The sequence below is a fragment of the Stenotrophomonas maltophilia group sp. Smal13 genome (genome assembly GCF_030236855.1).
GTDB lineage: Bacteria > Pseudomonadota > Gammaproteobacteria > Xanthomonadales > Xanthomonadaceae > Stenotrophomonas > Stenotrophomonas maltophilia_A.
In genome coordinates this window covers 1-48,911 of record NZ_JASJSQ010000029.1, presented here as the reverse complement: position 1 = coordinate 48,911, position 48,911 = coordinate 1, and the positions used below count along the sequence as shown (strand labels likewise).

The window sequence follows — 48,911 nt, the reverse complement described above, 5'->3', positions numbered from 1 at the left end:
TTCGTCGAAGCGGGCCTGGCGGTGACCAGCGGACTGGCGGCAGGCATCGACGCGGCCGCTCACCAGGCCACGCTGGACGCCGGGGGCTGCACCGTGGCGGTGATCGGCACCGGCCCGGACCGGGCTTACCCGGACAGCCACGCCAGGCTGCAGGCCCGGATCGCCACCGAAGGCGCGGTGCTCAGCGAGTACCTGCCGGGCACACCGGCACGCCCCGGTCACTTTCCAGCCCGCAACCGCCTGGTGGCCGGGCTGGCGCTGGCGACGGTGGTGGTCGAGGCCGCCCAGCGCTCCGGCGCATTGATCACCGCACGCCTGGCCGCCGAGGCCGGCCGCGAGGTCTGTGCCCTGCCCGGTTCGGTACTCAACCCACGCGCCGCGGGCTGCCACCGGTTGATCCGCGAGGGTGCCGCACTGGTCGAGCGCCCGGAGGAGGTCCTTGAACTGCTGGCGCCCGCCCTTCGCCAGCAGCTGCCGGGCTTGCAATCACGGCTCGCCACCCCCACTGAACAGGCACCGCCGGCACTCCTGCCGGCGCGCTGGGCCGACGACCCTGACTACCAGTGCTTGTGGCGGGCCCTGGACCACAACCCAAGCGGTATGGATTCACTGATCACGCGCTGTGGATTGACGGCGCCCCAGGTGTCCTCCATGCTGCTGGCCATGGAACTGGCGGGAATCGTGGTGTGCGTACACGGCCGCTACTGTCGAACTCCCTAGTTTCTTCACCTCCACAGCGTCGCGCGACGCAGGCCGAGGGGCAATGAAAGAGAGCATCCTGGACGTACTGCTGTACCTGTTTGAACACTATTTCAGCGAAGATGCGGACCTGATCCGTGACCGCGATTCGCTTCAGAACGGCCTGATCCAGGCCGGTTTCAGCCCAACCGAGATCAACAAGGCATTCGACTGGCTCGATGCCCTGGCCGCGCAGCGGCCGAGCGTGGCCCAGGCACGGGTCGATGGCCCCGTGCGCGTCTACCACGGCCCCGAGCTGGACAAGCTGGACGTGGAATGCCGTGGTTTCCTGCTGTATCTGGAACAGCACGGCATCCTCGACGCCGACCAGCGCGAGCTGGTGCTGGACCGGGCCATGGCCCTGGACCAGGACGAACTGGACCTGGACGACCTGAAGTGGGTCGTGCTGATGGTGCTGTTCAACCAGCCCGGCTCCGAGGCGGCGTATGCCTGGATGGAGACGCAGATGTTCATGGACGAGCCAGAACCCCTGCACTGACCGTACACTTGGGGGCATAGCGCATTCAGGAGCGTCCCCGTGAGCGAGTGGTTCCATGCAGAAGGCAACCGGCAGCAGGGTCCGCTGCCGGCGGAACAGTTGGTCGAGTTGTTCCGCAACAACCAGATCTCCCTGGACACTCTGGTCTGGCGCGACGGCCTGCCGCAATGGCAGCCGTTGCGCACCGTGGTCGACGAACTCGGCCTGATCGTGCCGGCGCTGGACGCTGCCGCACCGCCGGTGGAACCCGAGCCCGATCCGGAACCGGTGGCACCGCCTCCGCCGCAGCCGCCGGTACTGCCGCCGTCCACGCCCTACACCACCAGTGCATCGGCCACCGCCCTGCCGGCGCCGAAGAAGAAGCTGTCCGGCTGCGCCCTGACCGCCATCATCGGCGGCGGCCTGCTGCTGGTGCTGGTCCCGATCGTGGCCATCCTGGCTGCCATCGCGCTGCCCGCCTACAACGACTACACCGTGCGCGCCAAGGTCGCCGGCGCAGTGACCGCGCTGCAGCCGTTGAAGGACCAGGTGCAGCATTTCGCCGATGACGAAGGCCGTTGCCCCGGTGCCAACGACGCCGGCTTCCCGGCCCCGGGTGACTTCGCCCATGCAGGGCTGTCGGCGGTGAACATCGGTCGCTTCAACAATGGCCACTGCGGCATCGAAGCCACCCTGGCGTTGCCCGGCAAGAGCCTTGATGGCGACCTGCTGTGGCTGGAATACGATCGCGACAGCGGCCGCTGGGAATGCAGTGGCGAAAGCAACGACAAGTACCTGCCGCCGACGTGCCGCGGCTGAACCACGCGCACGCCAGCACCTCCAAGGATGATTCAACAGGGAACATGCAATGACTGAGTGGTACTACGCCGAAGGACAGCAACGCCAGGGCCCGCTGCCGGTCCAGGAGATCCGCCAGCGCTTCCAGCGCGGCCAGCTGAACCTGGACACCCTGGTCTGGCGCGAAGGCATGGCGCAGTGGGCTGCGCTGCGCCAGGTGGTCGACGAACTGGGACTGCAGACACTGGCCGACGCCAGCACGGCCACCGGCAGTGGCGGCTTCGACCTGCGTGGCGACTATGCCGCGATCGACAACGGTACGGCGCCACTGCCTGGCACCGGCGCCCTCAGCAGTTCGCCCTACAGCGCCCCTGCGGCGCTCGGCGGCGGCGGCCATGCCCAGCCGGTGATGGGCGGCGAAGTGGTCTACGCGGGCTTCTGGAAGCGCGTGGCGGCCTACATGATCGACTACTTCGTGCTGGCCATCCCCGGCGGCATCATCGGCGCCATCCTCGGTGTGGCGCTTGGTGCCAGCATGGGTGCGGTGGGCAGCGGCGAATCGGCCATCGAAATCGTGGCCCAGCTGGCCAGTGCCCTGATCAACCTGGCCATCGGCATGGCGTACTACACCTGGTTCCATGCCTCGCAGGGCGGTGCCACGCTGGGCAAGATGGCGGTCGGCATCAAGGTCGTGCGCAGCAATGGCGAGCGCCTGACCAAGGCCCGCGCATTTGGTCGCTACTGGGCCGCGGTGCTCAGCACCTTCACCCTCGGCATCGGTTTCCTGATGGCCGCCTTCACCGAGCGCAAGCAGGGCCTGCACGACATGATCTGCGACACCCTGGTGGTCGACCGCTGGGCCTACACCGACCAGCCGCAGCTGCAGCGCCGGGAGCTGGGCACGGTGACCGTGCTGGTGCTCGTACTGACCGGCCTGCTGTCGCTGGTGGGCCTGGCGCTCATGGTGTTCGCGGTTGGCTTCATCGCCAAGATGGCCTCATGAACGGCCATCCTCACGCCTGGCTGCTTGACATGGGCTGGCCGGGCGTGATTCCTCTAATAAGGTGAAACCTGAACGCCCGGCACATTACCGGGCGTTCAGTTTATGGATTTGCCCGTGGCCGCTTCACTAATGCGGCCGTTTGCTCCACCCTAGCGGCCCCTCTCCCCCGGTCCGCCCACAGACCTTTCCTGACATGCCCAAGCACCTGCTCATCGTCGAATCGCCGGCCAAGGCCAAGACGATCAACAAATACCTCGGCAAGGACTACACGGTCCTGGCCTCGTATGGGCACGTGCGCGACCTGATCCCGAAGGAAGGCGCAGTCGACCCGGACAACGGGTTCGCCATGCACTACGACGTGATCGACAAGAACGAAAAGCATGTCGATGCGATCGCCAAGGCCGCCAAGGGCGCCGACGACATCCTGCTGGCGACCGACCCGGATCGCGAGGGTGAAGCGATCAGCTGGCACATCGCCGAGATCCTGAAGGAACGCGGGCTGGTCAAGGACAAGCCGATGCAGCGCGTGGTGTTCACCGAGATCACCCCGCGCGCCATCAAGGAAGCGATCAGCCAGCCGCGCGCGATCGCCAGCGACCTGGTTGACGCCCAGCAGGCGCGCCGCGCGCTGGATTACCTGGTCGGTTTCAACCTGTCGCCGGTGCTGTGGCGCAAGGTCCAGCGCGGCCTGTCCGCCGGCCGCGTGCAGAGCCCGGCGCTGCGCATGATCGTCGAGCGCGAGGAAGAGATCGAAGCCTTCATCGCCCGCGAATACTGGTCGATCGCCGCCGAGTGCGCGCACCCGTCGCAGCACTTCAACGCCAAGCTGATCAAGCTGGACGGGCAGAAGTTCGAACAGTTCACCATCACCGACGGCGACACCGCCGAGGCCGCCCGCCTGCGCATCCAGCAGGCCGCGCAGGGCTCGTTGCATGTCACCGATGTGGCCAGCAAGGAGCGCAAGCGCCGCCCGGCGCCGCCGTTCACCACCTCCACCCTGCAGCAGGAAGCCTCGCGCAAGCTCGGCTTCACCACCCGCAAGACCATGCAGGTGGCGCAGAAGCTGTATGAAGGCGTGGCGATCGGTGACGAAGGCACCGTCGGCCTGATCTCGTACATGCGTACCGACTCGGTGAACCTGTCGCAGGACGCGCTGGCCGAGATCCGCGACGTGATCGCCCGCGACTACGGCATCGCCTCGCTGCCGGACCAGCCGAACACCTACCAGACCAAGTCGAAGAACGCCCAGGAAGCGCACGAAGCGGTGCGCCCGACCTCGGCGCTGCGCACGCCTGCGCAGGTGGCGCGCTACCTGACCGATGACGAGCGCAAGCTGTACGAGCTGATCTGGAAGCGTGCGGTGGCCTGCCAGATGATTCCGGCCACCCTCAACACCGTCAGCGTCGATCTGTCCGCCGGCAGCGAACACGTGTTCCGCGCCAGCGGCACCACCGTGGTGGTGCCCGGCTTCCTGGCCGTGTACGAAGAAGGCAAGGACAACAAGAGCGCCGAGGACGAGGACGAAGGCCGCAAGCTGCCGGCGATGAAGCCCGGCGACCGCGTGCCGCTGGAACGCATCCAGGCCGAACAGCATTTCACCCAGCCGCCGCCGCGCTACACCGAAGCGGCGCTGGTGAAGGCGCTGGAAGAGTACGGCATCGGCCGTCCCTCGACCTACGCCTCGATCATCCAGACCCTGCTGTTCCGCAAGTACGTGGAAATGGAAGGCCGCAGCTTCCGCCCATCCGATGTGGGCCGCGCGGTGTCCAAGTTCCTGTCCAGCCACTTCACCCGGTACGTGGACTACGACTTCACCGCCAAGCTGGAAGACGAGCTCGACGCCGTCTCGCGTGGCGAAGAAGAGTGGATCCCGCTGATGGCCCGCTTCTGGGAGCCGTTCAAGGAGCTGGTGGAAGACAAGAAGGAATCGGTCGACCGTGCCGAGGCCAGTGGCGCGCGCGAGCTCGGCACCGACCCGAAGACCGGCAAGCCGGTCAGCGTGCGCCTGGGCCGCTTCGGGCCCTATGCGGCCATCGGCAGCACCGCCGAGGACGCCGAGGAGAAGCCGAAGTTCGCCTCGCTGCGCCCCGGCCAGTCGATGCACACCATCTCCCTGGAAGACGCGCTGGAACTGTTCCTGATGCCGCGCGCGCTGGGTGAGGACAAGGGCGAGCCGGTCAGCGTCGGCATCGGTCGCTTCGGTCCGTTCGCCAAGCGCGGCAGCACCTATGCCTCGCTGAAGAAGGAAGACGACCCGTACACCATCGACCTGGCCCGCGCCGTGTTCCTGATCGAAGAGAAGGAAGAGATCGCGCGTAACCGGATCATCAAGGAGTTCGAGGGCAGCGACATCCAGGTGCTGAACGGCCGTTTCGGCCCGTATATCAGCGACGGCAAGATGAACGGCAAGATCCCCAAGGATCGCGAACCGGCCTCGCTGACCCTGACCGAAGTGCAGCAGCTGATGGAAGAAACCGGCAAGCCGGTGCGCAAGGGCTTCGGCGCCAAGAAGGCTGCCGCGAAGAAGGCCCCGGCAAAGAAGGCCGCGGTGAAGAAGGAAGCGGCGCCGAAGAAGGCCGCTGCAAAGAAAGCGCCTGCCAAGAAGGCCCCGGCAAAGAAAGCGGTGAAGAAGGCTGCCGCGAAGAAAGCCCCGGCGAAGAAGGCCGCTGCAAAGAAGTAGATCCACGCCATGCGTGGATGAGGGGGGCGGACCAACGGTCCGCACCCACCATCAGCAGTCAGTACCTACCGCTGATGCCGGCCAGCGGCCGGCACTACCGGGTGCCAGGGTCCACCCCTTCTGCACGCGGCAGGGGGATAATGAAGGCCCACGCCGGGCCGGTCGCCGCCATGAAAGAACTCACCCTGGACTCTGCTGTCGCCACGCTCCGCGCGGGCGGCGTGATCGCCTACCCGACCGAAGCGGTCTGGGGCCTGGGCTGTGATCCCTCGCACGAAGCTGCGGTGCACATGGTGCTGCGGCTGAAGCAGCGCCCGATCGAGAAAGGCATGATCCTGGTCGCGGCCGAACTGGCGCAGCTGGAAGGCTGGGTGCGGCTGCAGGCGCTGCCCGACGCCCGCCAGCGCGCGGTGCTGGCCAGCTGGCCCGGTGCCAACACCTGGATCCTGCCTGCCGGCCCGCGCGCGCAGCCCTGGGTCACCGGCGAACACAGCGGTATCGCGGTGCGCATCAGCGCGCACCCGCTGGTGGCCGAACTCTGCCGCGCCTGGGGCGGCCCGCTGGTCTCCACCAGCGCCAACCTGGCCGGCGAACCACCGGCACGCAGCCGCGAAGAACTGGACCCGCGCCTGCTGCGCCTGCTCGACGGCATCCTCGATGGGCAGACCGGCGGCCTGGCCCAGCCCACCCCGATCCGCGACGCGCTCAGCGGCAACGTGCTGCGCTCCTGAGCCGGCGATTGCGCTGCTGCGGACAATCACGCACCCTGCCGCCATGACCCTGCTGCGCGCCACCTTGAGCCTGTGCCTGCTGCTGCCGTGGACGGCACCCGCGGCCGAGGACGTGCGTGTCTACCGCTGCGTTGCCAGCAACGGTGCCGTCGCCCTGCAGGACAGGCCGTGCAACAGCGGCCGCCAGCAGGTGCGCGACCTGCAGCGCCCGCGCGATCCCGCTCCACGGGTGGTGCGCAGTGATGCCACGCCTCCGCCGCCCAGCGAAACCCCGGTCATCCGCGAGCGCGAAGTCCGCCACGTCTACATCCAGCCGCCGCAGCCGATGTACGAGTGCGTGAGCGAGGACGGACGGCGCTATACCAGCGACAACAACGAAGGCAATCCGCGCTGGGTGCCGCTGTGGACCAGTGTCTGGCTGCCGCACGGCCATCGTGGTCCAGCCTATCCCGGACCACGCCCGGCCATCGGCACGCCGATCGGCGAAGGCACGGGTTATCGCCGCCCCTCGATCGGCATGGACGTGCAGGTGCCGGCCGGCAGCGTGCTGGTCCGCGACAGCTGCCATGCGTTGCCACCACAGGAAGTCTGCGCACGGCTGAGTGACCGCCGCTGGGAGCTGGATCGCCGTTACAACAGCGCGCTGCAGAGTGAACGCACCGCCATCAGCAACGAACAGCGCGGTATCGATGCGCGCCTGTCGCGCGATTGCGAACGCTGAGCGCAGCACGCCGTCGCAGCCTGTACGCTGTGCGCATGAACCGAGTGATCTGGCTGCTCCTGGTGCTGCTGCCCGGAAGCGCGTTGGCCGAAGAGGGCGTGATCTACCGCTGTACCTCCAGCAGCAGTGACGTCCCTACCCTGCAGCGCACGCCGTGCGCCACCGGCAGCAAGCAGCAGGTGCTGCGCATCCCCGACCCGGCCAACTCGCAGCCGGCCGCCGCTGCGCCTGTAGCCGCCGAACCTGCATCCGTGCCCGTTGAAACACCCGCGCCGGTGCCGTCCGGACCGGCCGTTGCCCCTGCGGCCCCAGCAAAACCACGACGCGCGGACGAAGGACGCACGATCATGGAAGCAGGCATGGTCGAACACGCAGGAGACGACCAGATCCTCGACAGCGCGACGCTGCGCCGCGATGCCCAGGCCCGCGCCGCGGCAGGTGACGGTCCACCGAAGCCGCCGCTTCCTCCGATCTTCCAGTGCACCGACAGCCAGGGCGGCGGCTACCTGTACGAGTACGAAGCCGCGCCCGGCCGCTGCGAGCTGATGACGGTACAGGGCCTTGGCGGAGTGACGCCGGTGAATGCCGCCAGCTGTGAAGTGGTGCGCGACCACTGCGAAGCGCTTCCCGAAGCGCAGCGCTGCGGTGGTTGGCAGCAGCGCTTCCGCGATGCCCGCGGCCGTGAGCGCTTCGCCGCGCCGGAGAACCGCGATACCGCGCGCGGTGAACGCGAGCGGCTGCAGGGTGTGCTGGAGGCCAGCAACTGCCCGGTACCGGGGTAACGGCCACCCGGTAGTGCCGGCCGCTGGCCGGCAACCACAGGATCTTCAGATGAGTGCAGTTGCCGGCCAGCGGCCAGCACTACCTGCTGAAAGATCAGAACCCGTAGCGCAGGAAACCGCCGTCCACCGCGATGCACTCGCCGGTCACATAGCTGGCCGCAGGCAGGCACAGGAAGCCCACGGCTGCGGCCACTTCCTCCGGTTCACCAATGCGGCGCATTGGCGTGCGGTTGATCACTTCCTCGTAGTAGTCCGGGTCCGCCAACGGACCGGACGTGCGCCGCGTGCGGATGTACCACGGCGCCACCGCGTTGACCCGGATGCCATCCTCGGCCCACTCGACGGCCAGGTTGCGGGTCATCTGATGCATTGCCGCCTTGGTCATGCCGTAGACCACCCCGCTGCGCACATGGGTCAGGCCGGACACGCTGCCAACGTTGACGATGGATGACGACGCGTGGCGTGCCAGCAACGGATGTGCATAGCGCGACAGCTCGAAGGCCGAGAACAGGTTGGTCTCGAAGATCTTCCGCCATTCGTCCTCGGAATACTCCGTGGCCGCCTTGGTGACGTTGCCGCCGGCGTTGTTGACCAGGATGTGCAGGCCATCGCTATGGTCCTCCACCCAGTCCAGGATCTGGCGGCGGTCCTCGTCGTCGGAGACATCGGCGGCCAGCGCATGCACCTGCATCTGCGGATACACGTCCAGCAGTTCGTCGCGCGCGGTCTCCAGCATGTCGATATCACGGCCGACGATCATCAGATCGGCGCCGAAGCCAGCCAGTTCATGCGCGATGGCCAGGCCGATGCCGGCGCTGGCGCCGGTGATCAGGGCGGTCTGGCCGTCCAGGCGCCACCGTTGCTGGGTCATGTGTTCTCCCGGGCCGCGCCCGCTGTGTTTCGATGCGGCAAGGATACGCGCTCACGGCCGCCCCCTGCCGAGGATGCGACACTGCCCGCACGCCCATCACGGAGTGCCGCCATGCGCATCCTGATCCTGTCCACGTCCCTGCTGGCCACCGCGCTGCTGGCGGGCTGCCAGCGCCCACCGGCGCCGAACCCGGAAAAGCCACCGGTGCCCCGGGCGATGTCGCGCGCAATCAACGAACCGCTGGACCGCGCCAAGGGCGTGCAGAAGACCGTGGACGATGCCGCCGCGCGTGAGCGCAAGGCCGAGGCCGACGCGACGCAGTAACCCCGCAGACGAAAACGCCCGGCCGAGGCCGGGCGCTTCCAGTAGATCCACGCCGTGTGTGGATGGCTTCCGATCAGAACCCGCAGAAGCAGTACGCCAGCGCCTTCACCGGCGTGCCGTTGCCCTTCTCGCGGGCCGCGTTCTCGACAAAGCGCAGCTGCGTATCCACTTCCGGCATCGTGCGCGCCAGCACCATCCGCGCCATGCCCGAGTCGGACAGCATCCAGGCACCTGCACGGCTGCCGGCGAAACCGCTGACGAACTGCGCGAACGGCGTTGCCGCCTTCTCGATGTAACGCACGCGGTAGGCGTCAGCCTTGCCCAGCTTGGCGCGGCTGGCGGCATCGGCCACCGCATCCTTCAGGCCACCGAAGGCATCGACCAGGCCACGTTCCTTGGCCTGCGCACCGCTCCACACGCGTCCACGGGCCACTTCGTCGACGGCCTCGACCGGCTTCTTGCGGGCGTCGGCGACGCGACCGGTGAAGTCGGCGTAACCCTTGTTGATCACCGACTGGATGACCTGGCCCACGGCCGGATCCATCGGGCGGGTGACATCGAACGCACCGGCGAAACGGGTGGTGCCGACACCGTCGGTGTGCACGCCGATCTTGTCCAGCGCGCGGCTGAAGTTCGGCACCATGCCGAAGATGCCGATCGAACCGGTGATGGTCGACGGATCGGCATAGATGCGATCGGCATTCATGCTGATCCAGTAGCCACCGGAGGCGGCCAGGTCGCCCATCGACACCACCACCGGCTTGCCGGCGGCCTGCAGGGCCACCACTTCGCGGCGGATCTGCTCGGAGGCGAACACTTCACCACCCGGCGAATCCACGCGCAGCACCACGGCCTTCACGTTCTCGTCGTCACGCGCGGCACGCAGCAGCGCCGAGGTCGATTCGCCACCGATGCGGCCGGCCGGCAGGTCGCCACCGCTGATTTCGCCGGCGGCCACCACCACCGCCACCTGCGGACGCGAGTCCACCGGGTTGCGGCGCGCATCGAGCTGGCCCAGGTAGCTGCCGAAGTCGACGTTGCGGAAACCACCGTCGGCATCTTCGTCGGCCACGCCGCGCTCGATCATCAGATCCTCGAATTCCTCGCGGGTCTTCAGCGACGTCACCAGCTTCTGCTGCAGGGCGAACTTGGCCAGGTCACCACCGGCAGCGGCGATGCCTTCCGGCAGCGTGTCGATGCCGGCGGCCAGCTGTGCCGGATCCAGGCGACGGGCCTTGGCGATGTCGCCCAGGTAGCGCTGCCACACGTCGTTCATCCAGAACAGGTCGGCTTCCTTGGAGGCCGGCGAAGCGGCGTCGAGCACGTAGGGTTCGGCGGCGGACTTGTACTCGCCCACCTTGAACAGGTGCACGTCCACACCCAGCTTGTCCTGCAGGCCGGTGCGGAAGTACTGGCGATAGCGGCCCAGGCCCTCGAGCACCACCGACCCCATCGGGTCCAGGTAGACCTCGTCGGCCTGTGCGGCCAGCAGGTACTGCGACTGGCCCATGCTCTCGCTGTAGGCCACCAGCTGCTTGCCGGACGCACGCAGGTCCTGCAGTGCCGCGGCCACTTCACGCAGCGAAGCGAAGCCCGACGGCTGCAGCTTGTCCAGCTCCAGCACCACGCGCTCGATCTTCTTGTCTTCCTTGGCCGACTCGATCACCCGCAGCAGGTCGCGCAGCTGGATCTCTTCGGCACCGTTGTCGCCCACCGCCTTGGCCAGCGCGCGGCTGACCGGGTCAGCGCTGAACTGCTCGACCAGGCGGCCTTCCGGCGCGATCACCAGGGTAGTGCGGTCCTGCAGCGATTTGCTGGCACCGGCGCCCATGCCGGCGGCGATGACGAACATCACCAGCAGCAGGAACAGCAGGCCGAAGAACACCAGGTTGAGGATCAACCGGCGGGTGAAGTTCATGACGTCCCACAGCCCGATGAAGAAACTGGCGACGGGGTTGCGACGCGCCGGGGGCAGCGGGGGCACGGGTTGATTCATGGAACGCTCCGGATGGCTTCTTGCCGTGGTGCCAGCATAGCCGGTGCCGTGTGATGCGGCATCGGACACAAGTCAGGGGATCGCCCGCCATGGGTCGGCAGGGCGGGCGGGACGATCAGGACAACATCGATTGGCCGATGCGCAGGCTGCTGCGACGAAGGCGCCAGCCCATCAGGATGGCGGCGGCGGTCAGGCCGACGATCAGGCCGATCCACATGCCCTGCGGGCCCATGCCCAGGCCCAGGCCGAGCCCGGCGCCGAGCGGCATGCCCAGGCCCCAGTACGCGAACATGGCGATGAACATCGGCACGCGGGTGTCCTTCAGCCCGCGCAGCGCGCCGGCCGACAGCACCTGGATGCCATCCGGGAACTGGAAGGTGGCCGCGTACAGCAGCAGGGTGGAGGCCAGGCCGGCCACCGCCAGGTCGTTGGTGTAGACACCGACGATGGCATCGTGGCCGAACAGCAGCACCGCCGCCGACAGGGTCTGCGTGCCCATGATGATCGCGTAGCCGGCCCAGGCCGCGCGCCGCACGCCGAAGCCATCGCCACGGCCGACCGCATGGCCGACGCGCACGGTGGTGGCCTCGGCCACGCCCATCGGGATCATGAAGCACAGCTGGGCGACGTTGATCGCGATCTGGTGCGCGGCCGCTTCATTGGCACCAAGGCGGCCGATCAGCAGCGCGGTGACGATGAACAGGCCGCCCTCCATCAGCACGGTGATGCCGATCGGCAGGCCGGTGCGCAGCAGGTCCCAGATCGCCTTCCAGCGCGGTCCTTCGAAGTGCGAGAACAGCTGCAGGTGGGCGAAGCGCTTGGTGAACCACAGGTAGGTGGCGAAGGCGATCGCCTGCAGCCACATCATCACCGCCGAGGCGATGCCCAGGCCCTCGGCGCCCATTTCCGGGAAGCCGAGCTTGCCGTTGGCCAGCACGTAGCCCATCGGTGCCAGCACCAGCAGGCCACCGAAGCCGAGCAGCATGGTCGGCAGCGTCCAGTGCATGCCCTCGCTGAGATAGCGCATGCAGAAGTACAGGGTCAGCGCAGGTCCGCCCCAGCGCACCGCGTGCAGGAACGCGGTGGCCCCCGGCACGATGTCCGGCGCGATGCCGAACGCAGGCAGCAGCGGCGGCACCACGGTGAGGAAGGTGAACATGATCAGGCCCAGGCCCAGCGCCAGCCACAGTGCCTGGCGGAACAGCGGGCCGATCTCGCGCTCGCGGCCGGCGCCATGCAGCTGCGACACCGAGGCGGTGAGCGAGATCAGGGTGCCGATCGGGATCAGCATCGGCAGCCACAGCAGGGCGGTGCCGATGGTCACCGCGGCCAGGGTCGCCGTGGCGTGGTGGCCGGCAATGACGTTGTCGACGAAGGAGATCAGACCGGTGGACACATGCCCGAGCACAAGCGGCAGGGCGAGCAGACCGGTAGCGCCGACTTCCTTGCTGAAGCGCGGCGTGGAGGTTGCAGTAGACATAAGGTGCTTGACGCGAACTACGGTTGCGCGCGAAGGGCACAGGCACCGGGTTGCGGGCCGCCATCTTACGCGTGCAGCGCGCGCATTCCCATGACATGGCGTGAATGCTGGGTTCCGGCAGGCCCCGGCATCACGCGTTGCGATCACGTTACGAACAGAAAAAGGGGAAGGAGGGGATTAAGTCGTTTCAAGCCCGACTGTGCCGAATACGACTTAATCCCCTCCGTCCCCTTTTCTTTCTACTGCCCGGCCTGGCGCTTGAGCCAGGTATCGCGCTCGGCCGGCGGCACCGCGAGGAACGCGCCGCGGACCTTGTCGCGCTCCTGCGGTGGCGTGCGCTGTGCCACCAGGGTCAGTTGGGCCAGCTGCGCCGGGCTGAGCTGGCGCAGCACGGCCAGCGCGGCCTCGCGCTGTTCCGGCGGCACGAAGCCGAACAGGCCGTGCAGCTTGGGGAACTCCAGGCCCAGCTGCGGGCCCAGCCGCCAGCCTTCGCGGAAGGCCTGGTCCTGCGCCTGGAACTGCTGGCGCAGGCGCTGCTGCTGGTCGGCCGGCAACGCATTGAATCGCGCAGCGGCCTGACGGATCCGCTCACGCTCGCCCTCCGGCAATGCCCGCCATGCGGCGTAGTCGGCGCGGCGCTGGCGCTGCTGCTGGGCATCGAGCTGGGCGAACGCAGCGGGCGTCGTACCTGTGGTGGCCGGGGCCGCCGGTGAACTGCCCGGCACTGGCGGCGGCAGCGGCACGTTCAAAGTCTGCGGCGCGGCGGACAGCGACAACGGCAGGGCCAGCAGCAGGCTGGCGAATACGGTCTTATTCATCGGCAGCAGCGGTTTCCAGCGTGGCGCTGGCCGGCTCCGGCCGGCTCGGCTTGGATTGCGACTCGTCCACCGGCAGCGGGCCGCCCGCGGCGGTCCACGCATACAGATCGGCATCGGCCACCAGCGGATAGTCGCGGTCGGCCAGCATCGTGGCGTCGTCCGTCGCCTGCGCAGGGGTCGCGTCCGGCGTGGCATTGACCTTGCTCGGCGGCAGTGCTTCCACCGTGACGGGACCCGCCTCACCAACCACGCCTTCCGGCAGCGGTGCGTCGCTGCCGAACGAATGTCCCTGCCAATGGCGCCAGCCCAGCGCGGCGGCCAGCAGTACCACCACGGTTATCAGCAGGATCAACGGACCGCGCCAGCGCGGCTTGGCATTGGCGCGGCGGCGCTTGCCAGTGGCTGCAGCCCGCTCGTCGCGCTGCGGGGTGCGCCAGCTGGAGGTCGGCGCTTCACTGCTGTTCGTCGGTGCGGCCGGCTGTTGCAGCTGCTGCAGGCGTTTGACGGGCAGATCGCGGATGCGCAGCTGCACCTGTTCGGCCAGCTGGCGCCAGGCCGAGGCGTCGGGCTGGCCGTGCGCGTCACGCGGGCAGGCATCGGCCAGCAGCTGCTGGTAGCCGGCTTCGTCCTGGTCGAGCACGCGCGTGGCGATACCTTCATCCAGGCTGCCGCCCACCCGCAGCAACAGCGCCAGGCGCGGCAACGGTCCCATCTGGCCCAAGGCGGCAAGCGGCGGCTCCCACTGGCCGCCCACCGGCTCACGCAGCGCCTGGCGCTGGCCCAGCAGGGTCCAGAAGCGGGTTGGCCACTGCGCCATCGGCAGGTCACTGGCGACCGCCGCAAACGCGCGCATCACCGCCACCAGGGTCTGTTCGGCCCGGGCAGCATCGCCGCACTGCAGTTCAGCCACCACCAGGGCGCGGCGTTCAACACCTCGCAGGAACGCCGACAGCGCGCCGGCCGCGGTCGAGGAAACAGGGGCGGGCACAGCCGTCATCGATCACTCCAAAGGTCTGCCCGCATGATAGCGGCAGGCCATCGGCGCCCGTAGGACTTGCGCCCACAGGCACTTCGTGCTGCAGGTTGTGCACAGCACCACGCTGCCTGCGCAGGAAACTGTGGCATCCAGCTGAATTCACTCTGTTTCAGCATTGTTTCACACTTAAATCATTGATTTTGATGGATTTTAAAGTATGGCGATTTTTTGACCAACCCGAGCGTGAGGCCGTCGCCATCGGCCTCCTGCGCGCCCGCCGACCGGTAACGCACAGCGTTATCCACAGAACATGTGGATAAGACTGAATCTCCAATGGACACCGATATTTAGGTGACATTTATGATTCAACGGGCGCCGTCCCGCCGCCGCCCACCCCGCCATTCGCGCGCGCATGGCCCGGTACACTGGCCCGATGCTTTCACCGATTCCGACCCTGCAGGTCGCCCTGCCCGTCCCCCTGCCCCGCCTGTTCGACTACCTGTCGCCGGAGGGCGTGGCCCCCACGGCTGCGGTCGGCTGCCGCCTGAAGGTGCCGTTCGGCAACCGTGAGCTGGTCGGTGTGGTGGTGGGACACGGCCAGACCGACGACGGCCAGGGACTCCGCCAGGCGTTGGCCTGGTGCGACCCGCAGCCGCTGCTGCAGGGTGAGCTGTGGCAGAGCCTGCAGTGGCTGGCGCGCTACACCCACGCGCCGTTGGGCGAAGTACTCAGCACCGCCCTGCCCGGCCCGCTGCGCCACGGCGAGGCCCTGCCCGACACCCATCACTGGGGCTGGCAACTGACACCCGAAGGCCATGCCCAGCGCGGGAAGCTGCGCGCCGGCAGCCGCCCGCGGCAGCTGGCCGAACTGCTGGCCGAGGCCGTGGTGGATGAAGACGTACTGGGCGAACGCATGGAGGACTGGCGCACCGCCGCACGCAGTCTGGCCAAGCGTGCACTGGCCGAGCGCGTGGCGATGACGGTGGCACCGCAGCATGCGCAGCCGCTGCCCGGGCCCACGCTCAACCCGGACCAGGCCGCGGCCGTGACTGCGATCAACGCCGCCGACGGCTTCCAGCCTTTCCTGCTGGATGGCGTGACCGGCAGCGGCAAGACCGAGGTCTACCTGCAGGCGATCATCCATTGCCTGGCACAGGGCAGGCAGGCGCTGGTGCTGGTGCCGGAAATCGGCCTGACTCCGCAGACCCTGGCACGCTTCCGCGGCCGCCTCGGCATCGCCGTGCATGCGCTGCATTCGGGCTTGAACGATAACGAGCGCGCTCGCGTCTGGGCAGCCGCCTCACGTGGTGAAGCACGGGTCATTGTCGGCACCCGCTCGGCAGTGTTCACGCCGCTGCCGCAGGCCGGTCTGCTGATCATCGACGAGGAACATGACGGCAGCTACAAGCAGCAGGACGGCATCCGCTACCACGCGCGCGATTTCGCCCTGGTGCGCGCCAAGGCCTTGGGCATCCCGGTGCTGCTGGGCAGTGCCACGCCCTCGCTGGAAACCCTGCACAACGCCTACGCTGGGCGCTACACCCACCTGCGCCTGAAGCAGCGTGCCGGCGATGCACGGCCACCGCGCGTGCGCATCCTCGATGTGCGCAAACGGCCATTGCACGATGGCCTCTCGGCCGATGTTCTGGCCGGCATCGGCGAGCACCTGCAGCGTGGCCAGCAGGTGCTGGTGTTCAAGAACCGCCGTGGCTATGCGCCGGTGCTGCTGTGCCACGACTGCGGCTGGACCGCACCGTGCAACCGCTGCGATGCTCCGATGACCGTGCATGGTGGCGGCCGCCGGCTGCAGTGTCACCACTGCGGTGCGCGGCAACCGGCGCCGCTGGCATGCCCGGCCTGCGGCAGCCTGGCGCTGCAGCCACAGGGCATCGGTACCGAACGCCTGGAAGAGCACCTCACCGCCGCCTTCGCCGATTTTCCGGTGGTGCGCATCGACCGCGGCACCACCTCACGACGCGACGCACTGGAACAGCAGCTGGCGAGGCTGGGCGACCAACCCGGCATCCTGGTCGGCACGCAGATCCTGGCCAAGGGCCACGACCTGCCGAAGCTGACACTGGTGGTGGTGGTGGGCATCGACGAAGGTTTGTTCTCCGCGGACTTCCGCGCCAGCGAGAAACTGGCGCAGCAGCTGATTCAGGTCGCAGGACGCGCGGGACGTGCACGTGATCCTGGTGAGGTCTGGCTGCAGACCCACCACCCCGGGCATCCGTTGCTGGAAACCCTGGTGAGCGGTGGCTACCACCCGTTCGCGCAGGCCGAGTTGAACCAGCGCCAGGCCGCCGGATTCCCGCCGTTCGCGCATCTGGCACTGATGCGCGCCGAGGCACAGCAGGTCGAGCATGCCAATGCGTTCCTGCTGGCGGCGCGGCAGTTGCTGGGCGAACAGAACGTGGTCGAGGCCTATGGGCCCATGCCGGCGCCGATGCCGCGGCGTGCCGGTTACCAGCGCACGCAGCTGTTGCTGTCCGCGCTTCAGCGGCCACCGCTGCATGGCGTGCTGGCCCAGCTGGTGCCGCAGCTGTATGCGCTGCCGGAGGCACGCAAGGTGCGCTGGTCGCTGGATGTGGATCCGACGGATCTGTATTGAGGGCGCTGCCCAATGCTGCGTAGAGTCGAGCTTGCTCGACTGCCGTGCGCCAGAAACAGTCGAGCAAGCTCGACTCTACCGTCGGTCCGTATGGACCCGACGGATCTGTATTGAGGCAGACGAACGCTAGCGCCGGGCCATGCCCGGCGGTCCTCCGCATACCACGCTCGCCGGGCATGGCCCGGCGCTACCCCTCAGGTCAGCGGCGACATCACGCCGCGCTGGTAGGCCGGGCGTTCGCGCAGGCGGGCGTACCAGTCGGCCAGGTGCGGCAGTTCCGGGCGCTGGATGGGCAGTTCGAACCAGGCATAGATCAGCGAGCCCAGCGGGATGTCACCCATCGCGAACGTCTCGCCCGACAGCCACGGCTGTCTGGCCAACGTGGCATCGGCCATCGCCAGGTAGTCACCGGCACGCACGATGGCGGCATTGATGCGCGCTTCGTCGCGGTCAGCTGGGGCGGTGCGCATGATGCCCCAGATCAGGTCGGTGTACAGCGGCGCCATGCGCGAGGTGCTCCAGTCCATCCACTTCTCGGCCTGGGCGCGTTCCATCGGGTCTTCGGCGTACAGCGTGCCCAGCGCGTAGCGCGCACTCAGATAGCGCACGATGGCATTCGATTCCCACAGCGGCAGGCCATGGTCTTCGATCACCGGCACCAGGCTGTTGGGATTCATCGCCAGGTACTCCGGCGTCTGCGTGCCGCCGTGGCTGCCACCGACTTCGATGGATTCATACGGCAGGCCGATCTCCTCGGCGCACCACAGCACCTTGCGGACGTTGCTGGAATTGCGGCGGCCCCAGATCTTCAACATGCGGGTTTTTCCTTGCTGGCAATGCGAGCGGCAACGATACGCCTGATCGGAGTGGAGATGTGCGTGCCGGATGCGGGATCTGGCATCTGGGGCTTGCCGGCCAGCGGCCGGCACTACCGGTTCTTTTCCGGCCAGCGGCCGGCACTACCGGTTCTTTTCCGGCCAGCGGCCGGCATTACCGGTTCTTTTTTGGCAGCGCGCGCACGTAGGAGGACTTGCCGTCCTTCTTCAGCTCGAACAGCCCGATCGCTGCCAGCAGGTCACTGAGCTTGCCGTAACCGTAGTTGCGCGGGTCGAACGACGCCTGGTTGCCGATCTGGCTGCCGACCGGGCCAAGGTGCGACCAGCCATCCTCGCCCTCGGCCGAGGACACCGCACGGCGCAGCATCTTCACCAGCCGCGTATCGCTGCGCATTTCCGCACCGCTCTTGCGTGGCCGGGCATCGTCGTTGGCAACAGGCTCGTTCGATGCCTGTTCGCTGGACGCCTGTTCGGTATCCGGCACGCTGGCATGGGTCTGGCCCAGTGCTTCCAGATAGGTGAACTTCGAACACGCATTGACGAACGGTTCCGGCGTTTTCTTCTCGCCGAAGCCATAGACCTTCACGCCATCGGTCAGCAGGCGCATCACCATCGGGGTGAAGTCGGCATCGCTGGACACGATCGCGAAGCCATCCAGATTGCGCGCGTACAGCAGGTCCATGGCATCGATCACCATCGCCATGTCCGAGGCATTCTTGCCCTTGCTGTAGGCGAACTGCTGGATCGGGCGGATCGCATATTCGTGCAGCACGGCCTCCCAACCCTTCAACCGCGGGCTCTTCCAGTTGCCATAGGCGCGGCGCACGTTGGCCACACCGTAGCGGGCGACTTCGGCCAGGACCTCGTCGATCTTCGAGGCCGGCGCATTGTCGGCGTCGATCAACAGGGCGATGCGCTTTTCCGGTTCGCTCATGGGCTCCTCACGGGCGGTTGCCTGAACCCGAGTATCGCCGATCCATCCGGGCGCTGACGTGACAGGGCGCCATCGTGCGAAGATGCCAGGCGCTTCCCCCAATGCCCCCACTGGAGTGAGTCGATGAGTCGCGAGCGCGTTCCCCACCTGGTTGTTGTCGGCGGCGGTTTTGCCGGTCTCTGGGCCACCCGTGCCCTGGCCCGCGAGCGCATACGCATCACCCTGGTCGACCGCCGCAACCACCATCTGTTCCAGCCACTGCTGTACCAGGTGGCCACCGCCGGCCTGTCCGCGCCGGACATCGCCGCGCCGCTGCGCCACATCCTCGGCCACCAGCGCAATGTGGAAGTCCGCCTGGGCGAAGTGGTGACCATCGACAAGCAGGCCCGGCAGATCCGCATGGCCGATGGCAGCACGCTGGACTACGACAGCCTGCTGCTGGCTACCGGCGCCACCCACGCCTACTTCGGCAACGACCAATGGGCCGATGATGCGCCCGGGCTGAAGACGCTGGACGATGCCATCGCACTGCGCCGCAAGCTGCTGCTGGCGTTCGAGCGCGCCGAGGCCGAGCCGGACCCGGCGAAGAAAGCGGCGTGGTTGAGCTTTGCCGTGGTCGGCGGCGGCCCCACCGGTGTTGAACTGGCCGGTACCTTGGCCGAAATCGCGCGGCATACGCTGCGCAACGAGTTCCGCCATATCGATCCGGCCAGCGCCAAGGTGCGGCTGGTCGAAGCCGGCCCACGCGTGTTGTCTTCGTTCCCGGAAGTGCTTTCGCTGAAGGCACGGCGGCAACTGGAAAAACTGGGCGTGGAGGTGCTGACCGGTACCCCGGTGAGCGACATCGACAGCCAGGGCTTCAAGCTCGGTGATCAGTTCGTGCCGGCCCGCACTGTGGTGTGGGCCGCCGGTGTGGCCGCTTCACCGCTGGCGCGCACCCTGGATGTGCCGCTGGATCGCGCCGGCCGCGTGCAGGTGCAGCCGGACCTGACCCTGCCCGACCACCCCGAGCTGTTCGTGGCCGGCGATCTGGCCGCACTGAATCAAGCCAATGGCAAGCCGGTGCCCGGCGTCGCGCCCGCCGCCAAGCAGATGGGCAAGTACGTGGCCGAGGTGATCCGCGCGCGCTTGCATGGCAAGGCCGCACCGGGGCCGTTCAAGTACGCCGACTTCGGCAACCTGGCCACCATCGGCCGCATGGCCGCGATCGTTCACCTGGGCAGGCTGCAACTCTCGGGCATCCTCGCCTGGTGGTTCTGGCTGGCCGCACACGTGTTCTTCCTGATCGGCTTCCGCAACCGCATCGTGGTGCTGCTGAACTGGGCCGTGGCGTACTGGAGCTACCAGCGCAGCGCGCGCATCATCTTTGGTGATGACCAGGAAGACCGGCGACCCCGACGGTAGTGCCGGCCGCTGGCCGGCTGCTGCGCGGTCGGATCCCTTTCCGCAGGAAAGGGCTCTGACTCCGTCAACATCATCCACGCATGGCGTGGATCTACCGGTTCATCGGGCCACCCGCCCTTTCGACCAGGTGCGGCAGAAATCCTCCTTCCTCGCGGCATCGGCAATCTGCGCGGTACTCCAATGCCGGGTGATCCAGACTGTCAGTGCGGTGCTGCTGAGATGCCAGCGCAGCATGTCGTGCCTTGGCTGCCGCATCAGGTGGCGGCGTGCAACCCAGAACGCTTTGCGCTCGACATCAGTCGCCTTCTTCAACGCTTCAGGATCGAAGAACCGCGTCGTGAAGCTCCATGGATTCATCGGCTGGAATCCCGTGCGCTGCTCACTGTTGCACGCAGCCATACCACTGGGTGCGCGGTCCGCCGGCTTCGGCCGGCCTTCCACCAGCGCCAGCCCGAGCAGGTACAGCAGGCCAGGCAGCAGTGCGATGCCCGCGGCCAGCATGACGACGGAGATCCATGCTTTGCCGGCAGCACGCATCGCTCTACCGCGCCTTCGGCTTCGGATACCACAGCGCGTTGACGATGACCCAGCGCTGGTCGAAGCGCCCCATGTGGAAGTAGTCGACGAACCACGGCGTTTCCAGCCGTACCGAGGCCGCGTTGCCGGTCACGTCCAGCACCGTGCAGCGGCGGTCCCATTGATCCTTCGGCGTCTTCAGCGCGCCTTGCTTCGTCAGCGAGACCAGCTCCTCCTTCGACATGCGGCGCAGGCCCAAGCGTTCGTCGGGTGTATCGCCGAGGACCGCGCGCTTGGCCAGGTCCGGGTGCAGGGAGCGGGCGACGCGCTGCGGGTCGGCCTCCAGCTGGCCGTCGACGTAATCGTGGCAGGTGGCTTCAATGGCCGCGAGGGTGGCCGGATCGGCAGTGGGGCTCGTTGCTGCGGAGAGAGCGAACAGCAGGGCAATCGCGGACATCCGGGTCTCCAGCTCTGGGCGCGGGGTGATCATGGCATGGGCCAAGTGGCCCATCCACGCATGGCGTGGATCTACAGAAGCGTCTCGGCCGGTTCCTGCAGCCAGGCCAGCTTGCGTTCGCGCGGCTGCTGCTTGAGCTGCCACTCGGCCCGCGAGGCTGCGGCCCGGTCGGGGTACTCGCGTACGGCCAGCACGCGCAGCGGCGGCCGCGCCCGGGTGTAACGCGCGCCCTTGCCGGCCTGGTGGGCAGCGAAACGCGCATCCACGTCGGTGCTGATGCCGGCGTAATAGCTGCCATCGCGGCATTCGAGCAGGTACAGGAACCAGGGTCGGAGGGACGGGGCCATGCCCGGATTATGCCGTGCTGCACTGCAGCGGATATACTGGCGCCCGAATGCAGGAGAGAGGCGCCGCGCTGGCGCCCGCCGAAGGCGCAGGCTCCCATGATCGCTCAGGCCGGTGGGCTGGAATCCCACCAACCATGCATTCGACTCGCCGAGCTGGAGAGAGGTCACCGGGCACGCCCGGGACGATCCGCCGAAGGGGCACGCGGCCCATGCCGCTGAACTCTCAGGCAAAAGGACAGCGGGAGCGGCACCGGTCATCGTCATCCCGTCATTGCGCAGGCAGTGGCGATAGTGGCGCATGGCCGGCCCCACCGCGCCCGGAGCCTGTCCCATGCTGCTGTCCATCATCTACCTGATCGCCATTTCCGCCGAAGCCATGACCGGCGCGCTGTCCGCCGGCCGTCGCCGCATGGACCTGTTCGGGGTGGTCATGATCGCCTGCGTCACCGCCCTCGGGGGCGGTTCGCTGCGCGACATCCTGCTCGGCCACTACCCGCTGGGCTGGGTGAAGCATCCCGAGTACCTGGGCTTCACCGTGTGCGCGGCGCTGATCGCCACCTGGGTGGCGCGCTGGATGCACCACTTCCGCCGCACCTTCCTGGTGCTCGATGGCCTGGGCCTGATCGCGTTCACCCTGATCGGCTGCTCGATCGCGCGCGAGGCCGGCCATGCCATGCCGATCGTGCTGATCGCCGGCATGCTGACCGGCGCCTTCGGCGGCGTGCTGCGCGACATTCTCTGCAACGAGGTACCGCTGATCTTCCAGAAGGAGCTGTACGCGATCATCGCGCTGCTGACCGGCGCGGCCTACCTGTTGCTGCTGCACTGGGGCGTGGCCGACGCCACCGCGATCCTGTGCTGCCTCGGCGGCGGCTTCGCGCTGCGCCTGCTGGCGATCCACTACCGCTGGGAAATGCCGAAGTTCGTCTATCACGACGAAGTGCATTGATTGTTTGTCGGTAGTGTCGGCCGCTGGCCGGCAACACGGCACACGCCCGCAGATTCCGGCAGGTTGCCGGCCAGCGGCCGGCACTACCGAATGCGTTGCATGACCATGGTCATGCGGCATTGGCCGGGGTGATTGGCTACCATTGTCACCCCGTCGCTGCCGCGACGGCATCCAGCCACGCCGCGCCCGCGGCCCCGCCAGACAACTCCCTCCCCGCTGCCCGTGGTGCCGTGAACGCGCCGACGGGCCCGCATGTCCCTGCGCGCGCAGGGCGCAGGATGCCCCATGTCTGTCGCCGAAAATTCCCGCTTCCGTCGTGCCCGCCTGTTGTGGGCGGTGCTGGCCATCGCCCTCGCCGCCCTTCTGGCGTGGTGGCTGTGGCCCCGGAATGGTGCCGGCAGCAGCGACGATGCGCCGGGCAAGACGGTGCCGGTACGCGTGGCACGCGCCAGCGCCGAGCCGCTGGTGCTGCGCCTGAAGGCGGTCGGTACGGTCACCCCGCTGCACAGCGTGGTGGTACGCAGCCGCGTGGATGGCGAACTGCTGCGGCTGCATTTCCAGGAAGGCCAGCAGGTGAAGGCCGGCGATCTGCTGGCGCAGATCGACCCGCGCCCGTATGAAGTGAAGCTGGCACAGGCGCAGGGTACCCAGCAGCAGAATCTGGCCGAGCTGGAAAACGCCGAGCGCCAGCTGCAGCGCTACCGCGAACTGCAGAAGCAGAACTACGTGTCCGGGCAGGAACTGAGCGACCAGCAGAGCAAGGTGCGCCAGCTGCAGGGTCGGCGGGTCAGCGATCAGGCGTCTGTTGACGAAGCGCGCCTGCAGCTGCAGTACACCCGCATCACCGCACCGGTCAGTGGCCGCGTCGGCTTGCGCCGGTTGGACGTGGGCAACCTGGTGCGCGCCAGCGATGCCGAAGGCCTGGTGACGCTGGCGCAGACCGCGCCGATCAGCGTGCTGTTCACCGTGCCCGAACCCGAGCTGCCTGCGCTGCTCGATGCCGTGCAGGCGCAACCGGCACTGGCGGTGGAAACCTGGGACCGCGAAGAACGCCGGCAGCTGGCCCGCGGCTCGCTGTCCAGCGTCGACAACCGCATCGATACCACCACCGGCACGTTGAAACTGCGTGCGCACTTCGACAACCACGATCTGGCGCTGTTCCCCAACCAGTTCGTCAACGTCCGCCTGCAGCTGGGCGAGCAGCCCGCGCTGCTGATTCCCGATGCCGCCGTGCAGTTCGGCAGCCAGGGCAACTACGTGCATATCGTCGACAAGGACAGCAAGGCACAGCGCCGCACCGTGGTGCTCGGTCCGGCCGATGATGGGCGCGTGGCCGTGCGCTCCGGGCTGGCCGCAGGGGACAAGGTGGTGATCGAAGGCATCGACGGGCTGGAAGACGGCACGGCGGTGGAGATCATCACCGAGGAGGCCGCGACCAAGGCCGGCGCATGAACCTCTCGCGCCCGTTCATCCTGCGCCCGGTCGCAACGACTCTCCTGATGGTGGCGCTGCTGCTGTCCGGCGTGCTGGCCTATCGCCTGCTGCCGGTGGCGGCGCTGCCGCAGGTCGATTACCCGATCATCCAGATCACCACGCTGTATCCGGGGGCCAGCCCCGAACTGACCACACGCACCATCACCGCACCGCTGGAGCGCCAGCTCGGCCAGATTCCCGGCCTGAAACAACTGTCGTCGACCAGTTCCGGTGGCGCCTCGGTCATTACCCTGCAGTTCGGGCTGGAGGTGTCGCTGGGTGTGGCCGAGCAGGACGTGCAGGCCGCCATCAACGCGGCGGGCAGCTTCCTGCCCGGGGACCTGCCGGTGCCGCCGGTGTACCGCAAGGTCAACCCGGCCGACACCCCCATCCTGACCTTGGCGGTGACCTCGCAAGGCCTGTCGCTGCCGCAGGTGCACGATCTGGTGGATACGCGCATCGCCCAGCGCCTGGCGCAGTTGCCCGGCGTCGGCCTGGTCAGCCTGGCCGGTGGCCAGCGCCCGGCGGTGCGCATCCAGGTCAATCCAGCGGCGCTGGCCGCCAACAACCTGGGCATGGACCACATCCGCACCGCCATCGCCGCCGCCAACGTCAACCTGCCCAAGGGCAGTTTCGATGGCCCGATCCGCGCGGTGATGCTCGATGCCAACGATCAGATGCGCAGCGTGGATGAGTACCGTGCCCTGATACTGGCCTGGCGCGACGGCGCGCCGCTGCGGCTGGGCGATGTAGCCACCATTACCGATGGCGCCGAGAACCGCCAGTTGGCTGCGTGGAGCGGTACCACGCCGGCAGTGCTGGTGAACATCCAGCGCCAGCCCGGCGCCAACGTGATCGCCGTGGTCGAGCAGGTGCGTACGCTGCTGCCGCAGCTGCAGGCCACGCTGCCCGCCGGCGTGCAGATGAATGTACTGAGCGACCGCACCGAATCGATCCGCGCGTCGGTGCGCGGCGTGCAGAAAGAACTGGTACTGGCCATCGGCCTGGTGGTGCTGGTCACCTGGGTGTTCCTGCGCAATCTGCCGGCCACGCTCATTCCCAGCGTCGCGGTGCCGCTGTCGCTCATCGGCACCTTCGCGGTGATGCTGCTGGCCGGCTATTCGCTCAACAACCTCACCCTGATGGCGCTGACCATCGCCACCGGCTTCGTGGTGGACGATGCCATCGTGATGCTGGAGAACATCGCCCGCCATCTGGAGGAAGGCGAAAGCCCCCGCGATGCAGCGCTGAAAGGCGCAGCCGAGATCGGCTTCACCCTGGTGTCGCTGACTGTTTCGCTGATCGCGGTGCTGATCCCGCTGCTGTTCATGGCCGACCTGGTGGGTGCACTGTTCCATGAGTTCGCAGTGACACTGGCTGTAGCCATCGGCATTTCGCTGGTGGTCTCGCTGACGCTGACGCCGATGCTGTGCGCGCGGTTCCTGAAGCCGCACGCGAAGACTGCACATGCGCCCGATGTCTTCGACCGCGTCATCGGCCTCTACGACCGCCAGCTGCGCTGGGTGCTGCAGCGCCAGCCGCTGATGCTGCTGGCCACCGTTGCCACCCTCGCACTGACCGTGGCGCTGTACTTCGCCGTGCCCAAGGGTTTCTTCCCGGTGCAGGATGCCGGCCTGGTGCAGGGCATCAGCGAAGCGCCGCAGGCGATCTCATTCCAGGCGATGCGCGAGCGCCAGCAGGCGCTGGCGGCGGCCATCGAAGCCGACGAGGCGGTGGCCAGCGTCTCGTCCTACATCGGCGTGGACGGCAACAATGCCACGCTCAATACCGGCCGCCTGCTGATCGAGCTGAAACCGCACGGCGACCGCGATGGCGCCGCCGTGGTGATGGCGCGCCTGCAACAGCGCGTGTCGAAGATCCCCGGCATCACCCTGTACCTGCAGCCGGTACAGGAGCTGGGCATCGAAGACCGCATCAGCCGCACCCAGTACCAGTTCACCCTGACCACGCCGGATCTTGAAACACTGGAACGCTGGACCCCGAAGCTGCTGCAGGCGCTACGCCAGCAACCAGCACTGCGCGATGTCGCCAGTGATCTGCAGATGCAGGGGCGGCAGGCACGCGTAGCGATCGACCGCGATGCGGCGGCGCGCCTGGGCGTAAGCGTGGAAGCGGTAGCCGATGCGCTGTACGACGCCTATGGGCAGCGCCAGATTTCGACCATCTTCACCCAGGCCAGCCAGTACCGGGTGGTGCTGGAGGCCGATCCTTTACGACAGCCCGGGCCGGAGGCGATCACGGGCCTGCGTGTGCGCAGCAGCAGTGGGCAGACCGTGCCGCTGGGTGCGGTGGCACGCGTGGATCTGGGCCCGACCACCCTGCTACGCAATCACGTGGGCCAGTTCCCGGCGGCCACGCTGTCGTTCAACCTTGCCCCGGGCGCTTCGCTGGGCGAAGCGGTGGAGGCTGTGCACGCCGCGCGCGCACAGGTGAACCTGCCGCAGAGCATCGAACTTCGCCTGCAGGGTGCCGCAGCGGCCTTCAGCAGCTCGCTGTCGTCCACACTGTGGCTGATCCTGGCCGCGGTGGTGGTGATGTACATCGTGCTGGGCGTGCTCTACGAGAGCTTCATCCACCCCATCACCATCCTCTCCACCCTGCCCTCGGCCACCGTCGGTGCGTTGGCGGCACTGTGGGTAAGCGGACGCAGCCTGGACCTGATCGCGGTGATCGGCATCGTGCTGCTGATCGGCCTGGTGAAGAAGAACGCGATCATGATGATCGACTTCGCGCTGGACGCGCAGCGCACACGCGGCATGTCACCGCGCGAGGCGATCCATCAGGCCGCGCTGCTGCGTTTCCGGCCGATCCTGATGACCACGCTGGCCGCGCTGTTCGGCGCAGTGCCGCTGATGCTGGCCAGCGGTTCCGGCGCCGAGCTGCGGCAGCCACTGGGCTGGGTGATGGTGGGGGGGCTGCTGGTCAGCCAGGTACTGACCCTGTTCACCACGCCGGTGATCTACCTGGCCTTTGATCGCCTGCAGCGTGGCCGTGCGACGTCCCCGGTGGCCGTTGACGAGGCGAGCGCGTGACCCCCATCGCGCGCCTGGCGCAGGCCTGCGTGCAGCGCCCGGTAGCGACGATCCTGCTGGCGGTGGCGCTGGTGCTGGCCGGCCTGCTGGCATTGCGCCTGTTGCCGGTGGCGCCGCTGCCACAGGTCGATTACCCGGCCATTGAAGTCAGTGCCAGCCTGCCCGGCGCCTCGCCCGAGTCGATGGCAGCCACCGTCGCCACGCCGCTGGAGCGCGCACTGGGCAGCCTGCCCGGCATCTCACGCATCGACTCGGCCAGCACCCAGGGCCAGACCCAGATCGAACTGAAGTTCGTACTCGGCCGCGACATCGATGAGGCAGCGCGTGAAGTGCAGGCCGCCATCAATCTTGCACGCGGGCAGTTGCCCAGTGGCATGCCCGGCATGCCGCAGTACCGCAAGGTCAATCCCTCACAGGCACCGATCCTGGCGCTGGCACTGACCTCGGACACGCGTTCGCCAGGCCAGCTGTATGACCTGGCCTCCACCGTGCTGGCGCAGAAGCTGTCGCAGGTGCCGGGCGTGGGCGAAGTGCAGGTGGGCGGCAGCGCCTTGCCCGCCGTGCGTGTATCGCTGGACCCGAATGCACTGAACCATGCAGGCCTGGCACTGGAGGACGTGGCCCAGGCCATCGGCCGCGCCAACGCCATGCGCCCGCTGGGTGCCGTGGGCGATGACCGCCAGCAGTGGCAGCTGGAAGCGCCGCTGCAGCTGCGCCAGGCCGCGCAGTACCGCGAACTGGCATTGAAGGTCAGCGACGACCGCACGCTGCGGCTGGGCGATGTCGCCGCCGTTGCCGATGGCGTGGAAGACCGTTACGCCAGCGGCTTCCACAACGAACGCCCCGCCGTGCTGCTGATCGTCAGCCGCCAACCCGGCGCCAACATCATCGCCACCGTTGATGCCATCCAGGCGCAGCTACCGCAACTGCATGCGCTGTTGCCCTCCAGCGTGGACATGCGGCTGGTGATGGACCGCTCGCCGGTGATCCGCGCCACCCTGCACGAAGCAGAGCTCACGCTGGTGCTGGCGATCGTGCTGGTGGTGCTGGTGGTGCTCGGCTTCCTCGGCCACTGGCGTGCAGCGTTGGTGCCCAGCGTGGCGATTCCGGTGGTGCTGTTCGGCACGCTGGCGCTGATCGCGCTGATGGGCTTCTCACTCAATACGCTTTCATTGATGGCGCTGATCGTCGCCGCCGTGCTGGTGGTGGACGATGCCATCGTGGTGCTGGAGAACATCGCCCGCCATCGCGAACTGGGCGCCGACCGCTGGCAGGCGGCAGTACGGGGTGCATCGGAAGTCGGTGCCACGCTGCTGTCGATGAACGTTGCACTGGCCGTGGTGTTCGTCTCCATCCTGTTCCTGGACGACTTCGTCGAACGCCTGTTCCGCGAATTCTCGTTGACCCTGGTGGCGGCCATGACGGTCTCCGTGCTGGTCGCGCTGAGCCTGGTGCCGATGCTGTGTGCACGATTGTTCGTGGATGCCGCGCAGCAACCCTCGCGCTGGCAGCGGGGCAGCAATGCGCTGTTCGAACGTGTGCGCAGCGCCTACCTGCGCACGCTTCAGGCCAGCCTGCGCCGGCTGCGCTGGCCGTTGCTGGCCTTCGTTGCAGTCATCGCGCTTAACACGTGGCTGTTCCAGCAGGTGCCCAAGGGCATCGTGCCCAAGCAGGACACCGCGCAGCTGCGCGGCTTCGCGCGCGGCGATGACGGCCTGTCCTTCCAGGCCATGCAACCGAAGATCGATGCGTACAGGAAGCTGTTGCTGTCCGATCCGGCCATCGAGGACATCATCGGCTACATCGGTGGCAGCAACGGGGTCAACAACGCCTTCATCATGATCAAGATGAAGCCGCTGGCCGAGCGCAAGGTGTCCAGCCAACAGGTGATCGACCGCCTGCGCGCGCGGCTGCCCAAGCTGCCCGGCGGCAATCTCTATCTGTGGGTGGACCAGGACATCCGCCTGGAGGGCGCCGGCAGCAGCGGCAAGTACGAGTTCCAGCTGCTGTCGGCCGATACAGCACCACTGCGCGAATGGGCGCCGAAGGTGGCTGCCGCGCTGCGTGGCCTGCCCGAACTGGTGGACGTGGAAGCACAGGGAGAAGCAGGCATGCGCCAGGTGGTGCTGGATATCGACCGCGAAGCAGCCGCGCGCCACGGCGTGGACCTGCGCACGGTGGCCAACATGCTCAACAACTCCTTCAGCCAGCGCCAGGTCGCCACGCTGTACGACAGCCTCAACCAGTACCGCGTGGTGATGGAGCTGGACCCGAAGCACACCCAGGACCCGGGCACGCTGTCACGACTGCAGGTGATCGATGGCAACGGCCAGCGCATTCCGCTGTCGAGCATCGCCAGCTGGCGCTATGGCATGGCACCGGACCGGGTGTACCACAGCGAGCAGTTCGCCTCCATCTGGATCGAGTTCGCGCTGGCACCGGGGGTGGGACTGGAACAGGCCACGCAGGCGATTGAAGGTGCGATGTCGAAACTGATGCTGCCGCGTTCGGTCCAGGGAAAACTGTCCGGTGAAGCCGGCGGGCTGGATCAGCTGCGCGCGCGCCAGCTATGGCTGGTGCTGGGCGCCACGCTGGCGGTCTACCTGGTGCTGGGCATCCTCTACGAGAGCTTCCTGCAGCCGCTGGTGATCCTGTCCACCCTGCCTTCGGCCGGTGTCGGCGCGCTGCTGGCGCTGTGGCTGTTCGGCAACGAACTGAACCTGATCGCCCTGCTCGGCCTGTTCCTGCTGGTGGGCGTGGTGATGAAGAACACCATCCTGCTGGTGGATTTCGCGCTGGCCGGCGAGCGGCGCGGGCTGAGCGCGCAGGATTCAGTGATGGAAGCCGCGCGGTTGCGCCTGCGGCCGATCCTGATGACCTCGCTGGCGGCGCTGCTCGGCACGCTGCCGCTGATGCTGGCCAACGGCGAAGGCTGGGAGCTGCGGCAACCGCTGGGCATTGCGATTGTCGGCGGCTTGCTGGTCAGCCAGTGGCTGACGCTGTACACGACCCCGGCGATGTATCTGGCCTTGGCGAGGATTCGGGCGAAGCGGTGAATGTGGGGCGGGGAATTCATCCACGCGTGGCGTGGATCTACCGTCAATGCCGCACGACGAACCCGCCGGACCGGCCGCTGGATGGCGCCTGCAGCTCCTCGTTGAAGGCTGCCTTGATGGCCTCGACCACCACGTCACGGTCCATGCCCTCACTGGTCACCAGCGCGTCGGCGACGTGCTGGGCAACGTCGGCAAGAATTCGCCCCCAGGCACGTTCTTCGCGGATGTCGGGGCGATCCTCGTACAGCCCCACTTTCAATGATGCATGCAGCCCGCGCTCAGCGATCCACACGCGAATCATCTCGACCGAAGATTCGTCGCGTTGGGCAGCTTCAGGGATGATCAGTTCTTTCATGGCGGCAGCCGCAAGGAGAAGTGATCGCATTGTGGCCCACATCCATGCATGGCGTGGATCTACTGCGGACCTTGAGTAGAGTCCAAGGCGGATCATCGCACTGTGCGGACTGGACCACTTGGCGTGCCGGGTGCGACCCGACGGGCCCGCGACAAATGTGGCCTCCAGCGGGTCGTAGCCGTCATTGCCGGGGACGGCGAATCGTCCACGCATGGCGTGGATCTACTGCCACCCCGGCGATGTACCTGGCGCTGTCGCTCATGCGCAGCGCCAGGCGCATCGCCGGTGCAGATGGGCCGGTCTCCAACTCCGACCGGCCCTGATCGCGGCCGCACCCCCGCAGGCGCTGGCCGCCATCCACACACGTGCCGCACTCAGGCGGCTTCCATCAAGCTGCTTCGGACACCTTCACGTCGCGACGGGCGCGCACGGCCGCAGCCAGTCGCTCCAGCACCGTCACGGTGGTGTCCCAGTCGATGCAGCCATCGGTGATGCTCTGCCCATAGACCAGCGGCTGGCCTTCCACCAGTTCCTGGCGACCACCGACCAGATGGCTCTCGATCATCACGCCAACGATGCGCTGTTCGCCGTCTTCCAGCTGAACGGCGATGTCGTCGATCACCTTCGGCTGGTTCTCCGGGTTCTTCAGGCTGTTGGCATGGCTGGCGTCGATCATCAGACGCGTCGGCAGCTTGGCCTTGGCCAGCACCTGGCAGGCCTCGGCGACACTGCCGGCGTCGTAGTTCGGCTGCTTGCCGCCGCGCAGGATCACATGGCAGTCCGGGTTGCCGGTGGTCGACACGATGGCGGTGCCACCCTGCTTGGTGACCGACAGGAAGTGATGCGGGTTGGATGCCGCACCCACGGCATCGGCCGCAATCTTCACGTTGCCATCGGTGCCGTTCTTGAAGCCGACCGGGCACGACAGCCCCGACGCCAGCTCGCGATGCACCTGGCTTTCGGTAGTGCGTGCCCCGATCGCGCCCCATGCCACCAGGTCGGCGATGTACTGCGGCGAGATCACGTCGAGGAATTCGACACCGGCCGGCAGGCCGAGTTTGTTGATGTCGCGCAGCAGGCCGCGGGCGATGCGCAGGCCCTTGTCGATCCTGAAGCTGCCGTCCAGGTCCGGGTCGTTGATCAGGCCCTTCCAGCCCACCGTGGTGCGCGGCTTCTCGAAGTACACGCGCATGACGATTTCAAGTTCTCCGGCCAGCGCGTCACGCAGCGGCTTCAGGCGCTGGGCGTACTCGATGGCGGCGTTCGGGTCGTGGATCGAGCACGGGCCAACCACCACCGCCAGGCGGTCGTCACGGCCATGCAGGATCTGGTGCAGGGCCGCGCGCGAGGCGCTGACGGTGTCGGAAGCTTCATCGTCACAGGGCAGCATCGCCAGCAGCTGGGCGGGCGGTGTCAGCGGTTCGATGGTGCGGATACGCAGGTCGTCGGTGTGCGGGGGCATTGCAGGAGATCTCCGGAACGTTGGGGGTCCCCAGCGTGGCGGCATGAAAAAAGCCGCCAGGTTCGCTGGCGGCTTTCGGGAATGCGTCTGAAGCTTTCTTCAGGGTGAGCGCAGTCCTTCCTCCGCCAGTGGCTTCGGAAAGTAATACCAGTAAAAGCTGGTGGGGGCTGCGTTCATGGGATCTATTGATAGCACAGCTTTTGCGCAGTGCAAAATGTTTCATCCGCAACTGGGGACGCGGTTCAGGCACAGGGGACAGCCACGCGTACAGTCGTTCAGCCCTCACCCTTCACTGGACTGCCTCCCGCCAAGATGCGCTCGTCATAGCCGTCCGGGTACCAGTACTGATACGGCCGCCCCTCATCGTCCTCTCCGTGATGCTGCTTGATCAGTCGAGGATCCACCCAGAGAGGCAAACGATCTCGATCCGAGCGGAGTGCAAAGTCAGGGCAGCGTACCTCACCATCTACTTCGATCTCATTTTGCACCGTCGCCAGGTAGCTCGCTTCGAAGTTCCCCGCAACATGCACGTACTGGCCTGTCTCAAGAAGGGTATCAACCTGCACGTTGCCCCCAACAAAGAGGCCGCCATCATTGAGTGAAGATGCGTATATGTGCTTGCAGGTCAAATTGTCACGGACGAAAACCCAACCACCACAGATGAAATTTTCAGTGGTCACGCTTCCAAGTACGACTACACACCTGAGCTCGTCCAGATCATTGAGATGCAACGTACCTCCCACGTTCAGATCGCCTTCAATAATCAGGCAATCGGTGTCCCAATCCGAACGCACATCCTCATCAAATGTGAAGCCGTCCATCGTACTGAATGCCAACGGTGGTTCCGGCACTGGATCTGTTGTGGATGCGAGTATCCGTTCTCGGATGCGCCGCAATGCTATTGCACCTTCCGAGTCTCCAGCTGTCTCGACGATCTCCTCAAGCATCCGTGCTGTTGTTCTATCTTCAGCCGGATCTGGCTCGAAGTTTGTTTCAATGGTCTCAATGGCCATTAGCGCAATACGACTTCCATCGCGTTCGAGAATAGCCCGGGCGTCGACGACCGAAATGGCGTTCGAATTCAGCAGGCGAATCCTGCTGTCTGGAAACATTTGCATGGTGTGAATCGCTAAAGATTGACTTGACATGATCGGCTGTCGAGAGTCTGCCCATCCATGCAATGAATCCGAAAAAGCGTGCGCATCTCCCCCGCGATCCATGCTGCGACGCATCAGGACCGTTGCTGCACGGCCTAGTTGGCTTGGTCTGCCCCGCCCCCAAGCGACTCAACGTCATAGAGCCCTCTACCTGCGATGCACTTCCACGTCCAGCAGCAGGCCCTCATGGATGTCGGCCCAGCGCTCCAGCACGCGATCCAGTTCCTGCCGGGCTTCGTCCAGCTGCTCGGGGTTGAGCAGGGAACGCGCGGTGTAGAGGTCGGAAACCAACCGCCGCAGGGCCGATTCCGGGATGGCCACCGACGGCCCCTCCAGGCCCGGCAACTGCAACGCCGGGCTGTCGCCAAGAGGGCCGAACAGCGTGACCTGGAGCGTGCTCTGCATGATCGACTTCCCTGCGGATGGACATGGGCAATGCACTGTTTACCGTGTCTAGGTGACAGGCGCATGTGCCTCCCATGCCGAGGCCCGGGATCTGCCGGCGTCTGCCGCCCCGCTACAGGGCGGCCAGGTCGGCCAGGTGCTGGGCCATGCTGTCCATCGCGCCTACCGCATGGGTGGTGGTGAAGTACGCATGCCAGCCGGTCGCGGCGATGCCGGCCACCAGCGCATCGACCTCCTCGCGGCTTGCACAGCGCCAGACCGCATAGAACTGCTCATCGCTGCCGTGCGGTACGTCCGTGGCAATGCGGCCCATCGCCAGCGGCGTGATGCGGGCTGGATCGAACTGCTGCATGCCGGCGCCAATACGGGCGAAGAAGGCATTCCGCTGCTCGGGCGGGAGTGCGGTCCAGGCAGGTGTGGCGGTGTAGAGCTCGATGAAGGTGTGCGACATGGTGGTTCTTCCTTGAGGTTTACGAGGTTGCGGGGTTGCGGGGTTGCCGGCCAGCGGCCGGCACTACCGGAACGAGCGCAATGCGCGTTTGCGGATGTAGGCGTTGGCGTCGCTGTGGCACTCGTGCTGCCAACGCGTGCACAGCTCGCGCAGCCACTGCGGCTGAGTCTTGCCGGCGTCATTGAGCCAGTTGCCGACCGAATCCTGCACATAGCGTTCCGGGTCGTCAGCCAGTGCTTCCAACATGGATAATGCAAGTTCCGGATGCTGCTTGAACAGTGCGATATGCGTGGCCCAGACACCGCGTGGGCGCAGCGCTTCACAGGCAAAGCGGCGCAGGTACGGCGATGTTTCCTGTGTCCAGGGTTGCAGGTACTCAAGCGCCTGCATCGACGCGGCAACGATGTCCGTGCGTAGCGCCAGCCACGCCCATTCGCGCACACCGAAGTGTGGGTCATCGGCCAGCGTGCGCATCTGCTGCAGCTTCTCTGCCAACGTTGCGCGGGCATCGCTGCCGACCAGATAGCAGGCCCAGCCACGCACGGTATCGGAGCTGTGATCCTGCCAGAACTCAGGCGCACCCTGCCCCGCCTCACGCAGCAGTTGCGCGGCCAAGGCCATGCGCAGCGTGATGCCCTTGCCTGAGGCATCCCGCATGCGTTGCAGCGCTTCCGGTGCAAGCTCAGGCGCCACCACCTGCAGCAACGCGGCGAAATCCACTGCCAGGCATTCGGCCAGATGGGTGGTGGCAACGCGACCGGTGTTGAGTTCATGCAGGCGTTGCGCCGCAATCGCCGGGCTCATGCTGCAGACTCTCGTCCAGCATCGGTGTGCTGCCAGACCTTGTGCAGCAACCGCGACAGCTGCTGCTGTTCATCGGTATCCAGACCATTGAACAGGCCACCGATCCACTGTGTGTGCTGGTCAAACAGTGTCTCGGCCAAGCGTTTTCCCCGTGCGGTCAATACGATCTGCAGGCGACGGCCATCCTCAGCATCGCTGCGACGCTGCAGCAGTTCTTCGCGCTGCAGGCCATCGAGCAGGCCGCTGATGGTGGCGCGGGTGACGCCTGCGCGTTCGGCCAGCTCGTGGGGCGGTAGCGTGCCACCGGCCCCATGCAGCAGGAACAGCACGATGAAGCGACCCTCACTGAGCCCGTGTGGCGCCAGCCGGGTGGCGCAATCGTGGTCGATGGACGACGACAACGACAGCAGCTGGAAGCACAGGTGCAGCTGCGCGACGTTGGCGTGGCCGCGTCGCTTCGCCTCATCCATCAGGGCATGGTGCTTGGCTTCGATCATCATCCATACCGATATGATTAGGCGCCTAATCATAAATCGAAAGAGCGGTGCCGCGTCAATCCGTACGTGCTGTCAGGGAGCCGTCCCCAGCAGCAGGCGGGCGATCAATCCACCGCCATCACGCTGCAGCAGCTGCAGTTCACCTGCATGCCGCCGTGCCACGTTGGCCGCCACTGCCAGCCCAAGTCCCGCTCCGCCGGTGGCGCGACTGCGCGAACTCTCGCTGCGCTGGAACGGTTGCAGCAGGCGTACACGGTCGCCCTCGGCGATGCCCGGTCCGCGGTCCATCACATCCAGCTGCGCCCTGCGCCCCACCACCGCGACCCGCAGTTCCACTGCGCCGGCATAGCGAGCGGCGTTGTCGATGAGGTTGTCGATCGCCCGCCGCAGCAGGAGCGCATCGCCCTGCCAAGGCAGCACGTCCGGTCCCTCGGCGGATATTTCGATGCCGCGCAGGAGAGCACTCTGCACGCACTCTTCCAGCAACGCCGCCAGGTCAAGCTGCCGCAACTCCAGCGGTTGCAGTTCGCCGCGTGCGTAGTCGAGCACCTGCTCGATCATCGTATCCATGCGTTCGATGTCGGCCACCATCCGTGCGGCCTGTGCCGGTGGTGCGAACTCCGCACGCAGGCGCAGGCCGGTCAGCGGCGTGCGCAGGTCGTGCGCTACAGCAGCCAGCATGCGGGTCATGTCCTGTGCCTGTTCGCGCAGCCGCCCACGACCCGCGCTGATCGCCGCAGCCAGCACCTGCACTTCGCGCGGGCCGTCATCCGGCAAGGGTGTATCGGCCTGCAGATCCACACGTGCACTGGCTTCGGCCAAGCGTCGCAACGGGCGCCCCAAGCGGATTGACGCCCATGCTGCCAACGGCGCCAGCAGTACGGCACCGCCCAGCAGGGCAAGCACCACCTGGCGGCGCCAGGCCGCCAGATCGCTGTGATCGCTGCCCACCACCCGCCAACGGCCATCGGCCTGGCGCACGCCCAGTTCGAACGGCGGCCATTGCATGGCGGTCAGCACTGCTGACTGCGCCTTCAGTACGCCGGCCCGCGCCGTGGCATCCAGCACCGCGCCACCTTCGATGATCTGCACATCGGGCGCCTTGCCTTGTCCACTCCATACCAGCCGAACATCCTCCACCGGCGAGCCCAGCTGCAGCGCCGCCAGCTGCGTAAGCCAATCGCTGGCGCTGCCTTGAGGCGGCGCTGCCTGCGCCGCCAGATGCAAGCCCAGCGACGCCGGCGTCTGTTCCCCCCGCAGCACCTGCGTGGCCTGGTCCAACCGCATCGGCGGCGGCGCGGGGCGTGGCATCCAGCCCACCACCGCGAGGCTGACCAGGGTGGCCAGCAACAGGCTGGCCAGGGCCAGCACCGCGATCCAGCGCGCAGTGGACCAGCGGGTATTCACAGCACCTGGACCTCGGTACCGAAGCGATAGCCTTCCCCGCGCAGTGTCTGCACCAGGGTTTCAGCGCCGGGCACTGCGTGTCCCAGCTTGCGGCGCAATCGGCTGATCGCCAGATCAATGGCACGATCAACGCTGTCGCTGGGTTCGCCGTGCATCAGCTGCAGCAACTGCTCGCGGCCGAGCACCCGCCCGGGGCGCTCGGCCAGCACCAGCAGCAGGGAAAATTCACCACGGCTCAAGGCCAGCTCAGCGCCATCCGGCGTGATCAGGCGGCGCTGCCCAGGAAGCAACCGCCATCCAGAAAAGCGCAGCTCGTTGGCCACCTGCTCACGCAGCTTGTGCTGGCGGCGCAACAGCGCCCGCACCCGTGCCAGCAGCTCACGCGGATCAAACGGTTTGGCCAGGTAGTCGTCTGCCCCCATCTCCAGACCGACCACCCGGTCCGGCGCGCTGCCCATCGCCGACAGCATCAGGATCGGGATCGCCCGCGCCTGCAGCCGGCGGCAGACCGACAGGCCATCCTCGCCGGGCATCATCCAGTCGAGGATGATCACGTCCGGGCGCTCGGCCTGCAGCAGCACATCCAACGCCGCCGCACCGCCCGCCACCCGCACATCGTAGCCATGCAGCTGCAGGCAGTCGGCGATGGCATCACGGATGCTGGCGTCGTCATCGACAACGATGACCCGGGCGGGAGCGTTCATGGGGTCAGTATCGGGCCGTTGTGTATCAGGACGGTATCAGCGCCGATATTCCCGCGATACGCCAGGGCGCGCCAATGGTCGTCATCGATCACTACGGAGATGCCCCTTGCGCCTCACCCTGCTTCCCCTGCTTCCCCTGCTTGCCCTCCCGCTGCCTGCGCTGGCAGGCGATGCCCCCGAACACGTGCTGCCGATGTGGATGCAGGGCGGGCATCCGGCCGTGGCCGTCTCGCTGGACGGGCGTGCGGAGCCGTTGCGCTTCGTGGTCGACAGTGCAGCCGGTGCGACCCTGGTGGATGACCGCGTGGCCCGGCGCTATGGTCTGGAAGACGCCGATGCGGCGGTGTCGCATGCGCAAGGCGCCAGTGCGAAGGCGGCCCAGCTGCGACGGATGCGCACCACGTCCTGGCGGCTGGGCAGCTGGCAGCTGCAGGCCAGTGGCGTTCAGGCCGATCTGTCCTCGTTGGCGAAGGATGATGAGGCGGTCATTGATGGCCTGGTCGGCAATGACCTGACCGGACGCTGGGATACCCGCTGGGACTTCGGCCGCAATGAGCTCGCGCTGTGGACCCCGGGCCGGCTCGCGCTGGATGGAAACGGGTGCCAGGCCAACGCACTGCCGGATCGCAAGGCTGGATTGCGCCACTTCGGTTTCATCACGGTGGCACTGGGTGATGCCGGTGTGGAAGCCATCGCCGTGGTCGATACCGGCGCGGCGCAGACCGTGCTCAATGCCGAAGCCGCACGCGCATTGGGCGTGCGCACCGACGGCAGCGACCAGCGCGTGCGTGTTCGCGGGAAAGGCACTGAAGGCCTGGGTGGCGGAAGGCAGGCCACCTGGCTGTACACCCTGCCCAGCATGACCAGCGCTGGCTGGCGACATCCCCAGATGGAAGTACGGATCAGCGAGCTGCCGGTATTCAAGGCCATTGGCCTGGAGGCACCGCCGGCGCTGATCCTCGGTGCCGATGCAATGCGCGGCGGCCAGGTGGACATCGGTGCCGGCGCCGCACGGATCTGCCTGCGTCGGCCGGCCAACTGAGCAGCGGCCGGCGCCTGCGAACGTGCTACCAGTCCATCGCCTGCGGCGCCGGCCCCGGGTGCGACGGGAACAAGGGCAGCACTTCTTCGGCCAGCTCCTGCAGCACCTCGCCGGCAGGCCGCTCGGCGAACTGGATGCCCAGCGCGGCATGGTTGACGCCGGCCCGCTGCCAGGCCTGCAGCAGATCGATCAGGCCCTTGCGGCCGGTGCGCAGGGTATAGCCCCCTTGCAGCGGCGTGCGTGGATGATCCGGGTCATCCACCAGGTCGATCCACTCGTTGGTCATGTGCGGACGGAAGCCCCCCTCCGGGATCAGCGTGCGCCAGGCACGGATCTTCGCGGCCAGCCGCTGCGGGCCGGCGGCGTCGTGGGTGGCCTCGGGATAGGTCAGCCAGCCATCGGCATGCTGGCCGATCCACTCCAGCGACTGGCGCGCACCGCCGGTGACAACCAGCGGAACGCGACCACTGACTGTGGGCGGCAGCAACTGCACACCCTGCTCGGCCCCGGCATGTGTCATCCGCCCATCCGTGCCCGGCTGCAGCCAACGGCGCATCTCGTTCATTGCGGTAGCGAAACGTTCTCCGCGCGCCGCGTGCTCCAGTCCATAGGCCGGGAATTCCAGCGGGCGATCACCGGACGCCACACCCATCACCAGCCGCCCACCAGACAGCTGATCGATCGACGCCGCCGCTTTGGCCAGATCGATCGGGTGGCGCAGGGGCAGCACCACGCTGCCGGTGGCCAGGGCCACGCGCTGTGTGCGCGCTGCCAGCCACGCAAGGTAGGTGAATGGATCGAACAGCTGCCCCGCATCGCCGAACAACGGATCGAACAGCGGTACGTCACGCACCCATACCGCAGCGAAGCCATGGCGGTCGATCTCCTCCACCAGCCGCGCCTGGCCCTGCAGCACGGCCATGTCGCCCTGGTAGAAGCGCAGCGGCAGGTAGATGCCCAGGGTCAGCGCGTCGGCGCGGAACATGCGCTGGTAGCCCGGGTGCGTGGCAAAGGCGGGCGCCGATACGCCCGGCATCGCAAGGGAATCATTCATCAGCATCGCCTCCTTACGGTCCGGTGGCCGGTTCGGGCAGCTGCACGCCGCGCTGTACCGCAGGGCGTGCTGCAACCCGCGCGTACCACGCATCCAGATGGCGATGCCGCGAGAAATCGATGTCGATGATGCGGGCGATGTGCAGCCAGCCGAAGTGGGCGATGTCGGCAATCGAGTAGTGATCGCCAGCCAACCACTCGCGTCCCTGCAGACGCTGGTCGAGTACGCCGAACAGGTCGTCGCTCAGGCGGCGGTAGCGTTCGATTGCCGCGGAATCGGGCTGTTGTGCGAAACGCTCGAAGTGCACGCGCTGGCCGAGGATCGGGCCGACGCTGGCGGCATGGAACATCAGCCAGGTCAGCGTCTCCCAGCGCGCAGCCGGTTCGGAAGGCAGCAACGCATTGCCCTGTTCGGCCAGGTACATCAGGATCGCCGCCGACTCGAAGACAACGATGCCGCGCGCGCGATCTTCCAGCACGGGAATGCGGCCATGCGGGTTGAGCCGCAGGAAGTCGGGATGGCGATGTTCACCATCGGCGATGTGGACGTGGTGAAGGTGATAGGGAAGACCCAGTTCTTCCAGTGCGATGGTGGCCTTGAAGCCATTGGGAGAACTGTCGGAGTACAGGTGCAGCGAAGGTTCGTTCATGGGAATCCTGGACGCAGGGAGCGACGGCATGCATCGGCCGTTGAAGGTGGCCGGGCGATGCGGGAACGGGCGCTGCAGCAGCCGTGCAGGCAGTCTAGGAAAGGCCTGCGTCGCGGGGAAACGATGTCTCCTGCACGGGGAGTTGAGCGGGGCTCAACGTGCGCGACGCGCGCGCGACAGCCTGCAGTGCGGTCGATATGCTGTCGCAGCGCGGCGCGTGCCGACGCGGTTACAGGAGAGTTGAGATGGGTGCGGTGCTGCCGCTGCTGGGCCTGCGGGCCTTCGTTGAAACCGGCCGACATGGCAGCCTGACCGCCGCCGCAGATGCGATGGGGGTGACACCTGGTGCAATCAGCCAGCAGCTTCGACAGCTGCAGGAGCGGCTGGGCGTGAGCCTGTTCGACCGCACCCGGCATGGCGTGGTGCTCAGTGCAGCCGGCGCGCGTGTGTATCCGGAGCTGCTGCAGGCCTTCGACCAGATCGCACAGAGCCTGCAGACACTCGAACGCTGGGAAACACGGTGCACGCTACGCATCAGCGCGGCACCGAGCTTCGCCGCACAGTGGTTGGCGCCGCGACTGGGCGGGTTCAGTGCGTTGCATCCGCAGGTGGACGTGCAGCTGGACTCGAGCGCGGCGTTGGTCGACCTGCGCCGCGAGGGGGTGGACATCGCGATCCGTCATGGTCTGGGCCGCTACCCTGGCCTGCATGCCGAGCACCTGATGGCACCGGTACTGCTGCCGGTGGCCAGCCCTGCGCTGCTGGCCAGCACGCCTGCCGTGGGTACAGTGCAGGATTGCCTGCAGCTGCCGCTGCTGCAGGACGCCGACCGCAGCGACTGGCGGCTGTGGTTCCAGGCACTGGATCTGCCCGGCGATGAACGACTGGAGCGCGGCCCTGCGTTCGATGACGACCTGTTGCTGATCCGCGCGGCGGTGGCCGGGCAAGGCATCGCCCTGGTGCGCGACATCCACGCGGCCGAAGAACTCGCCAATGGCCGGCTGCAGGTGGTGATCGACCAGCCCTGGCCACAGGCCTTCGCCTACTACGCGGTGACGCGTGCGGACGGCGAGGCCAACGCGGCGATACCTGCTTTCATGACCTGGTTGCATGCAGCACTGATGACGCCGCAGGCAGCAGGCACACACACCCTGCAGGACGCAGGATGAGCCGCTCGGAAAGCGATGCCATTGCAGCCGGCCACAAAAAAACCCCGCCTTGCGGCGGGGTTTTTCATTGCGGGGCGAACGTGGGGACTTAGAAGTCCATGCCACCCATGCCGCCCATGCCGCCCATGCCACCGGCGCCACCCATGGCCGGCTCGTCCTTCTTCGGAGCTTCGGCAACCATGGCTTCGGTGGTGATCATCAGGCCAGCGATCGAGGCCGCGTTCTGCAGCGCCGAACGGGTCACCTTGGTCGGGTCCAGGATGCCGAACTGCAGCATGTCGCCGAACTCGCCGGTGGCGGCGTTGTAGCCGAAGCTGCCGGTGCCTTCCTTGACCTTGTTGATGATGACCGACGGTTCTTCACCGGCGTTGGCCACGATTTCGCGCAGCGGGGCTTCCATCGCGCGCAGGGCGATCTGGATGCCGTGGTTCTGGTCTTCGTTGGCACCCTTCAGGCCGGCCAGTGCGGTGACCGCACGGACCAGGGCCACGCCGCCGCCCGGGACCACGCCTTCTTCAACGGCTGCACGGGTAGCGTGCAGGGCGTCGTCGACGCGATCCTTCTTTTCCTTCATTTCGATTTCGGTCGAAGCACCGACCTTGATCACGGCAACGCCACCGGCCAGCTTGGCCACGCGTTCCTGCAGCTTCTCGCGGTCGTAATCCGAGGAGGTGTCCTGGATCTGGGTCTTGATCTGGCCGACGCGTGCGTCGACGGCAGCCTTGTCACCCACGCCATCGATGATGGTGGTGTTTTCCTTGGAGACCTGCACCTTCTTGGCGCGGCCCAGGTCCTTGATGGTGGCCTTTTCCAGCGACAGGCCCACTTCTTCGGAGATCACGGTGCCGCCGGTCAGCACGGCCATGTCTTCCAGCATCGCCTTGCGACGGTCGCCGAAGCCCGGCGCCTTGACGGCCACGACCTTGACGATGCCACGGATGGTGTTGACCACCAGGGTCGCCAGCGCTTCGCCTTCGACTTCTTCGGCCACGATCAGCAGCGGCTTGCCGGCCTTGGCGACGCCTTCCAGCACCGGCAGCAGGTCACGGACGTTGGAGATCTTCTTGTCGTGCAGCAGGATGAACGGGTCATCCAGGTCAGCGGTCTGCGACTGCTGGTTGTTGATGAAGTACGGGGACAGGTAGCCGCGGTCGAACTGCATGCCCTTGACCACGTCCAGCTCGTTGTCCAGGCCCGAGCCTTCTTCAACGGTGATCACGCCTTCCTTGCCGACTTCCTTCATCGCGTCAGCGATGATCTGGCCGATCGACTCGTCCGAGTTGGCCGAGATGGTACCGACCTGGGCAATCGCCTTGTCGTCGGCGGTCGGCTTGGAGATGGTCTTCAGCTCGGCAACGGCGGCCACGACGGCCTTGTCGATACCACGCTTGAGGTCCATCGGGTTCATGCCGGCGGCAACAGCCTTGGCGCCTTCGCGGATCAGGGCCTGGGCCAGCACGGTGGCGGTGGTGGTGCCGTCGCCAGCGTCGTCGTTGGTGCGGGAAGCAACTTCCTTCACCATCTGCGCACCCATGTTCTCGAACTTGTCAGCCAGTTCGATTTCCTTGGCGACGGAGACGCCGTCCTTGGTGATGGTCGGCGCGCCGAAGCTCTTTTCCAGCACGACGTTGCGGCCCTTCGGGCCCAGGGTGGCCTTGACGGCATTGGCGAGAACGTTGACGCCGCGCACCATGCGCGAACGGGCGTCTTCACCGAAACGAATATCCTTGGCAGCCATTGCAATTACCTCATTGGTAGCGCCGGACGATGCCCGGCGGCTGGGATTTGGGGATCAGGTTGAAACAGGTCGCGCCGAGGCTCAGCCGATGACGGCGAGCACGTCGTCTTCGCGCAGGACCTTGTACTCGACGCCTTCGCTCTTGTACGAGCTGCCGGCGTACTGGCCGTAGATGACCTTGTCGCCGACCTTCAGCGACGGCGCGCGCACGCTGCCGTTGTCCAGCGGCTTGCCCGGGCCGACGGCCACGACTTCACCCTTGGTGGACTTTTCCTTGGCCGAATCCGGAATGACGATGCCACCGGCGGAGATTTCGTCGGCTTCGATCGGCTTGACCACAACGCGGTCGTGCAGCGGCTTGATGCTCATGAGAGACCTCTTAAGTTATTGATTGGTCTGAAAAAGTCTGGCGATGTTAGCACTCACCCCAGGTGACTGCCAGCATTGCTCGCGAAAAAGCCCGATGAATCGGGAGCAGGACAGAGATGGAGCTGGCCCCGGACCTTTCAAGGCCGCTCGCGGAAAAAATTTCACTGCCCCGGGCCCACTCGATCTGCGCCCATGTGAAGGCCTGGATGCCGGTGCAACGCGGCAACCCTGTCTCTGGAATCCTCGACTTTTGGTGACTCGCGTCGCACTGTCAGATATCTGACGTTCATTTACGACAAAGTGTCACTGGATCGGCCTTAGGCTCGGCCGCGCATTCCCAATCACAAGGAGTAGTCGATGCGATTGCTGTCCCCGCTTGCCGCCGCCTGCCTGCTGGCGCTGGCCGCCGCGCCGGCCCAGGCCGAGGTCTTCATCAACGAACTGCACTACGACGACAGCACCGCCGCCGGTGACGTCGGCGAAGCCATCGAAGTGGTCGCTACCGCGGGCGAGGACCTGTCCGGCTACCGCCTCTATCTCTACAACGGCAGCAATCCTTCGGCCGCCACGGTCTACGCCAACAATCCGGTCCCGGCCGGCACCGCCGCGGGTTGCGGCAGCGCCACCCTGGCCGTGGTCAGCTACCCGACCAACGGCCTGCAGAACGGCCCGAACGACGGCATCGCCCTGGTCGATGCCAGCGGCAAGGTGGTGCAGTTCCTCAGCTACGAGGGCGCCATCACCGCCTCCGGTGGCCCTGCCGCCGGCATGACCAGCCAGAACATTCCGGTGGCCGAGACCAACAGCACGGCCCCGGGCACCTCGCTGCAGCTGACCGGCAGCGGCAGCCAGTACGCCCACTTCACCTGGGCCGAATCGGCCAAGCAGACATTCGGCAACTGCAACAACGGCCAGACCTTCAGCGGTGGCGGCACCCCAGGCCCGAACACGCCGCCGTCAGTGTCCACCACCACCCCAGCGCAGGGCAGCAGCACCTTCCCGGCCGCGGCCGACCTGGAAGTGGTGTTCAGCGAGACGGTGAACCTGGCCAGCGGCGCCTTCGCCCTGAGCTGCGGCACCTCCGGCAGCGTGCCGCTGACCTACCCGGCCAGCGGCCGCAGCGTGAAGCTGTCCACCAACACCGCGCTGGTGGCCGGTGAAGCCTGCCGCTTCGACATCCGCGCCGCGCGCATCACCGACCTGCAGGGGGCGCACCCCGCCGCCGACAGCCGCATCGCCTTCACCGTGGCCAGCACCGGCGGCAATCCGGACCCGGGCAACCCGGGCGTGCCGGCCGGTTACTACTCCAAGGTCAACACCAGCAGCCCCAGCCAGCTGCGCTGCTCGCTGCACGCCACCATCAAGGGCCACACCGCCTACCCGTATAGCGGCTCGGACACCAGCACCTGGACCATCCTGGAGATCGCCGACGAGGATCCGAACAACAGCGGCAGGATCCTGGATGCGTACCGCAACCGCAGCTACGCCAAGGTGACCGATCGCGCCGGCAGCGGCGGCGGCCTGAAGTACAACCGCGAGCACACCTGGCCGAACTCGCTGGGCTTTGCCAGCACCATCGGCGACAAGGGCCTGCCGTACGCGCCGTACACCGACACCCACATGCTGTACCTGACCGACGCGCAGTGGAACGCCGACCGTGGCAACAAGCCGTTCGGCAAGTGCGACGCCAACTGCGGCGAACGCGCCACCGAGGCCAACAACGGCCAGGGCGGCGGCAGCGGCGGCTACCCGGGCAATTCCAACTGGGTGCGCACGCCGGACGGCAACACCGGCACCTTCGAGGTGTGGGGCAAGCGCAAGGGCGACATGGCGCGTGCGGTGATGTACATGGCGATCCGCTACGAGGGCGGCAAGGATGCGGCCACCGGCCAGTCCGAGCCGGACCTGGAGCTGACCGACGACCGCAGCAGGATCGTCAAGACCAGCAGTTCGCCGGCCTACATGGGCCTGCTCTCGACGCTGATCGACTGGCACCTGTCCGATCCGCCGGATGATGCCGAGCGTGCCCGCAACGACGTGATCTACAGCTTCCAGGGCAACCGCAACCCGTTCATCGACCACCCCGAGTGGGCGACCCCGGGCCTGTTCACCTCGGCCAAGCCGGCCTCCTGCCAGCTGGCCAACTGACCGCGCAACGCAGCGGTCCACTGCCGCCGCCGGGCCCTGACCCGGCGGCGGCCCTATACTCGACGGTCATGTCGACCGTCGATCCCGTCCTGCTGCTGTTGACCACCTGCCCGGACCGGGCCAGTGCCGAGCGCATCGCGCACGCGCTGGTCGGCGAGCGCCTGGCCGCGTGCGTGACCCGCCTCGATGGCGCGCAGTCGACCTACCGCTGGCAGGGCGAGGTGACCACCGACGCCGAGCTGCAGCTGCTGGTGAAGACCACCGCGAGTCGCGTCGATGACGCGATTGCCCGGATCGTCGAACTGCATCCGTATGAACTCCCGGAGTGCATTGCGGTCGAAACCCGGGCCGGCCTGCCGGCGTATCTGGACTGGATCCGGGCACAGACCCGGGAGGACACTGATTGAAGACTCTGTTTGCGCGTGGCGCCGCCTTGTGCGCCCTGTTGTGGCTCTCGCTGCCGGCGTTCGCCCTGGATGAGAAAGACCTGCTGCCGGTGGACCAGGCGTTCGCACTGACCGCGACCGCCGCCGAGCGTGGCCAGGTGCAACTGCAGTTCAAGATCGCACCGGGCTATTACCTGTATCGCCACCGCACCAGCGTCAAGGCCGACCCGGCCTTCAATGCCGGCGCGCTGCAGATGCCCAAGGGCGACAAGCACCACGACGATTTCTTCGGCGAAGTCGAAACCTATCGCGAACGCCTGCAGGCCACCCTGCCCGGCACGCCGACCGACGCCGCCGGCACCATCAGCCTGGAAGTGCGTTACCAGGGCTGCGCCGATGCCGGTGTCTGCTACCCGCCGCAGAAGCGCGTGGTGCAGGTCACCCTGCCGGGCGCCGGTGCGGCGGCCGCGGTGCCTGCCGCGCGTACCGGTGCGGCAAGCCCGTTCAACAACCCGCTGGCCGGTGCCGGCAACAGCGGCGGCCTGCGCCTGCCGGGGGCGGCCAGCAACAGCCAGGCGCTGCCGCTGCCGTCGGAGCAGGCGTTCGGCTTCGACGCCATCGCCAGCGACGGCAATACCCTGCTGCTGCGCTTCAGCCCGGCACCGGGCTACTACCTGTATCGCGACCGCACTTCGGTGAAGCTGGACGGCAGCACCGGGGTGCTGGCCGACAAGCTGCGCTGGCCTGCCGCACAGTCGCATCGCGACGAACACTTCGGCGATGTCTCGGTGTACTTCAACCAGGTGGAAGTGCCGCTGCCGCTGCGCCGCTCCATCGCCGATGCGGTCGACAGCACTCTGGTGGTGACCTTCCAGGGTTGCCAGACCGATGGCATCTGCTACCCGCCGATGACCCGCCGGGTGAAGCTGTCCATTCCGGCCGGCAAGGTCAGCAGCAGTGCCGACCAGGCGCCACCGCGCAATGAGGTGATCAGCCCGCTGCCCGCTGCCAACGGCGCACCACGCGAAGCCGCCAACGGCGCACCGCTGCGCCTGCTGCCAACCGTGCCCAATACGGATGCAACGACCCCTGCTGCAGGTGACGGCACCGCCAGCAGTGAGTTCGCCGCCGATGCACAGGGTGACAACGCGCTGCGCACGCGACCGCCGGTGACCACGCCGAATCCGGACCGTTCGTTCGTATGGGTCCTGCTGCTGGCGCTGGCCGGTGGCCTGGTACTGAACCTGATGCCCTGCGTGCTGCCGATCCTGTCGCTGAAGGTCCTGAGCCTGGCGCAGAGTGGCGAAAGCCCGCAGCGCGCGCGCAGCCATGCCCTCTGGTACACGCTGGGCGTCTTGGTCGCGTTCGCGGTGATCGGTGCGTTGATGGTTGGCCTGCGCGCGATCGGCAACGCCGTCGGCATCGGCTTCCAGCTGCAGCACCCGGGCGTGGTGGCGGCGCTGGCCTACATCATGTTCGCGGTGGGCCTGAGCCTGTCCGGCGTGTTCACACTGGGCGGCGGCATCGGCAACCTCGGCCAGTCGCTGGCCAGCCGCAGTGGCCCGGCCGGTGATTTCTTCACCGGTGCGCTGGCCTGCGTGGTCGGCAGTGCCTGCGTCGGCCCGTTCATGGGCGGCGCGATTGCCTACGCGTTCATAGCCCCGCCGCTGAAGGCGATGACCGTGTTCCTGTTCCTCGGCCTGGGCCTGGCCCTGCCGTTCCTGCTGATCGGCTTCGTGCCGGCGCTGGCGCGCCGCCTGCCCAAGCCGGGCCCGTGGATGGAAACGCTCAAGCACGTGCTGGCCTTCCCGATGTATGCCACCGTGCTGTGGCTGCTGTGGGTGCTGGGCAAGCAGCGCGGCGTGGACGGCATGGCGCTGGTGCTGGGTGGCCTGCTGCTGCTGGCCTTCGGTCTGTGGCTGTTTGAACGCAACCGCTGGACCGGCTCGCGCGCCGTCACCCTGCTCGGCGTTCTGCTGGCGATCGGTGCACTGGTTCCTGCCTGGGGCGTGACCCAGCTGGCAGCGCCGGCGCGTGCCGCACAGGCGGCGACTGACAACGTGGTCGAATACTCGCCGCAGCTGCTGGATCGCCTGCGCGCCGACAACCGCGTGGTGTTCGTGAACATGACCGCCGACTGGTGCGTGAGCTGCAAGGCCAACGAGCGCGCCGTGCTGTCGCGCCCAGAGTTCAAGGAACTGCTCAAGCGCACCAACGCGGTGTACATGCGCGGTGACTACACCAACGTCGATCCGCAGATCACCACGTTCCTGGAAGAGCACAAGGCCGTGGGCGTGCCGCTGTACGTGGTGTACGGCCCCGGCGCACCGCCGACCGTGCTGCCGACCCTGCTGACCCAGGCGGTGGTCGAGGAAGCGCTGCTGCGCACCGCACGATGAAATGGCAACGGCCAGCGCTGCTGTGGACAGCGGTGCTGGCCGCCGGCCTCGGCCTGTGGGCCGGGCATCGATTGGCTCCCGCGCCGGCTGCACCTGAGGCCATGCCAGCGGCGCCTGCGGTGGCGGCGGTGGCACCCGCCCTGCAGGTCGGCGACAGCCTGCCCGCGCTGTCGCTGCCCGATCTTGAAGGCCGACCGCTGGACCTGCGCCAGCACGCTGCCGGCCGCCCGCTGCTGATCAACGTCTGGGCCAGCTGGTGTGCCCCCTGCGTGGAAGAGATGCCGGAGCTGGCACGCTTTGCCCATACCCAGGGCAGCGAAGGCGTGCAGGTGCTGGGCCTGGCATTGGATACGCCGGAAGACGTGCGCCGCTTCCTGCAGCAGGTACCGGTGGATTACCCGATCGTGATCGAGACACCCGGGCCACGCGATGCCAGCGTGCAGCTGGGCAATACGCAGGGCCTGCTGCCCTACAGCGTGCTGTTCGATGCACAGGGCCGGCTGGTGAAGGCGAAGCTGGGGCCGTTCGCCCACGGCGAGATCGACAGCTGGGTGAAGTGAGGGTGTTTTTTGCAGGGCTTGCAGCCCTGCACCCTGCTCAATGCAACGCAACGGCAACGGCAACAGCCAAAGCGGGCATTCCGTGGGTTGGCGGGACGGTATCGGAGTGCGGGGACGCTGCAA

44 protein-coding genes and 2 riboswitches are annotated in these 48,911 nt (G+C 67.1%); of the genes, 21 read left to right on the top strand and 23 right to left on the bottom strand.

The window, feature by feature from the left end; translation table 11 throughout:
• From QRO95_RS11960 to QRO95_RS11925, 8 genes are all read left to right on the top strand, one after another.
• The coding region (locus QRO95_RS11960; protein ID WP_285302638.1) for a DNA-processing protein DprA at positions 1–720 on the top strand (720 nt) is incomplete at its 5' end.
• Between the two features lie 43 nt (positions 721–763).
• Positions 764–1,237: a DUF494 family protein gene (locus QRO95_RS11955; RefSeq protein WP_005411195.1), complete on the top strand. Its 474-nt coding sequence runs from the start codon at positions 764–766 to the stop codon at positions 1,235–1,237.
• Between the two features lie 39 nt (positions 1,238–1,276).
• Positions 1,277–2,035, top strand: coding sequence for a pilin (locus QRO95_RS11950; protein ID WP_049423390.1), 759 nt, complete (start codon positions 1,277–1,279; stop codon positions 2,033–2,035).
• A 49-nt stretch (positions 2,036–2,084) separates the two neighbouring features.
• Positions 2,085–3,017 carry an RDD family protein gene (locus QRO95_RS11945; protein ID WP_049461963.1) on the top strand — a complete coding sequence of 311 codons (933 nt, stop codon included), beginning with the start codon at positions 2,085–2,087 and terminating at the stop codon, positions 3,015–3,017.
• A 193-nt stretch (positions 3,018–3,210) separates the two neighbouring features.
• Positions 3,211–5,697 carry a DNA topoisomerase I gene (locus QRO95_RS11940; RefSeq protein WP_285302637.1) on the top strand — a complete coding sequence of 829 codons (2,487 nt, stop codon included), beginning with the start codon at positions 3,211–3,213 and terminating at the stop codon, positions 5,695–5,697.
• 140 nt (positions 5,698–5,837) lie between these two features.
• A complete protein-coding gene (locus QRO95_RS11935; protein ID WP_019338925.1) occupies positions 5,838–6,428 on the top strand; it encodes a Sua5/YciO/YrdC/YwlC family protein in 591 nt (196 codons plus the stop codon).
• A 43-nt stretch (positions 6,429–6,471) separates the two neighbouring features.
• Positions 6,472–7,149: a DUF4124 domain-containing protein gene (locus QRO95_RS11930; protein ID WP_049401000.1), complete on the top strand. Its 678-nt coding sequence runs from the start codon at positions 6,472–6,474 to the stop codon at positions 7,147–7,149.
• Between the two features lie 35 nt (positions 7,150–7,184).
• The gene (locus QRO95_RS11925) at positions 7,185–7,931 is read left to right on the top strand and encodes a hypothetical protein (protein WP_285302636.1); all 747 of its coding nucleotides are present in this window, start codon (positions 7,185–7,187) and stop codon (positions 7,929–7,931) included.
• Between the two features lie 94 nt (positions 7,932–8,025).
• Here QRO95_RS11925 and QRO95_RS11920 read toward each other — a convergent pair whose 3' ends face one another.
• Positions 8,026–8,802, bottom strand: coding sequence for an SDR family oxidoreductase (locus QRO95_RS11920; protein ID WP_010481164.1), 777 nt, complete (start codon positions 8,800–8,802; stop codon positions 8,026–8,028).
• Between the two features lie 111 nt (positions 8,803–8,913).
• Here QRO95_RS11920 and QRO95_RS11915 point away from each other — a divergent pair, with 111 nt between their 5' ends.
• On the top strand, positions 8,914–9,126 hold the full coding sequence (locus tag QRO95_RS11915; RefSeq protein WP_049400999.1) for a hypothetical protein: 213 nt from the start codon (positions 8,914–8,916) through the stop codon (positions 9,124–9,126).
• A 73-nt stretch (positions 9,127–9,199) separates the two neighbouring features.
• On the opposite strand, the gene sppA is transcribed toward QRO95_RS11915, so the two are convergent.
• The 4 genes from sppA to QRO95_RS11895 form a co-directional block, all read right to left on the bottom strand.
• Positions 9,200–11,122, bottom strand: a complete 1,923-nt coding sequence (gene sppA, locus QRO95_RS11910; RefSeq protein WP_253143472.1) for a signal peptide peptidase SppA — start codon at positions 11,120–11,122, stop codon at positions 9,200–9,202.
• A 115-nt stretch (positions 11,123–11,237) separates the two neighbouring features.
• The gene (locus tag QRO95_RS11905; protein ID WP_032129679.1) at positions 11,238–12,602 is read right to left on the bottom strand and encodes an MATE family efflux transporter; all 1,365 of its coding nucleotides are present in this window, start codon (positions 12,600–12,602) and stop codon (positions 11,238–11,240) included.
• A gap of 239 nt (positions 12,603–12,841) precedes the next feature.
• Positions 12,842–13,420: a DUF3106 domain-containing protein gene (locus QRO95_RS11900; protein WP_049423404.1), complete on the bottom strand. Its 579-nt coding sequence runs from the start codon at positions 13,418–13,420 to the stop codon at positions 12,842–12,844.
• On the bottom strand, positions 13,413–14,417 hold the full coding sequence (locus tag QRO95_RS11895) for a hypothetical protein (protein WP_032129681.1): 1,005 nt from the start codon (positions 14,415–14,417) through the stop codon (positions 13,413–13,415). Before QRO95_RS11895 ends, QRO95_RS11900 begins: the two co-directional genes overlap by 8 nt.
• 412 nt (positions 14,418–14,829) lie before the next feature.
• Between QRO95_RS11895 and QRO95_RS11890 the strand changes: the two genes are divergently transcribed.
• On the top strand, positions 14,830–17,007 hold the full coding sequence (locus tag QRO95_RS11890) for a primosomal protein N' (RefSeq protein ID WP_285302635.1): 2,178 nt from the start codon (positions 14,830–14,832) through the stop codon (positions 17,005–17,007).
• Between the two features lie 194 nt (positions 17,008–17,201).
• Here the strand turns inward: QRO95_RS11890 and QRO95_RS11885 are convergent, their stop codons facing one another.
• Positions 17,202–17,822, bottom strand: coding sequence for a glutathione S-transferase family protein (locus QRO95_RS11885; protein ID WP_032129683.1), 621 nt, complete (start codon positions 17,820–17,822; stop codon positions 17,202–17,204).
• Between the two features lie 175 nt (positions 17,823–17,997).
• On the bottom strand, positions 17,998–18,777 hold the full coding sequence (locus QRO95_RS11880) for an NYN domain-containing protein (protein WP_010481148.1): 780 nt from the start codon (positions 18,775–18,777) through the stop codon (positions 17,998–18,000).
• Between the two features lie 123 nt (positions 18,778–18,900).
• On the opposite strand from QRO95_RS11880, the gene QRO95_RS11875 reads away from it, so the two are divergent.
• Positions 18,901–20,181: an NAD(P)/FAD-dependent oxidoreductase gene (locus tag QRO95_RS11875; protein WP_285302634.1), complete on the top strand. Its 1,281-nt coding sequence runs from the start codon at positions 18,901–18,903 to the stop codon at positions 20,179–20,181.
• A gap of 99 nt (positions 20,182–20,280) precedes the next feature.
• On the opposite strand, the gene QRO95_RS11870 is transcribed toward QRO95_RS11875, so the two are convergent.
• The 3 genes from QRO95_RS11870 to QRO95_RS11860 form a co-directional block, all read right to left on the bottom strand.
• Positions 20,281–20,718, bottom strand: a complete 438-nt coding sequence (locus tag QRO95_RS11870; protein WP_285302633.1) for a hypothetical protein — start codon at positions 20,716–20,718, stop codon at positions 20,281–20,283.
• 4 nt (positions 20,719–20,722) lie between these two features.
• A complete protein-coding gene (locus QRO95_RS11865) occupies positions 20,723–21,154 on the bottom strand; it encodes a nuclear transport factor 2 family protein (protein WP_285302632.1) in 432 nt (143 codons plus the stop codon).
• A gap of 71 nt (positions 21,155–21,225) precedes the next feature.
• Positions 21,226–21,501 carry a GIY-YIG nuclease family protein gene (locus QRO95_RS11860; RefSeq protein WP_032129686.1) on the bottom strand — a complete coding sequence of 92 codons (276 nt, stop codon included), beginning with the start codon at positions 21,499–21,501 and terminating at the stop codon, positions 21,226–21,228.
• Positions 21,502–21,541: 40 nt separating this feature from the next.
• Positions 21,542–21,631, top strand: a riboswitch (glycine riboswitch).
• 13 nt (positions 21,632–21,644) lie between these two features.
• Positions 21,645–21,748: riboswitch (glycine riboswitch) on the top strand.
• 84 nt (positions 21,749–21,832) lie between these two features.
• Here QRO95_RS11860 and QRO95_RS11855 point away from each other — a divergent pair.
• The 4 genes from QRO95_RS11855 to QRO95_RS11840 all read left to right on the top strand — a co-directional run bounded on the left by QRO95_RS11855 (position 21,833) and on the right by QRO95_RS11840 (position 30,032).
• Positions 21,833–22,450 (top strand): trimeric intracellular cation channel family protein, encoded by a 618-nt coding sequence (locus QRO95_RS11855; RefSeq protein WP_005411215.1) that lies wholly within the window; start codon positions 21,833–21,835, stop codon positions 22,448–22,450.
• A gap of 285 nt (positions 22,451–22,735) precedes the next feature.
• The gene (locus QRO95_RS11850) at positions 22,736–23,902 is read left to right on the top strand and encodes an MdtA/MuxA family multidrug efflux RND transporter periplasmic adaptor subunit (RefSeq protein WP_285302631.1); all 1,167 of its coding nucleotides are present in this window, start codon (positions 22,736–22,738) and stop codon (positions 23,900–23,902) included.
• On the top strand, positions 23,899–26,976 hold the full coding sequence (locus QRO95_RS11845) for a multidrug efflux RND transporter permease subunit (protein WP_285302630.1): 3,078 nt from the start codon (positions 23,899–23,901) through the stop codon (positions 26,974–26,976). Before QRO95_RS11850 ends, QRO95_RS11845 begins: the two co-directional genes overlap by 4 nt.
• Positions 26,973–30,032 carry an efflux RND transporter permease subunit gene (locus QRO95_RS11840; protein WP_285302629.1) on the top strand — a complete coding sequence of 1,020 codons (3,060 nt, stop codon included), beginning with the start codon at positions 26,973–26,975 and terminating at the stop codon, positions 30,030–30,032. The genes QRO95_RS11845 and QRO95_RS11840 overlap by 4 nt, the downstream gene beginning before the upstream one ends.
• A 43-nt stretch (positions 30,033–30,075) precedes the next feature.
• Here QRO95_RS11840 and QRO95_RS11835 read toward each other — a convergent pair whose 3' ends face one another.
• The 9 genes from QRO95_RS11835 to QRO95_RS11795 form a co-directional block, all read right to left on the bottom strand.
• A complete protein-coding gene (locus QRO95_RS11835) occupies positions 30,076–30,387 on the bottom strand; it encodes a DUF5076 domain-containing protein (RefSeq protein WP_080356512.1) in 312 nt (103 codons plus the stop codon).
• A gap of 388 nt (positions 30,388–30,775) precedes the next feature.
• Positions 30,776–31,849 carry a 3-deoxy-7-phosphoheptulonate synthase gene (locus QRO95_RS11830; protein ID WP_049423420.1) on the bottom strand — a complete coding sequence of 358 codons (1,074 nt, stop codon included), beginning with the start codon at positions 31,847–31,849 and terminating at the stop codon, positions 30,776–30,778.
• A 275-nt stretch (positions 31,850–32,124) separates the two neighbouring features.
• On the bottom strand, positions 32,125–33,081 hold the full coding sequence (locus QRO95_RS11825; protein WP_180859884.1) for a hypothetical protein: 957 nt from the start codon (positions 33,079–33,081) through the stop codon (positions 32,125–32,127).
• 72 nt (positions 33,082–33,153) lie between these two features.
• Positions 33,154–33,411 (bottom strand): hypothetical protein, encoded by a 258-nt coding sequence (locus QRO95_RS11820; protein ID WP_285302628.1) that lies wholly within the window; start codon positions 33,409–33,411, stop codon positions 33,154–33,156.
• Between the two features lie 112 nt (positions 33,412–33,523).
• The gene (locus tag QRO95_RS11815) at positions 33,524–33,862 is read right to left on the bottom strand and encodes a DUF6616 family protein (RefSeq protein WP_049400985.1); all 339 of its coding nucleotides are present in this window, start codon (positions 33,860–33,862) and stop codon (positions 33,524–33,526) included.
• A 63-nt stretch (positions 33,863–33,925) separates the two neighbouring features.
• Positions 33,926–34,666 carry a DNA alkylation repair protein gene (locus tag QRO95_RS11810; protein ID WP_285302627.1) on the bottom strand — a complete coding sequence of 247 codons (741 nt, stop codon included), beginning with the start codon at positions 34,664–34,666 and terminating at the stop codon, positions 33,926–33,928.
• On the bottom strand, positions 34,663–35,163 hold the full coding sequence (locus QRO95_RS11805) for a MarR family winged helix-turn-helix transcriptional regulator (protein ID WP_285302626.1): 501 nt from the start codon (positions 35,161–35,163) through the stop codon (positions 34,663–34,665). Before QRO95_RS11805 ends, QRO95_RS11810 begins: the two co-directional genes overlap by 4 nt.
• 72 nt (positions 35,164–35,235) lie before the next feature.
• Positions 35,236–36,534, bottom strand: coding sequence for a sensor histidine kinase KdpD (locus QRO95_RS11800; RefSeq protein WP_285302639.1), 1,299 nt, complete (start codon positions 36,532–36,534; stop codon positions 35,236–35,238).
• Between the two features lie 32 nt (positions 36,535–36,566).
• On the bottom strand, positions 36,567–37,274 hold the full coding sequence (locus QRO95_RS11795) for a response regulator transcription factor (protein ID WP_285302625.1): 708 nt from the start codon (positions 37,272–37,274) through the stop codon (positions 36,567–36,569).
• 106 nt (positions 37,275–37,380) lie between these two features.
• On the opposite strand from QRO95_RS11795, the gene QRO95_RS11790 reads away from it, so the two are divergent.
• Positions 37,381–38,316 (top strand): retropepsin-like aspartic protease, encoded by a 936-nt coding sequence (locus tag QRO95_RS11790; protein WP_285302624.1) that lies wholly within the window; start codon positions 37,381–37,383, stop codon positions 38,314–38,316.
• Positions 38,317–38,341: 25 nt separating this feature from the next.
• On the opposite strand, the gene QRO95_RS11785 is transcribed toward QRO95_RS11790, so the two are convergent.
• The gene (locus tag QRO95_RS11785; RefSeq protein ID WP_285302623.1) at positions 38,342–39,370 is read right to left on the bottom strand and encodes an LLM class oxidoreductase; all 1,029 of its coding nucleotides are present in this window, start codon (positions 39,368–39,370) and stop codon (positions 38,342–38,344) included.
• A 13-nt stretch (positions 39,371–39,383) separates the two neighbouring features.
• Positions 39,384–40,019 carry a glutathione S-transferase family protein gene (locus QRO95_RS11780; protein WP_285302622.1) on the bottom strand — a complete coding sequence of 212 codons (636 nt, stop codon included), beginning with the start codon at positions 40,017–40,019 and terminating at the stop codon, positions 39,384–39,386.
• Between the two features lie 245 nt (positions 40,020–40,264).
• On the opposite strand from QRO95_RS11780, the gene QRO95_RS11775 reads away from it, so the two are divergent.
• The gene (locus QRO95_RS11775) at positions 40,265–41,188 is read left to right on the top strand and encodes a LysR substrate-binding domain-containing protein (protein WP_285302621.1); all 924 of its coding nucleotides are present in this window, start codon (positions 40,265–40,267) and stop codon (positions 41,186–41,188) included.
• Positions 41,189–41,276: 88 nt separating this feature from the next.
• On the opposite strand, the gene groL is transcribed toward QRO95_RS11775, so the two are convergent.
• Together groL and QRO95_RS11765 are read right to left on the bottom strand one after the other, a co-directional pair.
• A complete protein-coding gene (groL, locus tag QRO95_RS11770) occupies positions 41,277–42,926 on the bottom strand; it encodes a chaperonin GroEL (RefSeq protein WP_014038666.1) in 1,650 nt (549 codons plus the stop codon).
• Between the two features lie 81 nt (positions 42,927–43,007).
• On the bottom strand, positions 43,008–43,295 hold the full coding sequence (locus tag QRO95_RS11765) for a co-chaperone GroES (RefSeq protein ID WP_006396661.1): 288 nt from the start codon (positions 43,293–43,295) through the stop codon (positions 43,008–43,010).
• Between the two features lie 357 nt (positions 43,296–43,652).
• Here QRO95_RS11765 and QRO95_RS11760 point away from each other — a divergent pair, with 357 nt between their 5' ends.
• The 4 genes from QRO95_RS11760 to QRO95_RS11745 all read left to right on the top strand — a co-directional run bounded on the left by QRO95_RS11760 (position 43,653) and on the right by QRO95_RS11745 (position 48,788).
• Positions 43,653–45,443 (top strand): endonuclease, encoded by a 1,791-nt coding sequence (locus tag QRO95_RS11760; RefSeq protein ID WP_285302620.1) that lies wholly within the window; start codon positions 43,653–43,655, stop codon positions 45,441–45,443.
• 68 nt (positions 45,444–45,511) lie between these two features.
• Positions 45,512–45,850 (top strand): divalent-cation tolerance protein CutA, encoded by a 339-nt coding sequence (gene cutA, locus QRO95_RS11755; RefSeq protein WP_010481118.1) that lies wholly within the window; start codon positions 45,512–45,514, stop codon positions 45,848–45,850.
• Positions 45,847–48,228, top strand: a complete 2,382-nt coding sequence (locus QRO95_RS11750; protein WP_285302619.1) for a protein-disulfide reductase DsbD domain-containing protein — start codon at positions 45,847–45,849, stop codon at positions 48,226–48,228. The genes cutA and QRO95_RS11750 overlap by 4 nt, the downstream gene beginning before the upstream one ends.
• Positions 48,225–48,788, top strand: a complete 564-nt coding sequence (locus QRO95_RS11745) for a TlpA disulfide reductase family protein (protein WP_285302618.1) — start codon at positions 48,225–48,227, stop codon at positions 48,786–48,788. The genes QRO95_RS11750 and QRO95_RS11745 overlap by 4 nt, the downstream gene beginning before the upstream one ends.
• Positions 48,789–48,911 lie beyond the last annotated feature (123 nt).

Coding starts and splice junctions, on each gene's coding strand:
- QRO95_RS11955 (WP_005411195.1), top strand. CDS start 764: ATGAAAGAGAGCATCCTGGACGTACTGCTGTACCTGTTTGAACACTAT.
- QRO95_RS11945 (WP_049461963.1), top strand. CDS start 2,085: ATGACTGAGTGGTACTACGCCGAAGGACAGCAACGCCAGGGCCCGCTG.
- QRO95_RS11940 (WP_285302637.1), top strand. CDS start 3,211: ATGCCCAAGCACCTGCTCATCGTCGAATCGCCGGCCAAGGCCAAGACG.
- QRO95_RS11935 (WP_019338925.1), top strand. CDS start 5,838: ATGAAGGCCCACGCCGGGCCGGTCGCCGCCATGAAAGAACTCACCCTG.
- QRO95_RS11930 (WP_049401000.1), top strand. CDS start 6,472: ATGACCCTGCTGCGCGCCACCTTGAGCCTGTGCCTGCTGCTGCCGTGG.
- QRO95_RS11925 (WP_285302636.1), top strand. CDS start 7,185: ATGAACCGAGTGATCTGGCTGCTCCTGGTGCTGCTGCCCGGAAGCGCG.
- QRO95_RS11920 (WP_010481164.1), bottom strand. CDS start 8,802: ATGACCCAGCAACGGTGGCGCCTGGACGGCCAGACCGCCCTGATCACC.
- QRO95_RS11915 (WP_049400999.1), top strand. CDS start 8,914: ATGCGCATCCTGATCCTGTCCACGTCCCTGCTGGCCACCGCGCTGCTG.
- sppA (WP_253143472.1), bottom strand. CDS start 11,122: ATGAATCAACCCGTGCCCCCGCTGCCCCCGGCGCGTCGCAACCCCGTC.
- QRO95_RS11905 (WP_032129679.1), bottom strand. CDS start 12,602: ATGTCTACTGCAACCTCCACGCCGCGCTTCAGCAAGGAAGTCGGCGCT.
- QRO95_RS11900 (WP_049423404.1), bottom strand. CDS start 13,420: ATGAATAAGACCGTATTCGCCAGCCTGCTGCTGGCCCTGCCGTTGTCG.
- QRO95_RS11895 (WP_032129681.1), bottom strand. CDS start 14,417: ATGACGGCTGTGCCCGCCCCTGTTTCCTCGACCGCGGCCGGCGCGCTG.
- QRO95_RS11890 (WP_285302635.1), top strand. CDS start 14,830: ATGCTTTCACCGATTCCGACCCTGCAGGTCGCCCTGCCCGTCCCCCTG.
- QRO95_RS11885 (WP_032129683.1), bottom strand. CDS start 17,822: ATGTTGAAGATCTGGGGCCGCCGCAATTCCAGCAACGTCCGCAAGGTG.
- QRO95_RS11880 (WP_010481148.1), bottom strand. CDS start 18,777: ATGAGCGAACCGGAAAAGCGCATCGCCCTGTTGATCGACGCCGACAAT.
- QRO95_RS11875 (WP_285302634.1), top strand. CDS start 18,901: ATGAGTCGCGAGCGCGTTCCCCACCTGGTTGTTGTCGGCGGCGGTTTT.
- QRO95_RS11870 (WP_285302633.1), bottom strand. CDS start 20,718: ATGCGTGCTGCCGGCAAAGCATGGATCTCCGTCGTCATGCTGGCCGCG.
- QRO95_RS11865 (WP_285302632.1), bottom strand. CDS start 21,154: ATGTCCGCGATTGCCCTGCTGTTCGCTCTCTCCGCAGCAACGAGCCCC.
- QRO95_RS11860 (WP_032129686.1), bottom strand. CDS start 21,501: ATGGCCCCGTCCCTCCGACCCTGGTTCCTGTACCTGCTCGAATGCCGC.
- QRO95_RS11855 (WP_005411215.1), top strand. CDS start 21,833: ATGCTGCTGTCCATCATCTACCTGATCGCCATTTCCGCCGAAGCCATG.
- QRO95_RS11850 (WP_285302631.1), top strand. CDS start 22,736: ATGTCTGTCGCCGAAAATTCCCGCTTCCGTCGTGCCCGCCTGTTGTGG.
- QRO95_RS11845 (WP_285302630.1), top strand. CDS start 23,899: ATGAACCTCTCGCGCCCGTTCATCCTGCGCCCGGTCGCAACGACTCTC.
- QRO95_RS11835 (WP_080356512.1), bottom strand. CDS start 30,387: ATGAAAGAACTGATCATCCCTGAAGCTGCCCAACGCGACGAATCTTCG.
- QRO95_RS11830 (WP_049423420.1), bottom strand. CDS start 31,849: ATGCCCCCGCACACCGACGACCTGCGTATCCGCACCATCGAACCGCTG.
- QRO95_RS11825 (WP_180859884.1), bottom strand. CDS start 33,081: ATGCGTCGCAGCATGGATCGCGGGGGAGATGCGCACGCTTTTTCGGAT.
- QRO95_RS11820 (WP_285302628.1), bottom strand. CDS start 33,411: ATGCAGAGCACGCTCCAGGTCACGCTGTTCGGCCCTCTTGGCGACAGC.
- QRO95_RS11815 (WP_049400985.1), bottom strand. CDS start 33,862: ATGTCGCACACCTTCATCGAGCTCTACACCGCCACACCTGCCTGGACC.
- QRO95_RS11810 (WP_285302627.1), bottom strand. CDS start 34,666: ATGAGCCCGGCGATTGCGGCGCAACGCCTGCATGAACTCAACACCGGT.
- QRO95_RS11805 (WP_285302626.1), bottom strand. CDS start 35,163: ATGATCGAAGCCAAGCACCATGCCCTGATGGATGAGGCGAAGCGACGC.
- QRO95_RS11795 (WP_285302625.1), bottom strand. CDS start 37,274: ATGAACGCTCCCGCCCGGGTCATCGTTGTCGATGACGACGCCAGCATC.
- QRO95_RS11785 (WP_285302623.1), bottom strand. CDS start 39,370: ATGAATGATTCCCTTGCGATGCCGGGCGTATCGGCGCCCGCCTTTGCC.
- QRO95_RS11780 (WP_285302622.1), bottom strand. CDS start 40,019: ATGAACGAACCTTCGCTGCACCTGTACTCCGACAGTTCTCCCAATGGC.
- QRO95_RS11775 (WP_285302621.1), top strand. CDS start 40,265: ATGGGTGCGGTGCTGCCGCTGCTGGGCCTGCGGGCCTTCGTTGAAACC.
- groL (WP_014038666.1), bottom strand. CDS start 42,926: ATGGCTGCCAAGGATATTCGTTTCGGTGAAGACGCCCGTTCGCGCATG.
- QRO95_RS11765 (WP_006396661.1), bottom strand. CDS start 43,295: ATGAGCATCAAGCCGCTGCACGACCGCGTTGTGGTCAAGCCGATCGAA.
- QRO95_RS11760 (WP_285302620.1), top strand. CDS start 43,653: ATGCGATTGCTGTCCCCGCTTGCCGCCGCCTGCCTGCTGGCGCTGGCC.
- cutA (WP_010481118.1), top strand. CDS start 45,512: ATGTCGACCGTCGATCCCGTCCTGCTGCTGTTGACCACCTGCCCGGAC.
- QRO95_RS11745 (WP_285302618.1), top strand. CDS start 48,225: ATGAAATGGCAACGGCCAGCGCTGCTGTGGACAGCGGTGCTGGCCGCC.